Annotated in this window: 56 protein-coding genes and 1 pseudogene (2 of these 57 cut by a window edge); 36 read left to right on the top strand and 21 right to left on the bottom strand. The window is 67.1% G+C overall.

Features of this window, described 5'->3' with window-relative positions:
* The 3 genes from HUG10_RS07915 to HUG10_RS07905 all read right to left on the bottom strand — a co-directional run.
* Positions 1–1,239: the 5' portion of a NosD domain-containing protein gene (locus tag HUG10_RS07915; RefSeq protein WP_179169057.1), read on the bottom strand. Its footprint begins 426 nt before the window's first position; only the first 1,239 of its 1,665 coding nucleotides appear in the window; it begins with the start codon at positions 1,237–1,239; its stop codon lies off the left edge, out of view.
* Positions 1,240–1,315: 76 nt separating this feature from the next.
* Positions 1,316–2,695, bottom strand: coding sequence for an isochorismate synthase (locus HUG10_RS07910; protein ID WP_179169056.1), 1,380 nt, complete (start codon positions 2,693–2,695; stop codon positions 1,316–1,318).
* Positions 2,696–2,900: 205 nt separating this feature from the next.
* Complete coding sequence (locus HUG10_RS07905) at positions 2,901–3,494, bottom strand: sulfite oxidase-like oxidoreductase (protein WP_179169055.1); 594 nt, start codon at positions 3,492–3,494, stop codon at positions 2,901–2,903.
* 208 nt (positions 3,495–3,702) lie between these two features.
* Between HUG10_RS07905 and HUG10_RS07900 the strand changes: the two genes are divergently transcribed.
* The 5 genes from HUG10_RS07900 (at position 3,703) to HUG10_RS07880 (ending at position 7,935) form a co-directional block, all read left to right on the top strand.
* A complete protein-coding gene (locus HUG10_RS07900; protein WP_179169054.1) occupies positions 3,703–3,918 on the top strand; it encodes a ribbon-helix-helix domain-containing protein in 216 nt (71 codons plus the stop codon).
* Positions 3,919–3,998: 80 nt separating this feature from the next.
* Positions 3,999–4,277 carry a UPF0058 family protein gene (locus tag HUG10_RS07895; protein ID WP_179169053.1) on the top strand — a complete coding sequence of 93 codons (279 nt, stop codon included), beginning with the start codon at positions 3,999–4,001 and terminating at the stop codon, positions 4,275–4,277.
* A 2-nt stretch (positions 4,278–4,279) separates the two neighbouring features.
* On the top strand, positions 4,280–4,630 hold the full coding sequence (locus HUG10_RS07890) for a DUF4112 domain-containing protein (protein WP_179169052.1): 351 nt from the start codon (positions 4,280–4,282) through the stop codon (positions 4,628–4,630).
* A gap of 54 nt (positions 4,631–4,684) precedes the next feature.
* Positions 4,685–6,448: a 2-succinyl-5-enolpyruvyl-6-hydroxy-3-cyclohexene-1-carboxylic-acid synthase gene (gene menD, locus HUG10_RS07885; protein ID WP_179169051.1), complete on the top strand. Its 1,764-nt coding sequence runs from the start codon at positions 4,685–4,687 to the stop codon at positions 6,446–6,448.
* Between the two features lie 215 nt (positions 6,449–6,663).
* Positions 6,664–7,935, top strand: coding sequence for a sodium-dependent transporter (locus HUG10_RS07880; RefSeq protein ID WP_246310237.1), 1,272 nt, complete (start codon positions 6,664–6,666; stop codon positions 7,933–7,935).
* 57 nt (positions 7,936–7,992) lie between these two features.
* On the opposite strand, the gene HUG10_RS07875 is transcribed toward HUG10_RS07880, so the two are convergent.
* On the bottom strand, positions 7,993–9,321 hold the full coding sequence (locus HUG10_RS07875) for an outer membrane protein assembly factor BamB family protein (RefSeq protein ID WP_179169049.1): 1,329 nt from the start codon (positions 9,319–9,321) through the stop codon (positions 7,993–7,995).
* A gap of 43 nt (positions 9,322–9,364) precedes the next feature.
* The gene (locus HUG10_RS07870) at positions 9,365–10,678 is read right to left on the bottom strand and encodes an outer membrane protein assembly factor BamB family protein (RefSeq protein WP_179169048.1); all 1,314 of its coding nucleotides are present in this window, start codon (positions 10,676–10,678) and stop codon (positions 9,365–9,367) included.
* A 117-nt stretch (positions 10,679–10,795) separates the two neighbouring features.
* Here HUG10_RS07870 and HUG10_RS07865 point away from each other — a divergent pair, with 117 nt between their 5' ends.
* Positions 10,796–11,722: a 1,4-dihydroxy-2-naphthoyl-CoA synthase gene (locus tag HUG10_RS07865; protein WP_179169047.1), complete on the top strand. Its 927-nt coding sequence runs from the start codon at positions 10,796–10,798 to the stop codon at positions 11,720–11,722.
* 165 nt (positions 11,723–11,887) lie between these two features.
* Here HUG10_RS07865 and HUG10_RS07860 read toward each other — a convergent pair whose 3' ends face one another.
* Positions 11,888–13,156, bottom strand: coding sequence for an MFS transporter (locus HUG10_RS07860; protein ID WP_179169046.1), 1,269 nt, complete (start codon positions 13,154–13,156; stop codon positions 11,888–11,890).
* A gap of 126 nt (positions 13,157–13,282) precedes the next feature.
* On the bottom strand, positions 13,283–14,590 hold the full coding sequence (locus HUG10_RS07855; protein WP_179169045.1) for a dicarboxylate/amino acid:cation symporter: 1,308 nt from the start codon (positions 14,588–14,590) through the stop codon (positions 13,283–13,285).
* A gap of 245 nt (positions 14,591–14,835) precedes the next feature.
* On the opposite strand from HUG10_RS07855, the gene HUG10_RS07850 reads away from it, so the two are divergent.
* Positions 14,836–15,777 carry a 1,4-dihydroxy-2-naphthoate polyprenyltransferase gene (locus HUG10_RS07850; protein WP_179169044.1) on the top strand — a complete coding sequence of 314 codons (942 nt, stop codon included), beginning with the start codon at positions 14,836–14,838 and terminating at the stop codon, positions 15,775–15,777.
* 1 nt (position 15,778) lies between these two features.
* Entirely contained in the window at positions 15,779–16,846 is a 1,068-nt protein-coding gene (locus HUG10_RS07845) for a mandelate racemase/muconate lactonizing enzyme family protein (RefSeq protein WP_179169043.1), read from the top strand.
* A gap of 38 nt (positions 16,847–16,884) precedes the next feature.
* On the opposite strand, the gene HUG10_RS07840 is transcribed toward HUG10_RS07845, so the two are convergent.
* On the bottom strand, positions 16,885–17,352 hold the full coding sequence (locus HUG10_RS07840) for a halocyanin domain-containing protein (RefSeq protein WP_179169042.1): 468 nt from the start codon (positions 17,350–17,352) through the stop codon (positions 16,885–16,887).
* Between the two features lie 89 nt (positions 17,353–17,441).
* Here HUG10_RS07840 and HUG10_RS07835 point away from each other — a divergent pair, with 89 nt between their 5' ends.
* Together HUG10_RS07835 and HUG10_RS07830 are read left to right on the top strand one after the other, a co-directional pair.
* Complete coding sequence (locus HUG10_RS07835; protein WP_179169041.1) at positions 17,442–18,998, top strand: long-chain-fatty-acid--CoA ligase; 1,557 nt, start codon at positions 17,442–17,444, stop codon at positions 18,996–18,998.
* Positions 18,995–19,813 (top strand): enoyl-CoA hydratase/isomerase family protein, encoded by an 819-nt coding sequence (locus HUG10_RS07830; RefSeq protein WP_179169040.1) that lies wholly within the window; start codon positions 18,995–18,997, stop codon positions 19,811–19,813. Before HUG10_RS07835 ends, HUG10_RS07830 begins: the two co-directional genes overlap by 4 nt.
* A gap of 39 nt (positions 19,814–19,852) precedes the next feature.
* Here HUG10_RS07830 and HUG10_RS07825 read toward each other — a convergent pair whose 3' ends face one another.
* The gene (locus tag HUG10_RS07825) at positions 19,853–20,257 is read right to left on the bottom strand and encodes an NUDIX hydrolase (RefSeq protein WP_179169039.1); all 405 of its coding nucleotides are present in this window, start codon (positions 20,255–20,257) and stop codon (positions 19,853–19,855) included.
* A gap of 340 nt (positions 20,258–20,597) precedes the next feature.
* Between HUG10_RS07825 and HUG10_RS07820 the strand changes: the two genes are divergently transcribed.
* Positions 20,598–21,302, top strand: a complete 705-nt coding sequence (locus HUG10_RS07820; protein WP_179169038.1) for a DUF4013 domain-containing protein — start codon at positions 20,598–20,600, stop codon at positions 21,300–21,302.
* A gap of 41 nt (positions 21,303–21,343) precedes the next feature.
* Here HUG10_RS07820 and HUG10_RS07815 read toward each other — a convergent pair whose 3' ends face one another.
* On the bottom strand, positions 21,344–21,817 hold the full coding sequence (locus tag HUG10_RS07815) for a hypothetical protein (RefSeq protein ID WP_179169037.1): 474 nt from the start codon (positions 21,815–21,817) through the stop codon (positions 21,344–21,346).
* 212 nt (positions 21,818–22,029) lie between these two features.
* Between HUG10_RS07815 and HUG10_RS07810 the strand changes: the two genes are divergently transcribed.
* Positions 22,030–22,233, top strand: a complete 204-nt coding sequence (locus HUG10_RS07810; protein WP_179169036.1) for a hypothetical protein — start codon at positions 22,030–22,032, stop codon at positions 22,231–22,233.
* A gap of 103 nt (positions 22,234–22,336) precedes the next feature.
* Positions 22,337–22,675 (top strand): 2Fe-2S iron-sulfur cluster-binding protein, encoded by a 339-nt coding sequence (locus HUG10_RS07805; protein ID WP_179169035.1) that lies wholly within the window; start codon positions 22,337–22,339, stop codon positions 22,673–22,675.
* A 69-nt stretch (positions 22,676–22,744) separates the two neighbouring features.
* On the opposite strand, the gene HUG10_RS07800 is transcribed toward HUG10_RS07805, so the two are convergent.
* Positions 22,745–24,010, bottom strand: a complete 1,266-nt coding sequence (locus tag HUG10_RS07800) for an MBL fold metallo-hydrolase (protein WP_179169034.1) — start codon at positions 24,008–24,010, stop codon at positions 22,745–22,747.
* 59 nt (positions 24,011–24,069) lie between these two features.
* Here HUG10_RS07800 and HUG10_RS07795 point away from each other — a divergent pair, with 59 nt between their 5' ends.
* The 8 genes from HUG10_RS07795 (at position 24,070) to HUG10_RS07760 (ending at position 30,865) form a co-directional block, all read left to right on the top strand.
* On the top strand, positions 24,070–24,702 hold the full coding sequence (locus HUG10_RS07795) for a ferritin family protein (protein ID WP_179169033.1): 633 nt from the start codon (positions 24,070–24,072) through the stop codon (positions 24,700–24,702).
* Positions 24,703–24,835: 133 nt separating this feature from the next.
* Positions 24,836–25,258, top strand: coding sequence for a universal stress protein (locus HUG10_RS07790; protein WP_179169032.1), 423 nt, complete (start codon positions 24,836–24,838; stop codon positions 25,256–25,258).
* 192 nt (positions 25,259–25,450) lie between these two features.
* Positions 25,451–26,374 carry an aspartate carbamoyltransferase gene (gene pyrB / locus HUG10_RS07785; protein ID WP_179169031.1) on the top strand — a complete coding sequence of 308 codons (924 nt, stop codon included), beginning with the start codon at positions 25,451–25,453 and terminating at the stop codon, positions 26,372–26,374.
* Complete coding sequence (gene pyrI / locus HUG10_RS07780) at positions 26,371–26,832, top strand: aspartate carbamoyltransferase regulatory subunit (protein WP_179169030.1); 462 nt, start codon at positions 26,371–26,373, stop codon at positions 26,830–26,832. The genes pyrB and pyrI overlap by 4 nt, the downstream gene beginning before the upstream one ends.
* Before the next feature lie 107 nt (positions 26,833–26,939).
* Complete coding sequence (gene thiC / locus HUG10_RS07775; protein WP_179169029.1) at positions 26,940–28,388, top strand: phosphomethylpyrimidine synthase ThiC; 1,449 nt, start codon at positions 26,940–26,942, stop codon at positions 28,386–28,388.
* Between the two features lie 665 nt (positions 28,389–29,053).
* A complete protein-coding gene (locus tag HUG10_RS07770; RefSeq protein ID WP_179169028.1) occupies positions 29,054–29,392 on the top strand; it encodes a DUF7344 domain-containing protein in 339 nt (112 codons plus the stop codon).
* A 3-nt stretch (positions 29,393–29,395) separates the two neighbouring features.
* A complete protein-coding gene (locus HUG10_RS07765; protein ID WP_179169027.1) occupies positions 29,396–29,689 on the top strand; it encodes a HalOD1 output domain-containing protein in 294 nt (97 codons plus the stop codon).
* A gap of 315 nt (positions 29,690–30,004) precedes the next feature.
* Positions 30,005–30,865 (top strand): alpha-amylase family protein, encoded by an 861-nt coding sequence (locus HUG10_RS07760; RefSeq protein WP_179169026.1) that lies wholly within the window; start codon positions 30,005–30,007, stop codon positions 30,863–30,865.
* A gap of 121 nt (positions 30,866–30,986) precedes the next feature.
* Here the strand turns inward: HUG10_RS07760 and HUG10_RS07755 are convergent, their stop codons facing one another.
* Positions 30,987–32,474: a sensor histidine kinase gene (locus tag HUG10_RS07755; protein ID WP_179169025.1), complete on the bottom strand. Its 1,488-nt coding sequence runs from the start codon at positions 32,472–32,474 to the stop codon at positions 30,987–30,989.
* Positions 32,475–32,665: 191 nt separating this feature from the next.
* Here HUG10_RS07755 and HUG10_RS07750 point away from each other — a divergent pair, with 191 nt between their 5' ends.
* The 4 genes from HUG10_RS07750 to HUG10_RS07735 all read left to right on the top strand — a co-directional run bounded on the left by HUG10_RS07750 (position 32,666) and on the right by HUG10_RS07735 (position 36,281).
* On the top strand, positions 32,666–33,829 hold the full coding sequence (locus tag HUG10_RS07750) for a sensor histidine kinase (RefSeq protein WP_179169024.1): 1,164 nt from the start codon (positions 32,666–32,668) through the stop codon (positions 33,827–33,829).
* Between the two features lie 191 nt (positions 33,830–34,020).
* On the top strand, positions 34,021–34,950 hold the full coding sequence (gene ddh / locus HUG10_RS07745; RefSeq protein ID WP_179169023.1) for a D-2-hydroxyacid dehydrogenase: 930 nt from the start codon (positions 34,021–34,023) through the stop codon (positions 34,948–34,950).
* A gap of 162 nt (positions 34,951–35,112) precedes the next feature.
* Positions 35,113–35,394 (top strand): HalOD1 output domain-containing protein, encoded by a 282-nt coding sequence (locus HUG10_RS07740; protein ID WP_179169022.1) that lies wholly within the window; start codon positions 35,113–35,115, stop codon positions 35,392–35,394.
* A 617-nt stretch (positions 35,395–36,011) separates the two neighbouring features.
* Positions 36,012–36,281, top strand: a complete 270-nt coding sequence (locus HUG10_RS07735) for a helix-turn-helix transcriptional regulator (RefSeq protein WP_179169021.1) — start codon at positions 36,012–36,014, stop codon at positions 36,279–36,281.
* Positions 36,282–36,491: 210 nt separating this feature from the next.
* Here the strand turns inward: HUG10_RS07735 and HUG10_RS07730 are convergent, their stop codons facing one another.
* Entirely contained in the window at positions 36,492–36,686 is a 195-nt protein-coding gene (locus tag HUG10_RS07730; RefSeq protein WP_179169020.1) for a cold-shock protein, read from the bottom strand.
* A gap of 330 nt (positions 36,687–37,016) precedes the next feature.
* On the opposite strand from HUG10_RS07730, the gene HUG10_RS07725 reads away from it, so the two are divergent.
* Positions 37,017–37,175, top strand: a complete 159-nt coding sequence (locus HUG10_RS07725; RefSeq protein WP_179169019.1) for a hypothetical protein — start codon at positions 37,017–37,019, stop codon at positions 37,173–37,175.
* Between the two features lie 168 nt (positions 37,176–37,343).
* On the opposite strand, the gene HUG10_RS07720 is transcribed toward HUG10_RS07725, so the two are convergent.
* Positions 37,344–38,675, bottom strand: coding sequence for an aminotransferase family protein (locus HUG10_RS07720; RefSeq protein ID WP_179169018.1), 1,332 nt, complete (start codon positions 38,673–38,675; stop codon positions 37,344–37,346).
* Positions 38,676–38,859: 184 nt separating this feature from the next.
* Here HUG10_RS07720 and HUG10_RS07715 point away from each other — a divergent pair, with 184 nt between their 5' ends.
* The 4 genes from HUG10_RS07715 to HUG10_RS07700 all read left to right on the top strand — a co-directional run bounded on the left by HUG10_RS07715 (position 38,860) and on the right by HUG10_RS07700 (position 43,101).
* On the top strand, positions 38,860–40,092 hold the full coding sequence (locus HUG10_RS07715; RefSeq protein ID WP_179169017.1) for an HAD family hydrolase: 1,233 nt from the start codon (positions 38,860–38,862) through the stop codon (positions 40,090–40,092).
* A 590-nt stretch (positions 40,093–40,682) separates the two neighbouring features.
* Positions 40,683–40,958, top strand: a complete 276-nt coding sequence (locus HUG10_RS07710) for a hypothetical protein (RefSeq protein ID WP_179169016.1) — start codon at positions 40,683–40,685, stop codon at positions 40,956–40,958.
* Between the two features lie 21 nt (positions 40,959–40,979).
* Positions 40,980–42,092: a DUF4350 domain-containing protein gene (locus HUG10_RS07705; protein WP_179169015.1), complete on the top strand. Its 1,113-nt coding sequence runs from the start codon at positions 40,980–40,982 to the stop codon at positions 42,090–42,092.
* On the top strand, positions 42,085–43,101 hold the full coding sequence (locus HUG10_RS07700; protein WP_179169014.1) for an AAA family ATPase: 1,017 nt from the start codon (positions 42,085–42,087) through the stop codon (positions 43,099–43,101). Before HUG10_RS07705 ends, HUG10_RS07700 begins: the two co-directional genes overlap by 8 nt.
* Before the next feature lie 139 nt (positions 43,102–43,240).
* Here HUG10_RS07700 and HUG10_RS07695 read toward each other — a convergent pair whose 3' ends face one another.
* From HUG10_RS07695 to HUG10_RS07680, 4 genes are all read right to left on the bottom strand, one after another.
* Positions 43,241–43,786, bottom strand: a complete 546-nt coding sequence (locus HUG10_RS07695; RefSeq protein WP_179169013.1) for a metal-dependent hydrolase — start codon at positions 43,784–43,786, stop codon at positions 43,241–43,243.
* A 34-nt stretch (positions 43,787–43,820) separates the two neighbouring features.
* On the bottom strand, positions 43,821–44,750 hold the full coding sequence (locus tag HUG10_RS07690) for a hypothetical protein (RefSeq protein ID WP_179169012.1): 930 nt from the start codon (positions 44,748–44,750) through the stop codon (positions 43,821–43,823).
* Positions 44,751–44,859: 109 nt separating this feature from the next.
* Positions 44,860–45,357 (bottom strand): hypothetical protein, encoded by a 498-nt coding sequence (locus HUG10_RS07685; protein WP_179169011.1) that lies wholly within the window; start codon positions 45,355–45,357, stop codon positions 44,860–44,862.
* 200 nt (positions 45,358–45,557) lie between these two features.
* Positions 45,558–47,000: a DUF58 domain-containing protein gene (locus tag HUG10_RS07680; RefSeq protein ID WP_179169010.1), complete on the bottom strand. Its 1,443-nt coding sequence runs from the start codon at positions 46,998–47,000 to the stop codon at positions 45,558–45,560.
* Positions 47,001–47,311: 311 nt separating this feature from the next.
* On the opposite strand from HUG10_RS07680, the gene HUG10_RS07675 reads away from it, so the two are divergent.
* The 3 genes from HUG10_RS07675 to HUG10_RS07665 are packed head-to-tail and all read left to right on the top strand — an operon-like array spanning position 47,312 to position 50,991.
* The gene (locus HUG10_RS07675; protein ID WP_179169009.1) at positions 47,312–49,474 is read left to right on the top strand and encodes a DUF4129 domain-containing protein; all 2,163 of its coding nucleotides are present in this window, start codon (positions 47,312–47,314) and stop codon (positions 49,472–49,474) included.
* 42 nt (positions 49,475–49,516) lie between these two features.
* Positions 49,517–50,608: a DUF1616 domain-containing protein gene (locus tag HUG10_RS07670; RefSeq protein ID WP_179169008.1), complete on the top strand. Its 1,092-nt coding sequence runs from the start codon at positions 49,517–49,519 to the stop codon at positions 50,606–50,608.
* 53 nt (positions 50,609–50,661) lie between these two features.
* A complete protein-coding gene (locus tag HUG10_RS07665) occupies positions 50,662–50,991 on the top strand; it encodes a DUF7344 domain-containing protein (protein WP_179169007.1) in 330 nt (109 codons plus the stop codon).
* Between the two features lie 19 nt (positions 50,992–51,010).
* Here HUG10_RS07665 and HUG10_RS07660 read toward each other — a convergent pair whose 3' ends face one another.
* The 3 genes from HUG10_RS07660 to HUG10_RS07650 all read right to left on the bottom strand — a co-directional run bounded on the left by HUG10_RS07660 (position 51,011) and on the right by HUG10_RS07650 (position 54,576).
* Positions 51,011–51,937 carry a hypothetical protein gene (locus HUG10_RS07660; protein ID WP_179169006.1) on the bottom strand — a complete coding sequence of 309 codons (927 nt, stop codon included), beginning with the start codon at positions 51,935–51,937 and terminating at the stop codon, positions 51,011–51,013.
* Positions 51,938–52,241: 304 nt separating this feature from the next.
* Positions 52,242–52,934: an RraA family protein gene (locus HUG10_RS07655; protein ID WP_218780661.1), complete on the bottom strand. Its 693-nt coding sequence runs from the start codon at positions 52,932–52,934 to the stop codon at positions 52,242–52,244.
* 973 nt (positions 52,935–53,907) lie between these two features.
* Complete coding sequence (locus HUG10_RS07650; protein WP_179169005.1) at positions 53,908–54,576, bottom strand: DUF7509 family protein; 669 nt, start codon at positions 54,574–54,576, stop codon at positions 53,908–53,910.
* A 112-nt stretch (positions 54,577–54,688) separates the two neighbouring features.
* On the opposite strand from HUG10_RS07650, the gene HUG10_RS07645 reads away from it, so the two are divergent.
* The 3 genes and pseudogenes from HUG10_RS07645 to HUG10_RS07640 all read left to right on the top strand — a co-directional run.
* A complete protein-coding gene (locus HUG10_RS07645) occupies positions 54,689–55,081 on the top strand; it encodes a winged helix-turn-helix domain-containing protein (RefSeq protein WP_179169004.1) in 393 nt (130 codons plus the stop codon).
* 111 nt (positions 55,082–55,192) lie between these two features.
* Positions 55,193–55,402, top strand: a pseudogene (locus tag HUG10_RS21755) (hypothetical protein); the annotation flags it as partial.
* Positions 55,403–55,500: 98 nt separating this feature from the next.
* A protein-coding gene (locus tag HUG10_RS07640) for a hypothetical protein (protein WP_179169003.1) crosses the window boundary here: on the top strand, positions 55,501–55,661 show its start. Its footprint extends 1,255 nt past the window's final position; 161 of the gene's 1,416 nt are visible here — the first part of the coding sequence; it begins with the start codon at positions 55,501–55,503; the stop codon falls past the right edge of the window.

The raw sequence follows: 55,661 nt of genomic DNA, 5'->3' as shown, positions 1-55,661 counted from the left end.
GTCCACGATGTCGTTCCCGCGAACGTAGTTCGTCCCGTCCTCGTACGAGTCGACGAGGGAGATCTCGACGCCGTTGCCGTTGTTCGCGATGGTGTTCCCCTCGACGGTGTTGTTCACCGAATCCTCCTGGATCGTAACGCCGACGTCACTGTCGGTGACCGTGTTGTCGACGACCGTGTTCTCCTTCGAGAGGTGCTCGATCAGGATGCCGGTGCTCGCGCCCGTGATCGAGTTGTTTCGGACGGTGACGGGACCCGCGTCGTTGAGACGAATGGACTCGTCCGGCGCCGCGCCGGGGTTCGTCAGCACGTTCTCCTCGACGGTCACGCCCGAGGCCAATACGACGTCGATACTACTGTCGGTGAGTTCGTTGCCCGCGACGACGGTTCGTGTGGCCGGGCCGCGGCTCCCGCTGACATGAATCCCGCCGCGCGTGACGTCGTTCCGGACTACCCGATTGCGGGTGACCGAGTCCCGCTCGAGGTCGACGTCGACGATCGAGTCGACGATCCGGTTCGATTCGATCACGTTGTCGTGACTCCCGTCATCGTACGGATCTTCGGTGGCGCCGAGACGGATCGCGGCGTCCCGGGACTCGTTCGATCCGACGATCTCGTTCCCGCTGAACGAGGAGTTGCTTACCACGTCGAGGCGAACACCGACATCGTCGTACTCGGCCACCGTGTTGTCGACGACCTCGACGTCGTTCGAGATTTCGCCGACGACGCCGTAGCCGACGTCCCGGACCGTCGAGTCGACGACGGTCGTTCCGTGAGCGGTCGCGTCGTACCCGGGCAGGTGGGCGGTCGAGCTGCCGGCCCGAACGCCGATGTCGGCGTCGGTGACCGTAACGTCGCTCGCCGTGGCGTTCCGAGTGTTGACGAACTCGAGACCGGTCCCCCAGGACTCGACCTGGAGGTCTCGCACGGTGACGTTCACGTAGGGGTCCTGATTCCGTTCCTCGTGCGCGGTTACGTCGACTGCCACCCCGTCACCGTCGCCGGTCAGGGAGTGTCCCTCTCCGTCGAGGACGACGTCACCGGACTCGATCTGGATGCACGAGTCGGCGGAGGTGTTCGTGATATCGTTCCCGAGCGCGTAGACGCCGGGTTCGGTGATGGTGGTACAACTGGTGATGGTCTGCGTGTCCGATTCCTGGGCCGTGACGACAGCGGGGCTCACCATCGTCCCGGTGACGACCACCCCGGCGATGGCGAGTATCGTGAGTATTGTACGCATACCTCTCCTCGACGTGGGACCCCTCAACGGGTTATTATAAGTCCTCTAAACGTTCGACTCGACCGTTTTCGAGATCTCAGTCGTTGGATCCGGCGCCCGATTCGGACTCCAGTTCGTCCATGATCGGCCGCACCTTCGGCTGGAGTTCGTCCCACTCGTCGTCCGGGTCGCTGTCGGCGACGATGCCGTTGCCGGCGAACAGCGTCGCGCGGCTCCCGCCGGCGACCCCCGACCGGATGCCCACCGCGAACTCGCCGTCGCCGTCCCCGTCGAACCAGCCGACCGGTGAGGCGTACCAGCCCCGATCGAACGACTCCGTCTCGCGGATGGTCGCGAGGGCGTCCTGGAGCGGGAGCCCGCCCATCGCGGGCGTCGGGTGGAGCGCCTCGACGAGCGTCAGGACGTGCTCGTCGCCGTCGAGGTCGGCCTCGATGGGCGTTTCGAGGTGCTGGATGTTCGTGAGCTTCCGGACGCCGCGCTCGCCCTCGCGGACCGTCCCGAACGCCTCGAGCTGCTCGATGATCGTGTCGGCGACGAGCCCCTGCTCGTGTCCGATCTTTTCGCTCTCCAACAGCGACCGTGCGTGGTCGGCGTCCTCCTCCGGCGTGTCGCCCCGGGGCATCGACCCCGCGAGCGCCTCGGTCCGGACCTCCCGGCCGTCGAGCTTCACCAGGCGTTCGGGCGGCGGGCCGAAGAAGGCGTCACCCCCCGCCGGCTGGACGAGGAAGCGGTAGCACTCGGGGTACGTGCGGCGGAGGCGCTCGAGCACGTCCGGGATGTCGACGTCGTCGGCGAGTTCGACGTCGAGCGCGCTGGCGAGCACGACCTTCAACAGTCCGCCGTCCCGGATGCGCTCGATCACGTCCTCCACCTGCGCGGTCCACTCGGCCTTCGGCGGCCGCCACCGCGTCCCGGTCACGCCCGGTCGCCCGCCGCTCGGGCGCATCATCGGCAGGGAGTCGAGCGCGGTCTCGGCGTCGTCCAGCGCGGACTCGACCGTCCCGACCGAGTCGGTGGCCGTCCCCTCGTCGTAGCGGCTGACGGTGAGCCACGTCCCCGCGTCGGTCCGGGTGAGTTGCACGGCCGGCAGGACGAACGAGGCGGCCGGGAAGCCGCGCCAGGTGCCGGCCGGCTCGTGGTCCGCGTCGAACGAGAGGCCGCCGAGCATCCGCGGGCGCGTCTCGTGCGGGCCGTCGTGGTCGACGCGCTCGAAGACGGTCGCGGCGTCCGCACGGAGGGCGTCGAAGCGGTCCCGACCCGTCGCCGCGATCCGCGCCGCCGCGCCGCCGCCGACGAGTTCCAGCCCGCCCGGCGAGGCCCAGTGGACCCGCGGTGCGTCACGAGCGGCCAGGAACGCGCGGAAGGAGACGTCGTCGACCTCGCGGCTCCGGCTGACGAGCGTGGCGTCGGCGGCGGGTCGGGTCGACGCCAGCGCCTCGCGCTCCGGAGGGTTCATCACCCGGAGTTCGGACGGCCGGTTCTTAGGGGTGTCCTTCCCGCCCGACGCTTTCCGCTACGCCCGTTCGCGCGGCGATGCCGCGCTCACTCGCTCGGCAGACCGTCGACGAAACGCGCTCGCTCGGACCACCTCCGGCGGTCCTCGCTCGTAGACGGTGAACCGGTACCGACGCCTGTGGTCCGCCGGGGTGTCGACCTGGGGTTCAGCTGTACCGCTCCTCTTGCCACGGGTTCGCGGTGTTCGAGTAGCCGCGCTTCTCCCAGTAGCCGCGCTCGGCTTCCGTGAGGAACTCCACGCCGGTCACCCACTTCGCCCCCTTGTACGCGTACTTGTGCGGGGTCACCACGCGGAGGGGTCCGCCGTGGTCCTCGGGGAGCGGGTCGCCGTCGTACTCGTACACGAACAGCACCTCCTCGCGCGTGCAGTCGTCGAGCGGGAGGTTCGTCGTGTAGCCGTCGAGGGCGTGGAACATGACGTGGACGGCGTCGTCGTCGACGCCGGCGCGCCCGGCGAGTTCGGGGAACGTGACGCCCGCGAACTCGCAGTCGAACTTCGACCAGCCGGTGACGCAGTGAAAGTCCTGCACCTGGGTCTCCGCGGGCAGGTCGGTGAACTCGTCGTACGTGTACGACAGCGGCTCGTCGACGGCCCCCCAGACCTCGAACTCCCATGTCGCGGGGTTCCAGCCCGGCGTCCCCGACTTCGAGAGCACGGGGAACCGCTCGGTCTCGCGCTGGCCGGGCGGGAGTCGCTCCCCGCCGAACTCCTCGTGGAGGTCGGTGACGTCCGTGGTCATACCCGCCCGTCCGGGTCGCGGTCACCAAAGGGTATCGACTCCGCCGACGCGCGGCCCGGTCAGTCACGCGGGTCGACAAATCGACGGGAACCGGTAACTTCCGTTTCGAAACCGAAACGCGTTCTCGCCCCTCCGTGAACGAGTGTTTTCCGCGCTTGCAAACACCCCCCGTAGGTTTTAAATGCTGCCTCGGGTTAGGACCGAGTAGATGCCCAAAGTCGAAATCACCATCCCGGAGCATTTGGAGATGCAGATCGCCCAGATGGTCGAACAGGGCGAGTTCGTCAATCGGGAGGAGGCGATCGAGGAGCTCATCTCGACCGGGATGAAGGCGTACAAGACGAGCGGACCGCAGGACGACGACACCGAGCCCGGGTTCGAGGACGACGGGATGATGGGCCACGAGGACGAGTACGTCTTCTAACCCCACGAACCACCCTCCTGCGCCGCTGTGGTACCGCCTGGCGGACAATCCTTAAAACACCGTACCGCGTAGGCGCGCCCATGCACAAGGACGAACTCCTCGAACTCCACGAGCAGATGGTCACCATCATGGACCACTTCAGCGGCCGCGACGACGTCGACGAGGAGATGTTCGAACCGTACCACCAGCTCGGGGTGGACCCCTCGCACGTCCACAAGTCCAAGAGCGAACACAAGCACGCCGTGTTCGTGCTCGGCAACGCCCTCGCCTCGGCGATGTCCGAGGACGAGTTCTCCAACGCCGGCCGCGTCGGCAAGCGGATGGAGGAGCTCGCCGAGGACGCCGAGTCCAAACTATAGTCGTGTCCCACGAGCCAGCGGTTGCAGGACGAGTCGCCCGCGCCCGCCGGCTCGCCGAACTGCTCGACTCCTCCATCCGCGTCCCCGGCCTCGGGATCCGCGTCGGCCTCGATCCGGTTCTCGGACTCGTCCCCGTCGTAGGTGATCTCCTCACCGCCGCCCTGTCGCTTTTCATCGTCGTCGAAGCGTACCGCCTCGGCGCCGACCGGGCCACGCTCGCTCGGATGCTCGCGCACGTCGCCGTCGACGCGACCGCCGGGAGCGTGCCGGTGGTCGGCGACCTCTTCGACGCCACCTGGAAGGCGAACGTGCGGAACGCCGACCTGCTCGAACGCGCGGTCGCCCCCGAGTGAGGACGCCGGCCCGATTCCGCCGCCCTATTTCACCCCGTCCCCCGAAGCAGACCCATGACCGGACGAGCGCCCAACCGGAACGTCCTGTGGGCCCGCGCCCTCGTGGCGGAACTCCACGAGGCGGGGGTCCGCGCAGTCTGTCTCTGCCCGGGCTCCCGCTCGACGCCGCTGACCGTCGCGTTCGACGAGCACCCGGAGGTCCGAACGTTCTCGCACCTCGACGAGCGCTCGGCCGCCTACTTCGCCCTCGGCCGCGCGCGCCGGACCGGCGAGGTGACCCCCGTCGTCTGCACCTCCGGCACCGCGGCGGCGAACTTCCACCCCGCGGTCATCGAGGCCGACGCGAGCCGAGTGCCGATGCTGCTGCTCACAGCGGACCGCCCGCCCGAACTCCGCGACTCGGGCGCGAACCAGACCATCGACCAGGAGAAGTTGTACGGCGACGCTGTACGGTGGTACAAGGACGTCGCGGAACCGGAGGCCGAGCCGCGAAAGCTCCGCTCGCTCAGAACCACCGCCGCCCGCGCAGTGGCGAAGGCCGAGGGCACGCCCGCCGGTCCGGTCCACCTTAACCTCCCGTTCCGCAAGCCGCTCGAACCCGTCCACGTCGAGGGCGACGTCCCTGACGACCTCCCGGCGCTCGCCGCCGAGGGCCGCGACGGCGCCTTCGTCACCACCACCCTCGGCCACGTCGTCCCCGACGACGTCGACGTGCGGACGGTCGCGCGGGCACTGGAAGCGGAGCGTGGGCTCATCATCGCCGGGCCCGCTGACGCGCCCGGACCCGACCCCGAGGCGATCACCGCGCTCGCCCACGCCACCGGCTTCCCGCTGCTCGCCGACCCGCTCTCCGGGCTCCGGTTCGGCTCGCCGACCCGCGTGGCCCCCGTGCTCGGCGGGTACGACGGGTTCCTCGCCGGCGAGGGCGTCGCCGACTGGCCCGCCCCCGAGGTCGTCCTCCGGTTCGGCGCCTCGCCAACCTCCAAACCGCTCCGGGAGTACCTCGCCGGATCCGGTGCGAGACAGCTCCTCGTCGACCCCGCCGCCGACTGGCGCGAGGCGGAGTTCGCGGCGACCGACCTCGTCGTCGCCGACCCCTCGCGGCTCGCCGCCGTGGTCGCCCGCCACGTCTCCGGGCCGTCCTCCGCGGCCTGGCGCGACCGCTGGGAGGCGGCGGAGTCGGCCCACTGGGACGCCGTCGAGGCGGAGGGGGAGCCGTTCGAGGGTCGCGTGCTGGCCGACGTGGCGGAGCTGGCGCCCGAACCCGCGACCGTATTCGTCTCGAACTCGATGCCCGTGCGCGACGCGGACCGTTTCGCGAAACCGCGGGCCAAGGGGCTGACGATGCTCGGCAATCGGGGCGCGTCGGGCATCGACGGCATCGTCTCCTCGGCGCTCGGCGCCGGGTCCGCGACGACCGACGACCTGACGCTGGTGACCGGCGACCTCGCGTACTACCACGACATGAACGGCCTGCTGGCGCTCTCGCGGTGCGACGTCGACGCGACGATCGTCTGCGTCAACAACGACGGCGGCGGCATCTTCCACATGCTCCCCATCGAGTCGTTTGACCCGCCGTTCACGAGCCAGTTCAAGACGCCCCACGGGCTCGACTTCGCCCACTCGGAGGGGCTGTACGACCTCGAGTTCACGCGGATCGAAGGGGACGACCGGGAGGGGTTCCGCGACGCCTACGCCGGGTCCGTCGCGAGCGAGGGGACCGAGGTGATCGAGGTGACGACCGACGCGGAGGCGAGCCACCGGGTGCGCGAACGGCTGGCCGACGACGTATCCGAGCGGATCGCCGGGCTCGACTAATCTCGGGGAACACCGTGGTCGTCACAGGCGTCCTCTCCGGACGCCGTCCAGACGACGGGCCGACACATTCGGAGATTCGTTTCGGGAAATCGGCCAATATATACATTCAGTCCGATTGCAAACCGGGTGGCATGGCAGGGGGAGATATACTTCCATCGTGGGCGGTAAAGCGGGTCACAGAACGCGAACAGTGGGGGTCGCGGATCGGATTCATCATGGCAGCCGTCGGGAGCGCCGTGGGCCTGGGGAACATCTGGCGGTTCCCGTACGAGGCGGCGACCAACGGCGGGGCGGCGTTCCTCCTCGCCAACTTCGTCGCCGTGCTCCTCATCGGGCTCCCGGCGATTCTCGCGGAGTTCACCATCGGGCGGCGTGCACAGCGCAACGTCGTCGACGCCTTCGGGCGCGGCGGGCGCGCCTGGAAGGCGGCCGGCGCGCTCGCGGCCGTCACGGCGTTCTGGATCGTGTCCTACTACAGCGTCGTGGGCGGCTGGGTCCTGCGGTACCTGATCGAGAGCCCGACCGGCGCCTACTTCGGCGAACCGGCGGCCCACTTCGAGAGCGTCGCCGTCGGCCTCGACGCGGCGCTCTACGCGGCGGCGTTCCTGCTCATCACGGTCGGCATCGTGGCGATGGGGATCGAACGCGGCATCGAACTCGCGACGAAGATCATGGTGCCAGCCATCGTCGTCCTGATGGGCGGGCTCGCCGTCTTCGCCGCGACGCTGCCGGGTTCGGGCGCCGGCTACGAGTACTTCCTCGCCCCCGACTTCGGCTACCTCGCCGACAACCTCGTCACGCTCATCCCCGCCGCGGTCGGGGAAGTGCTGTTCACGCTGTCGCTCGGCTCGGGCATCATGATCACTTACGCGTCGTACGTCGAGGACGCCGAGAGCCTCGTCGCCGACGGGGGCGCGATCGTCGTCGTGAATACGCTCGTCGGCTACCTCGCCGGCCTCATCGTCTTCCCGCTGCTGTTCGCACAGGGCGTCGAACCCGGCGAGGCCGGGGCCGGGGCCATCTTCGTCAGCATCGCCAACGCCTTTCAGTCGCTCCCCGCCGGGGAACTGTTCGGCGTGGTGTTCTACTTCGTGATCCTCATCGCCGCGCTCTCGTCGTCGATCAGCCTCCTCGAGATCCCGACGGCGTACTTCGTCGACAACTTCGACGCCGGCCGGCCGGTGGTCGCCGGCGCCCTCGGAACCGGGGCGTTCCTGCTGGGCGTCCCCACGGCGCTTGACCAGGCGACGTTCGAGTTCTTCGACTCGTTCGCGAGCGAGGTCATGCTGCCGACGGGCTTGTTCCTGGTGACGGTGTTCGTCGGCTGGGTGTACGGTCGCGAGGCGATGGACGAGCTCGGCGAGGGCGTCCGCGAACAGTTCTTGCCACGGGCATGGCTCTGGTACGTCCGGATCGTCGTGTTCCTCGCGGTGGCGATGACGCTCGTGCTCAGCGTCACCTCGTTCGCCGGAATCGAACTGTTCTGACCGGGACGTCCCAGACGGCGGTGATTCCTGACCGGCGTGACCGCGGGACTGCGGCCGCTAGAACGGGACCTTCACGACGCCACCGTGGCCGGTGACGAGGTACGCGCCGGTGGCATCCGCCATGGGGTCGAGCAGGTGCTCCCCGTCGCTGATCGCACGCCAGCGTTCGACCCCGTCACCGACCGAGCGAGCGGTGACCGCCGAGTCACCGACCGAGAGGACGGCGTCGCCACCGACCGCCACCGGCGACGACGCTACGGTCGCGTTCGCGGTCCACAGTTCCCGGCCGTTCCCCCGGTCGATTTTGACCACCTGCGATTCCGCGTCGATGTACAGCGCCCCCTCGTCGAAGGGCACGCCGGTCACGGACTCGCCGTCGTCGTAGCGCCAGACCTCGCTCCCGTCCGACCCGACCCGTCGCACGCTCGCCCCGCCGACGTACAGATCGTCGAGGAGACGGAGCGAGGTGACCGACCCAACGGCGAGGGACCAGATCTCGTCGCCGCTGACGGGGCTCAGGGCGTACAGCGTCGGGTCGTCACCGTCGGCATCGTATCGCCGAAGGGCGACGAAGACGGGCCCATCGCCGACGGCGCTCGCGACGCTAGGATCGTCACCGGGCGGTGAAAACCTGAACCGACGGTCCCCGGTCGCGAGGTCGAAGCAGTCGACGACCCTGTCTCCGGCGTTCACGGTGGCGACCTCGGAACCGACTGCTCCCCCGAACGCGTCGCCAGTGTCGGCTCGCCAGCGCTCTCGGCCGTTCCCGCGATCGACGGCCACCACCGATTGACCGTCGGGCTGGAACTCGTCGTCGTTGGTCACGAGGACGACGACGCCGTCGCGAAAGCCGACGAACTCGTGAAAGCCCCCGAGTTCGGACTCGTGGTACCAGCGTTCGGTGCCGTCGGGTCGGAGCGCCGACAGCCGGTAGTCCCGTCCCCCGAGCCCGAAGTGAACGCCGACGAGCGCGTAGAGGGTCCCGTCGTGGACCCGAAAGGTAGCGTCGAAGCGTTCGACCCGCCGTTCGATGCTGACGGGCGGGTCGAACGTCCACGCGGTCTCGCCCGTCTCGGCGTCGAGTCCGTAGACGGTCTCCCCGGCCGCGAGGACGACGTGCCCGTCCGCGTACACCGGGTCACCGTGAACGCGCTCGCCGATCGAGCGTTCCCAGTCCGGGGTCGCCCCGTCGATCTCGAATCCCCCGCCCGACGGACTGGGAGTTCCCGTACTGGTCGTGTCGGTGGCCGCAGTCGGCGTTCCGGTCGCCGTCCCCGTCGGTGACGGCGTTCGGGTCGGTGTCGCGTTCTCACCGCGTTCGCTACAGCCGCCGAGCCCGAACAGTCCGGCGCCGAGCAGGTGGAGGGTACGTCGTCGGGAGACCATACGCGGCTGTCAGGTGTCGGGGATAAACGCTTTCCGGGCCGGACTACAGGGGCACCTTCACCACGCCGCCGAGGGCGGTGACGAGGTACGCGCCGGTGTCGTCCGCGACGAGGTCGGGCGGGTACTCGCCCGGCAGCGAGGCGCACCACAGTTCGTCGCCGGTCCGGATGTCGTGGGCGAACGCCGCCCGTTCCTGCCCGTCCGACGAGACGACCGCGTCGGCGCCGCGAGCGCGCGGGATGGCGAGGTCGGTCGCGTCGGCGGCCCAGCGTTCCTCGCCCGTCTCGCGGTCCAGTTCGACGGCCCGCGACCCCGCGTTCGTGTACAGCGCGTCGTCGTCGAACGGGACGTCCGTGAGGAGTCCCCCGCCGTCGTAGCTCCACCGCTCGCTCCCGTCGGAGCCGAACCGCGCGACGGCGCTCCCGCCGACGTAGAGGTTCTCGACGTAGCGGAGCGAACTGACGAACCGGTCGGACTGCGACCAGTCCGTCGAGCCGTCCGCAGCCAGCGCGTACAGGGTCGGGTCGTCGTCGCCCGACCGGAGGCCGACGAAGACTCGTCCGTCACCGACGGCCGTCGCCTCCACGTCTCGCCCACCGTCCGGTTCGAACCGGAATCGGCGCTCGCCGGTCGCCACGTCGAAGCAGTCGACCCAGCCGTACCCCCTGACGACCGCGTACTCGTCGCCGACGCTCCCGCCCATCCCGTCGGCGGACTCCGCCCGCCAGCGCTCGCTCCCGTTCGCGAGATCCACCGCGAGCACCGGGTGACCACCACTGCCCGCGCCGCCAATGGCGTCGTCGCTCGTCGCGAGCACGGCCGCGCCGTCGCCGAAGCCGACGAGGTCGTGGAAGCCGCCGACGCCCGACTCGTAGGTCCACTCCTCCTCCCCGTCGGGCGTCAGCGCGTGGAGGACGTGATCGCTGGCACCGGTGCCGAAACTGACGCCGACGAGCGCGTACAGCGTCCCGCCGTGCTCCCGGAGCGAGGCGGTCGGTCGGTCGACGTCCCGATCGGGGGAGACGGGCGATTCGAACGTCCACGCCGTCTCGCCGGTTTCGGCGTCCAGCGCGTGGACGGTGGTCCCGACGACGACGGCGACGCGGCCGTCGACCGCGACGGGGTCGGTTCGGACGGTTCCGTCGAGCGAGCGGACCCACGCCGGCTCCGCGCCGTCGACCTCGACGCCGACGTGTGGCGTCCCGGTCGGCGAGTTCCGTGGCGTCGGACTCGCGTCCGGCGAGGGCGTCCCGTCCGCGGTGTCGGTCGGTGCGGCGCTTGCGTCGGTGCCGAGGCAGCCGGCGAGGCCGAACAGCCCCGTGCCGGCGAATCGAAGCGAGTTCCTGCGGGAGACCATGAGCGAGAGGTCCGGGGTCCGTGGTAAGGGTCTTGTGGGCGAACCGGTGCCGCCACTCGGGGCCACCCCACCCGCGAGGCGTACACCTTTTTGCGCGCTCCGACCGCGCTTGCCTGCATGAACGACACCGTCTCCGAGATCTTCGACCCCGACCGGTGGGACCCGGTCGACGGGAGCGACGAGTTCGACGACATCACCTACCACCGCGCGGTCGACTCGCCGACCGTCCGGATCGCCTTCGACCGGCCGGAGAAGCGCAACGCGTTCCGGCCGGGCACGGTGGACGAACTGTACGCCGCGCTCGATCACGCCCGAAAGCAGGCCGACGTGGGCTGCGTCCTCCTCACCGGCAACGGCCCGTCGCAGAAGGACGGCGGCTGGGCGTTCTGTTCGGGGGGCGACCAGTCGGTCCGGGGCGAGTCGGGCTACGAGTACCGCGAGGACGACGAGGCGGACGAGGGGGACGACCCGCTCGTCCGGGAGGCGAAGGCCGGCCGCCTCCACATCCTCGAGGTACAGCGGCTCATCCGCTTCATGCCGAAGCCGGTCGTCGCGGTCGTTCCGGGCTGGGCGGTCGGCGGCGGCCACTCGCTGCACGTCGTCTGCGACCTCACGCTCGCCAGCGAGGAGCACGCGAAGTTCCTCCAGACGGACCCCGACGTCGCCAGTTTCGACGGCGGCTTCGGCTCGGCGTACCTCGCCAAGCAGGTGGGCCAGAAGAAGGCCCGCGAGGTGTTCTTCCGCGGGAAGACGTACTCGGCCGAGGAGGCGGTCGACATGGGGATGGCGAACGAGGCGATCCCACACGAAGACCTCGAGACCGTGGCGCTGGAGTGGGCCGACGAGATGACGAGCAAGTCGCCGACGGCGATGCGGATGCTGAAGTACGCGTTCAACATGACCGACGACGGCCTCGTCGGCCAGCAGGTGTTCTCGGGCGAGGCGACCCGGCTGGCGTACATGACGCCCGAGGCGCGGGAGGGCCGTGACGCGTTCCTCGAGGGCAGGGAGCAGGACTTCTCGGGGTTCCCCTGGCACTACTAACCACGACCTCTTTTGACGGGGGTCCTCCTCGCTCGCGCGCCGGAGACGCGCTCGCTCGTCGAACCCCCGCAAAACCCGTCGATGCCAAAACCCCGCGAGCGAGGCCGGCGGCCTCGCTCGCGGAAGGTTACTCTGGTGCTTCCGCCCCTCCACCGCAATACAGAGCTACGCCGTCGTCGCGTCGGTTCCGTCGGGGTCGACGCGGCTCACGAGCGCCCCGACGAGCACGACGCTGAGCACCGCGAAGGCGCCGACGGTGCCGAACGTCGTCCGGAGCCCGTTCGTCTCGATGAGGGTGCCGAACAGGGGCGCGGCGACGGCGTTGCCGATCATGATGCCGACCGTGATGACGGCGAAGTTCCGGCCGACGTCCCCGCGCGCCGAGAGCGCGTCGGCGAGCTTGTCCCGCGCGGGCATGGCGAGGCTGCCGACGCTGCCCGCGAGGACTGCACAGACGGCGGCGGCCAGCGGCGGGACGACCATCGAGGCGAGCGCGAACACGAACGTCGCGACGAGCAGGTAGCTCCCAATCAGGATCGGCCCGGGCCTGAATCGGTCCGTGAGGTCGCCGCCGACCAGGACGAACCCCGCGCCGACGACGAACGACGCCGACAGGGCGAGGTTCGCCGTGCCGTTTCCGAGCCCGTAGCCGTCAGTCAGCAGCACGACGACGTAGGTCGTCACGCCCCACATCACCGTCGAGGCGACGAGCGCGAAGACGCCGAGCCCGAGGATGCCCGGCGCGGCGAGTATCGAGTCGACGCCGGCCCGGACTCGCGAACCGATGGACGCCGCGGTACGGTCGTCGGCTTCGCGGTGGGGTCGCCGGACCGAGGCCGAGACGAACAGCCGGAGCGCCACGATGCAGAGCACCCCGAGCGCGAGGCCGACGCCGCCGATGAGCGCGAACGCGTCGCGCCACGTCAGCCCGGGGAGCGCGATGACCGCGGTGATGAGCACTGGCGGGATGGCGAAGCCGAGGTTGCCGGCGAAGCCGTGGACGCTGAACGCCCGGGCGCGGGTCGACTCCGGCGTCGCGTCGGCGAGCAGCGGGAAGTGCGAGGGGTGGTGACCGGCGACGCCGAGGCCGATGAGCGCTTGCCCGGCGACGACCCACTCGAACGACGGGGCCGCGGCGATGACCAGGACGCCGAGCGAGCCGACGCCGAGACAGAGTCCGAGCGCCAGGGTCCGGTCGCGCGTGTCCGCGAGGTAGCCGTACGGGAGCTGGAAGACGGTGTTCACGAACGCCTGGACGCCGATGGCGAACCCGAGCTGGGCCAGGGTCACGTCGAAGTCCGCCGCGAGGATGCCGAGGATGGGCGGGAACAGCACCAGGTACATGTGGTTCAGAACGTGCGAGCCGCTGACGAGGCCAATGACGAGGGCGGTCTCACGGGACACGTTCGCGACGGCGCTTCTGAGCGAGGACACGAGGTGGGGGATTGTTGGCGACCAGCGCCGAGAAGATACCGGTGGCGGTGAACGCCGCGGACGCCGAGACTCCCGAAGACGACGGCCTCGTCGCGGTTCGCGATAAACCGGCCTGTTCGGCCCGCCTCAGTCGTCGGCGAGCGGAGCCCACTCGCCGTCGCCGGGGGTCCACGTCCCGCCGGTGAAGTCCACGGCGTCGTTCCACTTGGCGACGAGCGTCGTCACCGCGAGGTCGCCGCTGATGTTCGTCATCGTCCGCATCCGGTCGAGGATGGGGTCGACGCCGGCGACGAAGCCGACGACCTCCAGCGGGAGGCCGAGCTGGGTCAGCACCAGCGTGAGCATGATGAGCCCCGTGCCGGGGACGCCGGCCGCGCCGACGCTGGCGAGCACCGCGACCGCGACGACCGTGAACTGTTCTGCCAGCCCGAGCTGGACGCCGACGAGGTTCGCCGCGAAGATGGCCGCGACGCCCTGGTACAGCGCGGTGCCGTCCATGTTGATGGTCGCGCCGAGCGGCAGCGAGAAACTGTACACCTCCTCCTCGACCTGGAGGTTCTCGTCCGCGTTCGACATCGTCACCGGGAGCGTCCCGCTGGACGAGCGGATGCTGAGCGCCGTGATGAGCGCGTCCCGTCCGCCGCGGAGGAAGCCGGTCGGCGACTCCCCCACGAGCAGGGTGACGATGGCGCCGAGGTGGACCAGCACGATGTGGGCCGTCACCGCGAGCGCGAGCGTGAGGATGAGCAGGGCGAACGGCACGATCGCGTCCGCGCCGGCCTCGCCGAACACAGCCGCCATCAGCGCGAACACGCCGACGACGCCGTACTCCATCACGCCCCAGACGACCTTGAACATTGCCTCGGCGCCGGCCTCCGCCAGGTCGTAGAACGCCTCGACGCCGCTCCGGATGTCGTCGCTGTCGGTCTCCTGCTGGACCAGCGCGAGCGCCAGTCCGAACACCACGACGAAGAAGATGGTCGGCAGCACGTCCCCGTTCGCCATCGCGCCGATGGGGTTCTCCGGCACGATGCCGAGGATCACCTCGACGATGTCGGGCGCCTCGGCGGTCTGCGCCTCGGCGTCGCCCAGCTGGAGCCCGCTCCCGGGGTCGATGAGGTTCGCGACGCCGAGCCCGATGGCGACCGCGATGGCGGAGGTGGCCGCGTACACCAGCACGACCTGCCCGCCGATCTTCCCGAGGTTGCTCGGGCTGAGCCGGCGGGCCCCCATCAGCAGCGTGAACACGATGATCGGGACGATGAGCATGCTCAACAGCCGGACGAACAGGTCGCCGACCGGCTGGAGCCGCGTCGCCGGCTGGCCGACGAGCAGCCCGAACACCGATCCGAGCACGAACGCCACGCCGATCCGGTAGACGATCGGGATCGACCGATACCGCTGCCAGTAATCCATGGTGGCACTCGATGACATTCCGTCCGTCCTTCCCGAAGCTGGATATAAAAACCCGGAGGAACCCCGCCGGAACGTGTCGGGGGCCGCCCATGTCGGTTCCCGGATGGTCGACCGGTCTCGGCCGACCCCGTCCGACGGGTTCGACTACCCCCGCGTCCGGTTCGACGACGCGCGAATCGCTCGAAGACGCCGCCGACATCGTGACCGCCGCCGACTCGCCCGGAACCCGAACTTTCACCGTCACGGCCCGCAGACTCCCGGCAATGAGCACTCGGACCCAGGAGGTCTCCCGCGGTCGGGCCTGGCTGATGGCCGCCCGGCCCCAGACCATGCCGGCCGCGGTCTCCCCCGTCGTCGTCGGCACCGGCCTCGCGCTCGGCCGGGGCGTCTTCGCGCCGCTCCCGGCGCTCGTCGCGCTGCTCGGCGCCGTCCTCATCCAGATCGGGACGAACTTCGCGAACGACTACTACGACGCGGTCCAGGGCGCCGACACCGAGGACCGGGAGGGGTTCACCCGCGTCACGGCTGGGGGGCTCATCGAACCCGCCGAGGTGAAGCGCGCGATGTGGCTCACCTTCGCCGCGGCCATCGTCGTCGGCGCCTACCTCGTCGCCGTCGGCGGCCTCCCCATCCTGATCATCGGCCTCCTCTCGGTCGCCGCGGGCGTCGCCTACACCGGTGGGCCGTACCCACTAGGTTACCACGGCCTCGGCGACCTGTTCGTCTTCGTCTTCTTCGGCCTCGTCGCCGTCACGGGGTCCTACTACGTCCAGGCGGCGGCCGCGCTCGGCGTCGAGTTCCTCACGCTCGTACCGTCAGCCGAACTCGTCCCGCCCGCCGCGATCGTCGCGTCGCTCCCCGTCGCGGCCATCTGTACCGACATCCTCGTCGTCAACAACGTCCGGGACGTGGAGGAGGACACCCGGACGGGCAAACGCACCCTCGCCGTGCGGTTCGGCTACGGCTTCTCGCGCGCCCAGTTCGTCCTCCTGCTGGGACTGGCCTACGCCGTCCCGGTCGCCCTCGCCGTCACGACGGACGATCTCGCCACCTTGCTTCCGCTCCTGACGCTCCCGTACGCCGCAACCCTGACTCGAACCGTCCTCACGGAGACCACCGGCGACGCGCTGAACCCGGCGCTCGAACGGAACGGGAAGCTCCTGGCGGCGTTCTCGGCGCTGTTCGCGATCGGGCTGGCGGTCTGAGATGGCGGCCATCGACGCCCGAATCCGCGAGTTCTCGCTCCCGCTCCGGTCGCCGCTCGGCACCGCGAACGGCGAGATATCGACGCGGCGCGTCGCCCTCGTCGTCCTCGAGGGCGAGACGCCGGACGGGGCGCCCCTCCGCGGCGTCGGCGAGGCCGCGCCGCTCCCGCCGTGGACCGAGGACTACGGGACGTGTCGGGACGCGCTGTTCGACGCCCGGGACGCGCTCCGTCGGGGCGAGGACGTCGCGCTCGACGACCTTCCGGCGGCCGCCCGGCACGCCGTCACGCTCGCCAACGCCGACGCCGAGGCGAGACGCGAGGAGGTCCCGCTATCGGCGTGGCTCGCCGAACGGTCCATCGGCGACGGCGAACCGGCCGAGACAGTCCCCGTCAACGCCACCGTCGGCGACGGGTCGGTCGACGAGACGGTCGCGGCGGCCGAGTCGGCCATCGCGGACGGGTTCGACTGCCTCAAACTCAAGATCGGCGCGCGCGACCTCGACGGCGATCTCGACCGACTCCGGGCCGTTCGCGCGGCCATCGGCGACGACGTCGCGCTCCGGGCGGACGCCAACGGCGCGTGGGACCGCGACGACGCCGAGCGCGCGGTGGACGCGCTCGCGGATCTCGGCTTCGAGTACGTCGAACAGCCTGTGCCCGCGGGTGACCACGCCGGGCTCGCCGCCCTGCGGGGTCGCGGCGTCGACGTCGCGCTCGACGAGTCGGTGAACGGGAGCGGGGCGTGGCCCGAACCGATCCGGGATCACGCCGACGTGGTCGTGTTGAAGCCGATGGCCCAGGGCGGACCGGGGGCGGCGGTGGGGCTCGCCCGACACCTCCGTTCTCGGGGCGTGGACCCCGTCGTCACCACGACCATCGACGCCGCCGTCGCCCGGACCGCGGCGGTCCACGTCGCGGCGACGATTCCGGACGTCGCGGCCTGTGGGCTCGCGACCGGCGACCTGCTCGTCGAGGACGTGGCGGCCGACCCGGTCCCCGTCGTGGACGGCTACGTCGACGTGCCAGACGGCCCCGGACTCGCCGGCGCGGCGTTCGACGAGCTGTGATCGCGCCGATCGGGTGAGTCGAAACGGAGCGCCCGCCGTCAGCCCTCGACGACCTCGACGACGCCCTTCATCCCAAGGTTCCGGTGGGGCGAACAGAAGTACTTCGAGACGCCGGGATCCTGGAACTCGTTCGAGAACGTCCGGCCGACCGACCGGTAGTAGGGGCTCTCGTAGCTGTCGTCCTCGGCGACGACGTTGTGCTGGCTCCCCTTCCCGGTCCACTCCCAGACCACCGTCGTCCCCGGAGACACGCGGACCGCGGCGGGGGCGTACGCGAAGCCGTCCCCGGCGCCGACGTCGACCGTCACCTCGGACGCGCCGGTCTCGTCGACCGGTTCGCCGTCGAACCCGGAGGCGTCCGAGAGCCAGCCCTCGTACGGGTCGCCGCCGTCGCCCTCGTCGCTCGCACACCCCGCCAGCGCCGCGGTTCCCGCGGTACCTGCACCCCCGAGGAGTCGGAGGAATCGTCGTCGCCCCGCGCCCGTCCAGTCGGTTGGGTCGGCCATCGGCGGCGGGTAGGCGGTGGGGGGGTTTGATTCCGCCGACTCCGCCCCGGGAAAGACTTTAGCGGTGAGACCCCGACCGGGAATCTGTCATGGTAAATCTTGTCAATTCCGTCGCCACGGCGGTCGACGAGTACGACGACGATACTGCGGTCGGCTTCCGCGGGGAGGAGCTCTCCTACCGCGAGCTGTGGGGGCAGATCGGCGCGTTCGCGTCGGGGCTGGCCGAGGCCGGCGTCGAACCCGGCGACCGCGTCGGGATCTACCTCCCGAACCTCCCCCAGTTCGTCGTCGGCTTCCACGGGACGCTCCGCGCCGGCGGGGTCGTGGTACCGATGAACCCGCAGTACAAGGCCCGGGAGATCGAGCACCTCCTCTCCGACTCCTCGGCCGACGTGGTGGTCGCGCTCGCCGACCTGGCGCCGTTCGTGGAGGAGGTGCGCGAGGAGACGGGCGTCGAACACCTCGTCACGGTGGGCGGCGAAGCCGAGGGGGGCGTCACCTTCGAGGAGTTCTGCGGCTCCCCGGATTTCGACACGGTCGAGCGGGACGGCGACGACGTCGCCTGTCAGCCGTACACGTCCGGGACGACCGGTCAGCCGAAGGGCGTCCTCCTGACCCACGAGAACCTCCGCTCGAACGCGGAGGTGGCCCGGACGCTCCCCGCGGGCGGCCTCCGCCCGGACGACAAACTGCTCGGCGTGCTCCCGCTGTTCCACATCTACGGGATGACGGTCGTGATGAACGCGACGCTGTTCGCCGGCGGTAGCTACTACCCGCTCCCGTCGTGGGACGCCCAGGAGTCGATGGACCTGATCGAGTCGGCGGAGCTGACGATGATGCAGGGCGTGCCCGCGATGTACAACGACATCATCAACCAGCCGGACGTCGAGGACCGGCACCTCTCCTCGCTGCGGATGTGCGGCGTCGGCGGCGCCGGCATCCCGGTGGAGGTGCTCCGTCGCTTCGAGGAGCTGTTCGACGTGAAGGTGTACGAGGGATACGGGCTCACCGAGACCAGCCCGGTCACCCACTTCAACAGCCCCGACGAGGGCCGTCGGATCGGCTCCATCGGCCGGACGCTTCCAGGCGTCGAGTCGATGATCGTGACCCCCGAGTTCGAGGAGGTGCCGCCGGTCGAACGCGGACCGGTCGACGAGGACGAGACCGAACTGGACGACATCACCGGCGAACTCGTCGTCGCCGGGCCGAACGTGATGAAGGGGTACCACAACCGCCCCGAGGCGAACGAGTCCGTCTTCACCGAGGTCGACGGCACCCGGTGGTTCCACACCGGCGACATCGGCTACCACGACGAGGACGGCTTCTACTACGTCGTCGACCGCGAGAAGCACATGATCGTCACGGGGGGGTACAACGTCTACCCGCGCGAGGTCGAGGAGCTACTGTTCGAGCACGAGGCAGTCGCGGACGTCGCCGTCGTCGGCATCCCCGACGACCGCCGGGGCGAGACGGTGAAGGCGTTCGTCGTGAAAGCGCCCGGCGCGGAGGTGACAGCCGACGAGATCCGCCAGTTCTGTCTCGACAACCTCGCGGAGTACAAGCACCCGCGCGAGGTCGCGTTCGTGGACGAGCTCCCGCGGACGACGACGGGGAAGGTCCAGAAGTTCGAGCTCCGGGGAGAATGAACGACGCTCGCAACCCCACCGGAACGGACGCGGTCCGGCTCGAGCGCGACGCGGACGCCGGAGTCGCGCGGATCGTCATCGCGACGCCGGAGCGCCGCAACGCGCTCTCGGTGGAGGTGACTCACGGCATCGTGGCCGCGCTCGAGGAACTGGAGGGCGGGGACACGCGCTGTGTCGTCCTGGAGGGCGAGGGGCCGGCGTTCTCGGCGGGCGGCGACGTGAGCGCGATGCTGGAGCGGCACGAGAACGACGAGCCGCTGGACGACGCGGTCAGGCACATCATCCAGGACACCGGCCGGTGCATCCGGCGCGTGTACGACTGCGAGTTCCCGACGGTCGCGAAGCTCGACGGCCCGGCGTTCGGCGCCGGCGCGAACCTCGCGGTCGCCTGCGACGTGCAGTTGATGAGCGAGGGGGCGCGCATCGGCTTCGGGTTCCGCGACGTCGGCCTGGCGGTGGACTCGGGGACGTCGTTCCTCCTCCCGAAGCTCGTCGGCACGAACGTCGCGAAGGAGCTCGTGTTCACCGGCGAGCTCCTCGACGCCGATCGGGCGCTGGACCTCGGCGTCGTCAACCACGTCTTCCCGGCCGACGAGTTCGAGGAGCGCGCCGCGGAGTTCGTCGAAGAGATCGCGTCGGGTCCGTCGGTCGCCCTCCGGACGTCGAAGCGCCTCCTGAACTCCGAGTTCGCCTCGCTCGAGGAGGCGATCGAGCACGAGGCCGGCGCGCAGTCGGCCGCGTTCGCCTCGGCGGACCACGCCGAGGGCATCGAGGCGTTCAGGGAGAAGCGGGACCCGGAGTTCGAGGGGAGGTGACGGGTCGAACCACGGTGACACGGGTCGGTGATGCCGAGGTCACGGCTCGTGGCCGTCCCACGCGCGGTCGACCGCGGTCCCCTGCGGGTCGCTGAGTCGACTCCGGGCGGCCGGGAGCCGAGCCCACGCGAACTCGTCGTGTTCCGGGCTGACGGAGACGTCGTACTCGGTCGCCTCGCAGCGGTAGTACACCGCGAACCGGCCGTGGCCGTCGTCGTTGCGCCAGGTGAGCGAGTAGACGGGTTCGTCGACGGTAACGTCGAGGCTCGTCTCCTCGGTGATCTCACGGCAGACGCCGACTTCGACCGACTCCCCCTCGTCGATCCGCCCTCCCGGGAGTTCCCAGCCGCCGTCGGTGGTGCGTTTGAGGATCAGGACCCGCTCGTCGGGCCGGAAGACGACGCCCCGAAGGCTGATCGTCGCGCGGAGTGGCTCATCTGTCACGCGGAGTCACCAGTCGTACAGTCGTTTCGTTTGCACGGAGGAATCTGTTGTGGTGGATCGGTGGACGTCCGGTGTCGTCCCGGAATCGTGTTGGACGTTCGTCTACTTTCGGGGCGCATTCGGCTGGACGACCCCGGGGGACTGTCTCCCCGATTGCCCCTCTGGGCGACGAGCGACGACCAGAATTATCATATAAGAGGTGGTTGGGGGGTAGAGGAAAAGATGGGATAGAACGTCCCTCTACCACGAACTCGGGGCCTCGACACCCCAAAGCTTAATCTCTCATACTGCGTCTGATACGTTCGAGGCTCGGGAGTCGACGACTCCGTCTCGCAGAACCATGATCTCAGATTCACTCGATTACCTCAGAACCGGCGAGGGCTGGGAACGGACCGCCCTGATCGGCGGCCTTCTCGCCTTCTTCAGCTTCCTGCTCGTCCCGGGATTCCTCGTGATGGGCTATCTCCTCCGCGTCCTCCGTGCGACGATGCACGGCGACGAGGCGGACCCGCCCGTCTTCGACGACTGGACGGCCATGGGCGTCGACGGCCTGAAGGCGTTCGTCATCAGCCTCGTGTACGGCTTCGTCCCCGGCGTCGTCCTTGCCGCGGCGTTCGCCTTCGGCTTCGCCGGACTGGCCTCCGGGAGCGACGCCGGCGCCCTGACCGGCGGGCTCGTGCTGCTGGTCGGCGGACTCGTGGCGCTCCTCCTCAGCCTCGCGGCCGCGTACGTCGTGCCCGCGGCGATCCTCAACTACGCCGCGACGGACCGGCTCGGCGCCGGGTTCGCCGTCGGCGAACTCACGCCGATGCTCGTGGACAGGACGTACATGACCGCGTTCGCCTACGCCTTCGTCATCGCGCTGGGGGTCGGCGTCCTCTCCGGACTCCTGAACGCCGTCCCGCTGCTCGGCGCGATCGCCGCGGCGTTCGTCGGCTTCTACGCCGGTGTCATGGTGGCCTACATCTACGGCACCTCGTACGCGGAGATGCGGACGGTCGAACTGCAGGACGACCCCGTCGTGGACGAACGGGCCGCGGCGTAGACGCCCGTATCGGCTCCCTCCCCGATCTTTTCTTGGTAATCTCAGTCGTTCGTCTTCGTTCCCGCGTCGTGGGCCGTGTTCCGCTCGACGTATCGGGCGGCGATCTCCAGGTATTCGTCGTGGCGCCAGACGTCCCAGAGCAGGTCCGATAGCAGGTGCCCGTAGAGCACGACGGCGGAGAGGATGGCGAGGATCCCGTCGACGAACGCGAGGCCGAGCACGATGGCCCCCATGGCGACGACGTGCGTGAGCAACCGTTCGATCGGCCAGATGGCGTCCGGTTCGAAGATGGCTCCCTGGTCGAAGAGCACGACGCGTGGCGAACGGAGGCACGTCCGGACGGCGTTCCAGTTCCCGGTGTTGTACCGGGCGACGAGGAAGTGGTCGAGGTCGATGCCGACCCCGAGCACGCCGGCGTACGCGACCGCGAGGAGCAGCGGGATGGTGGGTTCGAGGAGGAGGCCGACGAGCGTTCCGAGGGCGATCGAGATGCCGAGGTGGTGAGTCGAGCGCATCCCTTGGTCGGTTGTGTGGGGGAGGGGAATGAACGAACCGTTTCGGTCCCCGCTGTGGGGACTCTCTGGGTTCGATGCGCCGCCGGAACCGGCACGATCGCAGGCGTCTGGGCCGCTCGTACCCAACTGGACACTACCCGGTTCGTACTACTCATCGAACCTGTAAGTGAGCTTAGTAGCGCTCGGACGCAATCCAGCGACGATCAGCCGCAATGGCACGAACCGTTACGCCGGCGACCGCGATCGCGCTCGCCGTTCTGATCGGGGGGGCACTGCTCGTGACGCTGACGGTCGCACTGCTGATGACGGTGGCGCGATCCGGGACGCCGCAACTCGCGATCTTCGCGCTCGCGAGCCTACTCGCGGTAGGCGGTCTGGCCCGATCGGCCCCGACGACCGACGGAAAGGCCAGGTGACCGGTCCCGCGTGTTCCGCCCCGGACCAACCGTCCACCCGTCGCACCGACCGCGTCCGGACCGATAATAACAGTTTAGGAACCTCCCCGTTTCGTCACGACCGATGACCGAGTACACCGTCGAGTTCGTCGGCACCGGCGAGACGCTGGAGATGGCCGACACGCAGACCATCCTGGGCGCGTGCATCGAGGCGGGCATCGCCCAGGAGTACTCCTGCCGCGTCGGCATGTGTCTCGCCTGCTCGGCGGAGATCGTCGAGGGCGAGGTCGCCCAGCAGGCCGCCGTCGCCCGCGGGCTCACCGAGGAGGAGGCCGAGGACTTCGCGCTCACCTGCATGGCCCGCCCGCAGTCCGACCTGAAACTCGACCGCGGGAAGTACCCGCCGAGCATCGAGGACGACGCGGCGGCGGACGGCGCCGACGGCGCGGCCGCGGACGACTGACTCGCTCTCGTTTCTCCGGCCGCCGGACCGAAGGTCACCCCTCCGGCCGACCGACCGGGTGACTCCCGCTCAGTCCGCCGACACCGCGCAGTTGTTCGGGCCGAGTTCGGCCTCGAACGCGTCCTCGTCGTCCATCTCCTCGCGCCCGAGGTTCGTCGCGACGATCCGCTCGTAGTTCGACGGCCGCGGGGGGAGGTCGGTGGCAACCCGCTCCACGAACGCCTCGCGGTCGAGTTCCAGCACGTCCAGTGTCCGGAGGTCAGCGAGCGGCGCGGCGTACGCCTCGTGAGAGAGGTTCCCGTCGGTGCTCTCCTCGTCCCCGCCACGGCCGCTCGCGTCGGCGGCGGAGGCGCCGGTCCCGGCCCGGGCGTCCGCGTGGTCGGCGAAGTGACCCGGCGCGACGAGCGTGTCGTCGGGCAGCGCGAGCAGGCGGTCGTGGAGCGTATCGTACGCCCGGTCGGCGTACTCGCGGGCCGCGTCGTCGCCAGATTCGAGGTCCGGTCGGCCGACGCTCCGGAGGAACAACGCGTCCGCCGTGAACAGGACGTCGGGGTCGTCCCGGCTGCGGAGGCGGAACGCCGTCAGTTCGCTGGTGTGGCCCGGCGCGTGGATCGCCTCCAGCGCCACGTCGCCCACCCGGACCTCCTCGCCGTCGTCGACGAGCGTCGCGTCGAAGGCGAGCCCGCGGTCCTCGGCACCCGCGGGGAGGACGACCTCGACGGGCGACTCGTCCGCCACCTCGCCGGCGGCACGGTCCGCGGCCCGGTTCCCGATCGCTCGAAGGCCGCTCACGTGGTCGGCGTGGACGTGCGTGTCGATGGCGTACAGGAGTTCCACGCCCCGCTGGGCGACGTCGTCCTCGTACCGCTCCGCGAACGCCCGGAGCGGATCGAGCACCGCCGCCTCGCCGTCGGAGACGATCAGGTAGGCGAGACAGCCAGAGGAGGAGCGCTGGTACTGCACGACGCTCGCGTCGCCGGCGTCGAGTTCGACCGCGAGGTACGTCCGCGCCCAGGCGTTCATCCCGCCGGCGAGGTTGACGGCGTCGACGCCCGACTCGCGGAGCATCTCGGCCACCTCCGCACTCGCCTTCCCCTGTGGGCAGACCACGACGATCCGCTCGTCGAGTTCGTCGGACACCAGTTCCGCCGGGTCGCCCCTCGCGTTCGCGGCGATGAACTTCGCGTGGGGGACCTGGGCGTCCGTCACGTTCCTCCCCTCGACGTGCCACGTCTCGTACTCGTCGCGGTCACGGACGTCGAGCACCGACACCGAGTCGCCGGCGCGGAGGCGGCGGGCCAGCGCCTGCGGGTGGATCTCGTGGTCGGAAGTCATGGGGGAGCGTCGGCCTCCGACGGGGAAACGTTAACGCCGCGCAGGAGCAACCCCACCACATGGACGCGGCCGCGCTGCGACAGCGGGTCGAGGAGGAGATGGGGACCGAACTGGAGCGCATCGGGTCGAACAAGCTCCTCGTCGCGCTCACCGACGCGGACCTCTCGACGGGGGCGGTGCTCCGCGCCGCCGCCGACAGCGAGCACGCCGCCCACAACACGTTCGCCGGGTGGGCCGACCACGAGAACGACCCGGCCGCCCGGGAGCTGTTCGGCTGGGTCGCCGACCGCGAGGCCGAGCACCGCGACCGCGTGCTCGAAACGCTCGACGCCGACTACGAGCCGAACGACGGGGGGACGATGCACTCGTACCTCCGCGAGCGGGAGGACACGATCGAGCGCGTGGCCGCGGGGTTGGTCGGCCGGCCGCTCGTCAGCGTCCGGTCCCACCTCCAGATCGTCAGCCACTTCGTGAACGAGGCGGACGAGGCCGGAGCGGACCTGTTCAGGGAGTTCCGGACCGAGACCGAGGAGGAGCTGGAGCGCGGGCTCGCCTACCTCGACGACCACTGCGAACACGAGGAGGACTGGGAGTCGGCGGAGATGGTCGCCAGTTACACGGTCCAGGTGGCCTACGACGACTACGCGGACTCCCTGGAGGGGCTCGGTATCGACGTGAAGCCGGTCTGTTGACCGGCGACGAACGGTGGCGGTTTCCGGGGAGGGGATCTCTCCGGATTACCCGTCCCGAAGGACCGAACCGTGGGGCGGTGCCCGGTTGGGAGTATCCCGCCCGCTTATGACGTTTTACGACCCACACGGGAACATGGCCGTGCTCGTCGCGTACGACGACTCAGACCCCGCAAAAAAGGCGCTGAAGCACGCGCTTCGGGTGCACTCCGACGAGGAGATCACCGCGCTGTACGTCATCACCCCGTCGGAGTACACGGCTGCCCACGAGTCCGGTCCGTTCGTCGACTGGGACGAGGTCGTCGAACGGGGGGAACAGGAGGCAGAAGAGCTGTTCGAGGAGGCGAGACAACTCCCCGAGGCGAGCGGGATCGACCTCCGGACGGCGACCGTCGTCGGCCACCCCGCCCCCGGCATCGTGGACTACGCGGAGGAGAACGACGTCGAGCACGTCGTCCTCGGGAGCCACGGTCGGACCGGCGTCTCGCGCATCCTGCTCGGGAGCGTCGCCGAGCAGGTCGTCCGCCGCGCGCCCGGGATCGTCACCGTCGTTCGGTGAGCACGCCGACGGTCACGCGCTCGATCCGCCCCGAGGAGGGGGATCGACGACCGTCCATCGTGATCCTCGCAGGGACGCTACGAATCTCGAAATCGTCGATAGGCGAACCAGCACGGGCGTGTAAAACCGCGGGACTGAACGGCGATGGCGCGTCCGAGCGATTGAAGGCCACGCCCGTCACTCACACGAGTGATGCGTCACGACCACCTCCTCTCGGCCGGCCAGCTCACCCGGGAGGACATCGAGGCGGTGCTGGACCGCGCCGCCGAGATGGCGGCCGACCCGGCGGGCGTCGCGGAGCGCCACGCCGACCGGCTGCTCGCGCTGTGCTTCTTCGAGCCGAGCACGCGCACGAAGATGTCCTTCGACGCGGCGATGAAGCGCCTCGGCGGCGACACCGTCGACATGGGAACCGTCGAGTCCTCGTCCGTGAAGAAGGGCGAGTCGCTCGCCGACACCGTCCGCGTCATCGAGGGGTACGCCGACGGTATCGTCCTCCGCCACCCAAGCGAGGGCGCCGCGAAGCTCGCCGCCGAGTTCGTCGACGTCCCTGTCGTCAACGCCGGCGACGGCGCTGGACAGCACCCGAGCCAGACGCTGCTCGACCTGTACACGATGCGCGAGAACGCGGGCCTCGACGACCTCACGGTCGGCATCATGGGCGATCTGAAGTACGGCCGCACGGTCCACTCGCTCGCCGAGGCGCTCGCCACCTTCGACGCCCGGATGCACTTCGTCAGTCCGGAGTCGCTGCGGCTCCCCCGGAGCGTCCAGTTCGACCTCCACGAGGCCGGCGCCAGGCTCCGGGAACACACCGAACTCGACGAGGTGCTCCCCGAACTCGACGTCCTCTACGTCACGCGCATCCAGCGCGAGCGCTTCCCCGACGAGAACGAGTACCAGAAGGTGGCCGGCCAGTACCAGATCGACGCCGACACGCTCGCTGCCGCCCGCGACGACCTCACCGTGATGCACCCGCTCCCGCGCGTCGACGAGATCGCGCCGGACGTGGACGGCACCGAACACGCGCAGTACTTCCCCCAGGCGCACAACGGCGTGCCGGTCAGGATGGCGCTGCTGGACGAACTGCTCTCCGGGGACGGGGGTGACCGATGAGCGACCACGAACTCCGCGTCTCGAAGATCCGCGACGGGACGGTCATCGACCACGTCACGGCGGGCCAGGCGCTGAACGTCCTCGCGGTCCTCGGCATCGACGGCGACGAGGGGTTCGGCGTCTCCATCGGGATGAACGTCCCGTCGGACACGCTCGGGCGGAAGGACATCGTGAAGGTGGAGGGCCGGGAGCTCTCCCAGAGCGAGGTCGACATCATCTCCCTGCTCGCGCCCGAGGCGACCGTCAACATCGTCCGTGAGTTCGACGTGATCGAGAAGAACCGCGTCGAGCGCCCCGAACGCGTCGTGGGGCTCCTGCGCTGTCCGAACCACAACTGCATCACGAACGCCGACGAGCCGGTCGTCTCGACGTTCCGGGTCGTGGACGACGGCGTCCGCTGCGAGTACTGCGGTGAGATCATCCGCTCCGAGATCGGCGACCACCTCGCGGTCAACTGACGGTCGGCCTCGACTATCGTCCCTTCCCGTTCTCCTCGATCAGTTCCCGAACTCCGTGCGGGAGGATTCTCCTAGATTTATCACTCTGTGGTATCACTGAGTAATCGATGCCGACGCAACTCGAACGCGCCCGTGACGGCGAAGTGACGCCCGAGATGGAACGAGTGGCAGACCGGGAACAGCGCGACCCGGAGTTCGTCCGCGAGCAGGTCGCGGCCGGCCGTGCCGTGATCCCGCACAACCGCGAGCACGACGGCCTCGACCCGATGGTCATCGGGGAGGCGTTCGCGACGAAGGTGAACGCCAACATCGGCAACAGCGCCGACACCAGCGCCCCCGAGGAGGAACTCGAGAAGCTCCACGCCGCCGTCCACTACGGCGCGGACACGGTGATGGACCTCTCGACGGGCACGGACCTCGACCGCATCCGTGAGGCCAACGTCGCCCACTCCCCGGTGCCGGTCGGCACCGTCCCCATCTACGAGGCGGTCAAGCGGGCCGGGTCGGCCGCGGACCTGACGCACGACCTCCTCCGCGACGTGATCGAGAAGCAGGCCGAGCAGGGCGTCGACTACATGACCATCCACGCCGGCGTCCTGATGGAGCACCTCCCGCTGACCGACGGGCGCACGACGGGCATCGTCTCACGGGGCGGCTCCATCCTCGCGCGCTGGATGGAGGAACACGGCGAGCAGAACCCGCTGTACGTCGACTTCCCGGGGCTCTGCGAGACCTTCCGCGAGTACGACGTGACCGTCAGCCTCGGCGACGGCCTCCGACCGGGCAGCCTCGCGGACGCCTCCGACGAGGCGCAGTTCGCCGAACTCGACACCCTGGGGGAGTTGACCGGGCTCGCGCGGGATCGCGGCGTGCAGGTCATGGTCGAGGGGCCGGGGCACGTCCCGATGGACGAGATCCGCGACAACGTCGACCGCCAGCGCGAGGTGTGCGACGGCGCGCCGTTCTACGTGCTCGGCCCGCTCGTCACCGACGTCGCGCCCGGCTACGACCACATCACCTCGGCCATCGGCGCGACCGAGGCCGCCCGCGCGGGCGCCGCGATGCTGTGTTACGTGACCCCGAAGGAGCACCTCGGACTACCCGAACGCGAGGACGTCCGGGACGGGATGGCGGCCTACCGCATCGCCGCCCATGCGGCCGACGTGGCGAACGGACTGCCCGGCGCGCGCGACTGGGACGACGCGCTCTCGGAGGCGCGGTACGCCTTCGACTGGCGACGGCAGTTTGACCTCGCGCTCGACCCCGAGCGCGCGCAATCGTTCCACGACCGGACGCTGCCCGGTGACAACTACAAGGAGGCCCGGTTCTGCTCGATGTGCGGCGTCGAGTTCTGCTCGATGCGCATCGACCAGGACGCGCGCGAGGCCGGCGACGGAATGGCGGATTTCGCGGACGGGACTGACCTCAACGCGTCCGTCGCGGCCGAGGTGAACCGCCCGCCCGTCGGAACCCACGACACGGACGACCTCCCGACCTGGCCGCCCGAAACGTTCGACGGTGACAGGAGGACCTCGCCCGAGGAAGCGGACGACTGAGACGCCGGCGTGACGCCGGTGGTCGGAACCGATTAGTGGGGGCCCTGTGTAGCCGGGCGCATGTCAGGCAAGGCAAAGCTCGTCGTCCTGTTCGGCATCGTCGTGCTGCTGTACCTCGTGCTCGGGACCGAGCGCGAACCCATCGAGGTCGACATCGAGGAGTAACGTCGTTCGTCGACGCGGCACCCCCGCCCCGGATCGCTCGCCGACCACCCTGCCATCCCTTCCCGACCGGTATTCTTCCGAGGGGCTTCGTTGAAATCCCCAGGAAGTGATACAACCTGGCCCGGTTGCGGTCGATACAGGTACTACGATTCTCGGTGCGACTATCGACCCCTCCGGAATCTGCCAAACGTCGTTTACTGAATACAGCGGATGTGTGCAGTAGACTGTCGTCGTTCGTTTCAGCCTAGCAGAGGCGAAACAGCCGCTTAGAAGAACCTGCTTAGTGGGCAGGGACTACAGTGTCACTCAGTTCGTCACACAACTACTCTCTGTGAAAATATGGGGGCTACATCGGTGTTCGACCCCTTATACAGTCAATGAGTGTTAGCAAACGGTCCGAAGACGACCGACGTGAGGATCCACTCTCTGCCACTGAAGAGGTGGAAATTCCACGTCTCAAACAAAATCACAGAACCCTCTCAGAATTAGAGGAGGAAGGTGTGGTCAGTTGGGACAGAGACAGCAACGTTGTGGGGGAAGCCCCGCACTTCGCCAATACGTTGGGAGAGATGTGTCGTTTCGCCCTCTCGTACTTCAGAGACGCGTCCGCGGAGCTTGATTCGGGTGACGCCGTTGCGACCGCCCGACGAGACAACGACGGCGAACCTCGGGCTTCGATACGATTCCACCACATCGCACTCCCCAAACTGGCAGCCGTGGGACTCGTCGACTACGATGAACGGACCAAAACGGTGCGGTATCACGGTCACTCGCGGCTCGAACACATACAGGAACGCCTCTTCGACTTCAACTCCGCAATCATATGGGGGTGGGAGTAGCTTATGGCGCAGAACGAGCACGAACCAGCGAACGCGGTGCAAGCCTCCTACACTCCGGACCAGGACCGGACGTTGACCGAGGCGGTCCTCGACGCCATCGAGGACTGCAAGAGGGACAACCTTCAGCGAACCGACTTCGTCCTCTACGAGGATATCGACCCCGACGCACTCAATTCGTTGTTCCGCCACGATGCACGACCGAGAACGACCGTGAATTTCAGAACTGACGGGGTCGAGGTCGAACTTTGGGGGGATGGTGGGGTCGAGATTCGCGTCACGGACCGACTAACCGAATAGGCGGCCGAGGCTGGTCCAGAACAACCTTAGGAGCCATGTCGGGAATCCGTCTATCGCACCGATGAGCTCTTGCCCCTTCACGTGGCAGCCGTCACCGATCGGTGACTGGATGCGACGTAGACCCACTAATGAACTATGTGGAATTCGAGAATGTGACTCCGACCGTAGTTCGCTCGGTGGGGTTCCTGGAGTTCAAGAACCTGTTCTGAGTCTCCGATTACGACCCGAATAGTCACGCTGTGTTGTGTCTGAACGAGAGGATTCCAACAGGATCTTCCGAGAGACTTACCCACACACCCGGTCTATCCCCGTGCAATGACCGACTACGGGGTCGTCACACGGAACGCCGAGGAGGTCGCCTGGCCGGAGTTCGACCGCGGCTTCTACGAGGTGAAGGACGTCACCGGGCGCTCGGCCGAACCGCTGGAGAACGCGGTGAACATGGTGTCCTGCTTCGGCGACAACGCGGCCGCCGAGTCAAACCCCGAACTCGTCCCGGTCGACGAGGCGGGCGCCCCCGCGACCCGCGACCGCACGTACTTCGACTGGGCGTACGTCTGTCCGACCCACGAGGACTACCGCCGCGGCCTCCTCGAGATCGTCGAGGACTGCGCCGACGTGAACGGCGACGTCCGCCTCGACGACGTGGGGTTCCCGCGCCAGGGGTACTGCCGGTGCGATCGCTGTACCGAACTGTTCGACGCCAGCGACTACGACGACTGGGCCGAGTGGCGCGCGGAGGTCATCACCGACTTCGTCGCCGAGGCGGCCGAGCGGATCCCTGGTCGCGCGTACCTCACGCTGTACCCCGACCCGTACCCGGGGCACCTCCACGAGCGCGCCGGCCTCGACGTCGACGCGCTCGCCGAGCACGTCGACGAGTTCGTCGTCCCGCTGTACGACACCCACTACGGGACGACGTACTGGCTGGAGACCATCGCCAAGGGGTTCGTGAGCCGGCTGGACGGGCTCGACACGCCGTTCTCGGTCGAACTGTACGCCGTCAACGTCGACATCGACAGCCTGATCCACGCGACAGAGGTCGCCGAGGCGTACGCGAACGAGGTGTTCTTCGGCTACGACGCGAGCCAGGCCGCCGCGGCGCTGCGTCGGATGCAGGCCGATTCGCAGGAGGGCGTCACGTTCGGGGGCAGCGATGGCGAGCGAACGGAGTGAGCGAGGTCTCGAAGGTGGGCGGCGAGCTTGCAGGCGAGCTGCCTGTGATCGGAGCGAGGGCGAGTGAGCCGGGAGCGAACGAGCCCTCGCAAACGGCGGTGAGCTATTAGGATCGCCTCGCCTACGTCGAAACCCCCGTGAACTCGAAGCGTGCCCCGCCCTCGGGGCCGTCGGTGAGTCGAACGGTCCAGCCGTGGGCCTCGGCGATCTCCCGGACGATGGGGAGCCCGAACCCGGTTCCGTCCGACAGGGTGGTGTAACCGCTCTCGAACGCGCGTTCCCGTTCCTCGGGCGGGATCCCCGGTCCATCGTCGGCGACGTAGAAGCCGTCGGGGAGGTCGCCGACCGTGACCGTCACCGTGTCACCGACGTGTTCGACCGCGTTTCGAATCAGGTTCTCCAGCAGTTGCTGGAGCCGCGTCCCGTCGGCCCGTATCGTCCGCTCGGTCTCGACTCGAAGCGTGGCCTCGGTCGCCGGGACGTTCCCCCAGCACCGTTTGACGATCGATTCGAGTTCGACGAACTCCGTCTCGTCGATCACCGCTCCTGCACGGGCCAGCGTCAGCAGGTCGCCGATGAGCGTGTTCATCCGTTCGACGGCCCAGTGGCAGTGCTCGAAGTGGACCGGATCCCCCGTCTCCTCGACCAACTCGAGCCGCCCCTCGAGGACGTTCAGCGGGTTTCGGAGGTCGTGGGACACGATCGCCGCGAACCGCTCCAGCTTCTCGTTCTGGCGTCGAAGCCGTTCGTTCGCCTGCTGGCGTTGGAGTTCGTAACTCACCCACCGGCTCATGAGTTCGACGAACGTCACCTCCCACTCCGTGAACTGGCCGTCCCGCGGCTCGGTGTCGTAGAAACAGAACGTCCCGTACACCTCCTCGTCGACGAAGACCGGCGCACCGATGTAACACGAGACCCCCCAGTCCGTGTAGCCGAGTCGATCGGTTTCCGTCGGCGCGTCCCTCGCGACGTCCCGTAGGACGAGCGTCCGTTCGTTGCTGGCCGCGATCTCGCAGTTCGTCGCCGACAGCGGCACGACGTCGCCCGGTTCGATCTCGTCGCCGTCCGCATCCACCACCTCGAAGACGTAGTCGTCGCCCCGTATCTCGGAGAGCGAGCCGTACTCGGTGTCGAGTTCCGCTCGTCCGAGCTCGAGGAGCGCCTCGACCTGTTCGGTGAACGGCCGATGGCGATCCGCGATGATCTCGTACATCTCGCGGAGCACGCGCATCCGGTTCTCGATCTCCTTCCGCTGGCGGTGACGTTCGGTCACGTCACGACCGACCCCGGCGAACACGTCCGATCCGTCGTCGCGGGAGAGGTGGCGGATCTTGAACTCGTACGGGATCCGCTCGCCGTCGACGGTGACGAGCTTCGCCTCCACTGTCGCCCCGCCGGTTTCGAGGACCTCCGCGACCGCGTCCAGCACCCTGTCGACGTCGTCCCCCTCGAAGAACTCGTCGGGGGTCATGTCCGCGAGCTCCCCGTCGGCGTAGCCTGTCACGTCCACTGTTGCCCGGTTCCACTCGACGCACGTTCCCCTCTCGTCGAAGACGAAGAACAGATCGTCGAGGTCGTCGAGAAGCGTGGACTTACTCAGCGAACGCAACTAGCATCACCCTACCTCGACTAGGCGGTGGGAATGTTTATATCCTCATTTTTTGCAGGTGCGGTACTCGTGTTCGTATCGGAACGTCGGGGGTAATTCGGGATCCGGTTGCCGGCACTGAACGATTCGACCTGTTCGGGCGTTCACACTCCATCGCTACCCTGATAGTAATCGGATTCGAGGTGGATGCAATGGCTCCGTCGAATCGACTTCTCCCTGCGGTCGGCGGGCGACGTCTCGTCGGGGCGCTCGGCGGGTTCTACGTCGTACTTGCGGCCGGATACCCGATCGTACCGGGAGCCGTGACCCCGTCGCTCACGTTCCATCTCGTCGTCGGCGTTCTGGTCGGCGGCCCCGGTCTCGTTCTCCTCTACGGCTGCTACCGCCTGCCCCGGACCGAGATCCGCCCCGAGCTGTTCCCCACGGTCGCCAGGTGGTGTCTCGGCGGTATCGGGGTCGTCCTCGGGGTCCTCCTCCTCACCGCGCTGGCCGCCGATCTCACGAACCTCGTCACGAACGTGCTCATCCTCACGGCGCTCGGGAGCGTCGCCGGGTTCGTCGCCGGCGTCTACAACGCACGCGCGAAGACCCGTGAGCGCGACCTCCGCGAGACGGTGGAACAGCTCCGAAAGTCCAACGAACGCCTCGAACAGTTCGCCTACGCCGCTTCCCACGACCTCCAGGAACCCCTCCGGATGGTGTCGAGCTACCTCCAGCTGCTTGAGAACCGATACGAGGACGAACTCGACGAGGAGGCGCGCGAGTTCATCGGGTTCGCGGTCGGCGGTGCCGATCGGATGCGGGTCATGGTGGAGCGCCTCCTCGAGTACTCGCGTGTGACCAACAGCGGCGATCCCCTGGAGCCGACGGACACCGGCGCTGTCCTCCGGGACATCCGTGAGAACCTCCGCCTGTTGATCGAGGAGACGGGGACGACGATCACCGCCGACGAGCTACCGACGGTTTCCGGGGATTCCGCTCAGCTCGCACTGGTGTTCCAGAACCTCCTCTCGAACGCCGTGAAACACAGCGGGGAGGAGTCCCCGACGGTACACGTGAGCGCCGAACGTGTGGACGACACGTGGCGGTTCTCGGTGACCGACGACGGGATCGGAATCGCCCCCGAGTACCACGGTCGTATCTTCGAGGTGTTCCAGCAACTCCACCGTGACGAGGAGCTGGAGACCGACACGGTCGGGATCGGGCTCGCGCTCTGCGAGCGGATCGTCGAGCGTCACGGCGGGAAGATGTGGGTCGAATCCGATCACAGCGAGGGGGCCGCGTTCTACTTCACCATCCCTGACGGCCACGAACGAGAGCCGACGCTCCTCGACCAGTCTCTCGCGTCCACGTGAGAACGGTCACTCCGAAGTGACCCGGAACTGGCTGCTCCGGTTCTATACGCGTGTTCGGCGGCGTGCGGTCGCGGTGTCGCCGGCGCTTCGCTGTCGGATTCGAGCCGCCAGCGGTGGGCCGACCGGCGCAGGGAGGGGCAATCCGGGAACCACGGGTTCAGTTTATGTGGGGGGCGGCAGGACGTAGCCACATGCTCTCCCGAATCGGTGTCCACACGTCCGTCGACGTGTTGTTCCCCCCGTCCGTCCTTCGCGACGCGCTCTCGGACGTCGAGCCGACGGTCGAGATCGTCGAGACGGCGGCCGACCTCGACGAGTGCGACGCGCTCGTGACGTTCTCCTACGACGAGTCGTTCCTCGACGCGGATCTCGACTGGATCCACTCGATCCAGTCCGGGGTCGATCGCTTCCCGTTCGATCGGCTGGAGCGACGGGGCATCGCGCTCACGAGCAGCACCGGGATACACGGGGACAGCGTCGGCGAGACCGTCGTCGGGTACATGCTCCAGTTCGCCCGTCGCCTGCACGTCCACCGGGACAACGAACGCCGACGCGAGTGGCAGTTCCCGCCGTGGGATGCGCCGTTCACCTTGCCCGGCGAATCGCTGTGCGTCGTCGGGTTGGGAACGCTCGGACAGGGGATCGCCAGGCGTGCCGACGCGCTCGGGGTCGACGTCGTCGGGGTCAAGCGAACGCCCACCCCGGTCGAACACATCTCGCGGGTGTACACCCCGGGCGAGCTACAGGAGGCGATAGCGGACGTCCGGTTCGTCGCGGTCGCAGTGCCGCTCACGGACCGGACGGAGGGGTCGATCGGTGCCGACGAGTTCGGGGTGATGCGCGAGGACGCGTACCTCCTGAACGTCTCGCGCGGCGGCGTCGTCGACGACTCGGCGCTCCTGGACGCGCTACGCGACGACGAACTCGCCGGGGCGGCTCTCGACGTCTTCGAGACGGAGCCCCTGCCCGACCGGTCGGAGTTCTGGGAGCGCGAGAACGTGATCGTAACCCCCCACGCCGCCGCCGCCAACCGCGAGTACTACCGACGCGTCGGAGCCCTCGTCCGCGAGAACGTCCGCCGACTCGACGCGAACGAGACGCTCGCGAACCACGTCGTCTGAGTACGAGCGCCCCGACCGCCACCGACCGAGTGGCAGTTCGTCGGACGTGTCCTGGCGGACCTCCGCTCCCGGGACGGAGTTTCGAGTCGATCGACGGGTTCGAACAGCATCGACACGGGTCGTGCGAGACGCTTATCCCGCGAAGCACCTTTTATAGGGGCAGTGAAAGGTCCCTCAACGGAAACGCAGGCGGACGCGGAGTCCCTGAGCTACTCGGTCGTCGAAAGCGTGGCGCGGCACAAGGGGACGGAGGCCCTCTCGCTCGACCCCCCGCTGTACGAAGTGCTCGACCCGGACGCGCTGGACGTGCTCTTTACGGGGGAGGGCGGAATGAGGTGTGCCGGCGAGATATCCTTCGAGTACAGCGGTTGCTGGGTCACCGTGTCGAGCGATGGTCACGTGTTCGTCGAGGACGACTCGGTGAGAGAACCCCCGACCTCGTGAGGACGTCGGCCGAAGGAGGTCGCAGCTACCGGAACTAGAGCGAATCTCCCGAACCGGAGTGGTACTGGCGGGTGTACCACAGCTGCTCTCGGACTCCTCCCGGCGTCTCCCAGAAAGTCGAAGACCGAATCTACCCCTTGATCCCGCGCTGAAGACGCACGGACAAGAACTCGGGCACGTCACTCGGACTCCATCCACCCACGGGTAGCGACTCCATCACCGTGTTCGATTTATCCACCGGTTCGTTCGAACGTGAGTGCGATGCCAGTACCACGCCCCTCTTCGAGCACTTCGGGCGTTCCCCGTCATCAACGTAGTAGGGTTCGCTTTCCCGTCGTAAGCGCCGACGCCGGCATCCCTAATAGATTAGGACGCACGTTCAAGGGTGGATATCGCCAAACGACGGTAGGTTGGGTCCCGAATTGAGCGAACTTCGACAGCGTGTTCGGCGAGTCGTTACCAAACTAGGGGAGACGGGGTCCGAGCCCTCCGAGCACGCGGCGGAACCGACCGAACGCGAGGAACTCCCGTCCGAAACGACGGACGCCGAGTCGGACGGGGGCCTTCCGGACTACGACCCCAGCGAGCTATCCAGTCGACGACACTTCCTCACGGAGGTGGACCTTCAGCCGGACGAGTTCTTCACCGGACTCGTCGAGGACGAGGGTGGCACGCTCCCACAGAAGGAGTTCACCGAGTTCACCGACCTGTCGAGCTCAACGATCAGTCGCATCCTCCAGGAGATGGAGAACGACGGCCAGGTCGTGCGCCTGCAGGTCGGCAGGGAGAACATCGTCTGTCTCCCCGAGCACGTCCCCTCGGACGACGTCACCACGACCGGGGACCCCGACGATACCGACGACGCCGACGACCGTCTTCGCGTGTGAACCACCGGCACCTCCGAAACGCGGTACCCGCCGGACCCGGGCGGGGTATACCCGGTCGAGAGGGACCGGACTCCGGATACCCGCCGGACGGGGACGACTAATTCAGCTATTCGATGGACTTGCAACCGTCGCGTCGCTCGGGAATGGTGGTGTTGGAAGAATGAAGCCGTCGTCCAGTGCCGCCGTGTGGCGGCGTCTGAAGTCGGTGGTTTAGTTGCGGACGACGTTCGTCGCGCGCGGGCCTTTGGGGGCCTGTTCGATGTCGAATTCGATCTCAGTGCCTTCCGTCAGATCCTCGCCGCCGACATCCTCCATGTGGAAGAAAACGTCGTCGTCAGCATCCTCGGTGGAGATGAAACCGTAGCCGCCAGTGTCGTTGAAGAAATCAACTTTTCCGTTCGCCATTTGCAAATAAACGTACAGGGAGTACACGTAAAGGCGTTCCGAGAGTCGTGATACCACGACCGTGGGACAGCAGGTAACTCCCTTCGCTGAGTGATCCGGGCCTCCGTTGCACTGATCGGTCCTTCACCCGTCCGTGCCACCGGGTCGGTGAACCCGAGTCATCGACACGACTTGGCTTCAGACGCTACTCAACAGGGTCTCCCCTCTAGTAGTACCGAAATCTCGGTAAGTTGGATGATACTGGTTCAGCACCATGTTGGCAGCGCTTCCCGATGATTTGTGATTCCATCCCGCGCAACCCTTACGACGGGCGGGAACCGAGTTTACTCTATGGCGAGTACTATCCTGACCCGACGGACCGCATCGACAGTCGTCAAGCGCTTCCGCACGACCGCCGCCTACAACCGCCGTCAGTCCTCGACCGGGTGGGCGGCCGGCGCGGATGGCTCCCAGCTCAAACTCTCGGCCATGGCGACCGCGGTCGCCTGAGCCGAGAACGGGGAGCACCGAGCAGTACGGGCGGGGTTCGATCGGTATTTTTCGACCCCCCGTCTCACGCCGTGTACGAGCGAAAGTGGACCGCTTCGAGTAGACGATAGTCAGCGAACTCCTAGCGCCGATCTTCCGTCTGAACGATCCGGTCGCCAGCGATCGCGGCTATCCGCCGAACGTCTCCTCGATACCCGCCGAGAGCGCGTCGACCGCCTCGTCGATCTCCGCCTCGGTGACGCACAGCGGCGGGCTGACGATCACCTGGACGTCGGGGCGGCCGGCCCCGAACAGGGTGCCCTGCTCCTGTGCCGCCGACCGTACGGCTGCGACCGGGTTCTCCCCCTCCTCGGTTCCCAGGGGGTCGAACAACGGCTCGCCCGACTCGGAGTCCGCGAAGACGACGCTCCACAGCAGCCCCCGCCCCCGAACCGTGTCGACGACGTCGTACTCGTCCTCGAGGTCCCGGAGTCTGGACTCCAGGTGCGGCCCCACCTCGGCGACGTTGTCGATGAGTCCGCCCTCGTACTCCTCGATGGCCGCCAGTCCAGCGGCACAGCCGACCGGGTGGCCGGCGAACGTCTGGCCGAGGTCGAACGAGTCGGCGCGAACGGTCTCGCCGATACCCTCGTCGACGACGACGCCCGCCAGCGGGACGTACGCGCTCGTCACCCCCTTCGCGAAGGTGATCATGTCCGGGTCCACGCCCTCCGTATCGATGCCGAACCACTCGCCGCAGCGGCCGAACCCGGCGATGACCTCGTCCGAGATGAGCAGCACGTCGTACTCGTCACAGATCTCCCGGAGCCGCTCGAAGTAGCCCGGCGGCGCGGTGTACGCGCCGCTCGTCCCGGCGATCGGCTCCATCAGGATGGCGGCGACCGAGTCGGCGCCCTCGTTCCGGATGACGAACTCGACGTGGTCGGCGGCCTGTTCGGCCAGGTCCTCCGGCGAGTCGGCGTCAAAACACTCGGGCAGCGGCGGCAGGAACTTGCCCGCGCCGGTGGTCGCGGCGTGGCGCTCCAGCGTCGCGCGCGTGTCCGGGTCGCCGGTGAGGCTCCCCGCGCCGGCCGTCCCCCCGTGGTAGGACTGCCAGCGGGTGAGCACCTTCGGCGCGTCCTTGACCACCCGGGCGATCTGGGCGGCGGTCTCGTTCGCCTCGCTCCCCGAGATGGCGAAGTAGACGTCCGAGAGCGACCCGGGGGCGATCTCGCCGAGCCGCCCCGCGAGCGCCGAGCGCGTGTCGTTGTGCTTCGCCGAGGAGACGTAGGGGATCCGGCGGGCCTGCTCGGTCATCGCCTCGACGATCGCCTCGTTGCTGTGGCCGGCGTTGACGCAGTACAGTTGCGACTGGAAGTCCAGGTACGCGGTCCCCGAGTCGTCGAAGACGGTCGCGTCCTCGCCCTCGACGATCGTCGGGACGGAACTGTCCGGGTCGTACCAGTGAGGGATCGCGGTCGTATCGGTCGACCCCCCCGTCCGGGCGCGCTCGTTTGCCATGGGAACGTGTTCGACAGGGGGGCCAATAAGTGTGGGACAGTCACACGCATCGACCGGGTTCGCGGAGGCCGCCCCACCCGGAGCGTTCGTCGACGGCGAGCGCGAAGGGAGGGACTCCCCACTACAAACGGGACTTCCCCCATAGGTTGTCTGGTTTTATTCCAGACGCCCCCGAACCGCACCCATGGACCTCTACGACCGGCTGTACGAACTGTACGCCGAGTTCGACACCGAGACGTTGCGGGCCTACCGCGAGTTCGTCGACCTGTTCCCCCCGCTCGACTCCCGCGTCGCGCTCGACCGGTGGGACGAGGCGAACGCCGCGCTCGCCGAGCGACGCGCCGGCATCGAGGCCTCGGTTCCGGACGGCGACGTGCTCGCGTCGGTCGCCCAGCGTGCGGACCGCGAGGCCGCCTTCACCGCGCTCGATCTCCGGGGCAAGTACGGTCGGAGCGTGAACGCGCTCGTGCTCGACGTCGACGAGACGCTCCGGTCGGCCGGCGACACGGACAACGAGATCCCCCGCAAGACCCTCCACCTCCTCACCGAGTTCGCCGAACACGACGTCCCGCTCGTCATCTGTACCGGCCAGACGCTCGAGAACGTGAAGGGCTTCCTCGTCCAGGGGCTCGGGAACGAACTCGTCCACTCCGGGGACGTCTCCGTTGTGTACGAAGCAGGCGCGGGCGTCTTCACGCCGGGTAGCGGCGCGGACACGAAGCGCCTACTGTACGACGACCTGGACGACGACGTACGGGGGGTCGTCGACGACGTCCGCTCGCGCGTACTGCGTGAGGCGCCCGAGTCGGTCCGGCGGGGCTGCCACCTCCAGGGCAACGAGTTCAACGTCACCCTGAAACCGAACTACGAGACGGGGAGTGACCGCGCCGACGAGGTGATCGACGAGGCGATGGCGCACCTCCTCGAACTGGTCGGCGAGGCGGTCGCCGAGCGGACGGACGTGGCCGACGGCCCGGCGGCGGCCCGCGCGTTCTTCGCCGACGTCGACCCCGAGATCGAGGCGTCGCTGAAGCGGGCCGGCGCCGATGTGCCGGCCGACTCCGACGCGGAGGCGGTGCCGCTCCTCGAACGGCTGGCGGTGGCGCTCTACCGGGCCGACGCGGCCGAGTTGGCCGCCCACGACCTCGACAAGGCGGCCGGGGTGCGGGCGGCGCTGGACGCGCTGGGGATCGAGGACCCGTTCGTCTGCGTCATGGGCGACAGCAAGTCGGACCTCCGCGTGATGGAGTGGGCCGCCGAGGCGAACGCCGGCATCGCGGCGGCGCCGGCCCACTCCTCGGACTCCGTGCTGGAGCACGTCGAGGCGACCGACCAGCTCGTGTTCGCCCCCGGCGGCGCCGACGAGATCCTCCGGACAGTGTACGCGCTGAACCGGCTGGTCGGGCTCGACGATTAATCGGCGGCGGTGTTCTACTGACGTCGAATATCGTATCGACGGTTTACTTTCGTCGATTGTTCAACTGTATAGGGGGGCGTAGTGACCTCTAGGAAGGGACGGGACAGTTCATTCCCGATCGTCAATTTGACTGTTCTTGTTTCTCGTACGGAATTTAACTCGTTTGTGTACCTCAAGAGAGCGTGGTGAATTTGTCACTTGCCAGTAAACCGCGATGAAGATTACAGATTTGTGCGTATTTTGGGTCTTTCCCGATATCTGTATCGTCGGAAATGCATTCGTTTCCTCTATTCAGCTACACGACTACAGTGACGCGAGAAACCAGAGCAGAACGACCACCACCATGGCGATGGCGGTTGCCCACATGACCCACCCAATGATGTTCAATCCACGTGGTTTCTCGGAGAGACGCAACTCCATCGACAGAAAATTGCCAATTACTTGATATAGATACGGGGTTTATTTCGCCGACCGTGTTGTTTCTTCTGCCCAGACTTCGGTTTCGCTCCGTTCGACAGTCCACTTTTTGTGGGCTGGTTCATCGGTGACGAGAGCGACACTTTCGTATCAGGGGGGCAGAGACAGGTTGCATGGAAATGGGGAGCCGCACCGCGTTCGTTCGGGCTCAGCTAGCCTGGATGCTGGCAGCGACGCTTGTTCTCTCCCTGTTGGGGGCACTTTCATACGAGTTGTTCTTCGTCGTCTCGCTCATCGGTTTCCTCGTCGTCACCGAGCTCACCGCCCCAGTTGCTGTCGGGCCGGCCTGGCGGCATCGGCTCAGGTGGCTCATCGCGATCGGACTGGTCGTCTTTGGGTACGTCGTCATCCGACGGATACTCGCGATTCTGCCGGCGGGGGTGATCTGAGTGGACACGTGGTCGGACTCGATGGGGGTCCCGCACGCGGTACTCCTCGCACTAGTCGCCGCACTCTGTCTCTCGATCATTGTCGCAGGGGTAACGTCCGCGGCCGCCTTCGGTGCGTACAATGCCAAGTGGGATGGCGCCTCGCAACTCCGCGGTATCGCTGATGGAGAGGATACGACGGCGACGGTCGTGACGAACGTTTCGGAGTACGGAGAGGTCGACCCCAGCGGGACGGTCGCGATCGTCCTGGCGCCCGAAGAGCCGTATGGGCCCGCGGACCAGGCAGTCCTGAATCGATTCGTTCGGGAGGGTGGAACGCTGCTCGTCGCGGAAGACTACGGGTCGACTGGGAACGAACTTCTCGTTGGCGTCGGGGCGTCGACACGCGTCGACGGACGCCCGCTCCGGGACGAGCGACGATACTATCGGAGCCCCGCGTTTCCCGTCGCCGACGGGGTCGGCAACCACCCGCTGACGGCCGGTGTCGACGGAATCACACTCAATCATGGGTCGGTGCTCACCACGGAGAACGGCACGGCAGTCGCTTCCGAGGCGACGCCCGTGGCGAACTCGTCGGCGTACGGGTACCTCGATACGAACGGCAACGAAGAGTTGGACCAGTCGGAATCCCTGCAGAAACGACCAGTGGTCGCGGTCGAATCGGTTGGCGATGGGCAGGTGATCGTCGTGTCGGATCCGAGTGCGTTCATCAATACGATGCTTGACCGACCTGGAAACGCCCAGTTCGTCGCGAACGTCATGGGGGCACACGACCGCGTCCTGCTCGACTACTCTCACGTCACAGGCCAACCGCCGCTCGTGGCGATCGCACTTGCGTTACAGAAGTCGAGCGTTCTCACGGCACTGGTGGGGGTTCTCGGACTCCTTGCCGTCGCGATACTCGGAAGCGGCGCCACCTTCTGGCGCCGTCTCGTGGCCACGTTCGACCTTCACAGCTCACGCGGGCGGGTGTCAGGGACACAGGGTGTCTCGGGAAGGACTAGACTCCATATCGACGAGGCGGCATTGGCAGCATCCCTTCGGGAACGCCATCCCGAATGGGATGAGGACAGGGTCGATCGTGTCATAACAGCTGTTATTGCCCACCGTGGGCGAGGACGTGACGATGAGTGACGTAGACGTCGACCCAGCGGCCGTCCATGCAACGATTCGCGAGGAGGTCGGGCGGGTGTTGATCGGGAACGACGACGTGCTCGAGGGGATCACGATCAGCATGCTCACCGGCGGTCACGTCTTGCTCGAGGGAGTCCCTGGCGTCGCCAAGACAACCATCGCAAACCTCGTCGCGCGGGCGACCGGACTGGAGTACAATCGGATCCAGATGACACCGGACATCCTCCCGGCGGACATCACCGGCACCCACGTCTATCGAGAGGGAACGGGAGCGTTCGAGCTCCAGAAGGGGCCGGTGTTCGCAAACATGGTTGTTGCCGACGAGATCAATCGCGCGACGCCGAAGACCCAGTCCGCGCTCCTCGAGGCGATGGAGGAGGCGAACGTCACGATCGAAGGCGAGACGCTCCCACTCCCCCAGCCGTTCACTGTCATCGCGACGCAGAACCCGCTGGAGATGGAGGGAACGTTCTCCCTCCCCGAGGCGCAGCGCGATCGCTTCCAGTTCAAGCTCACTGTCGACCTCCCGGACCGGGCGATGGAACGCCAGCTTCTCGATCGATTCGATAAAGACCCGACCCTCGGACCGGAGACCGCAGGGCAGGTGGTCGACAAAGCAACGTTCCTGGCCGCCCGTGAAGCGGTCGAGGAGGTTCACGTCTCCGAACCGGTCCGGGAGTACATCCTCGATATCGTTGCCGCAACGCGCGACTCCCCCAACGTCGAGCACGGTGGGTCCCCCCGTGCGACCCTGGCATTCCTCAATGCCGGCAAAGCACGGGCAGCGATCCGGGGCCGTGACTACGTCATTCCGGACGACGTGAAGACACTTGCGCGTCCAGTGCTCGCCCACCGACTCGTACTCTCCACGGAGGCGGAGCTCGGCGGTGAGTCCCCCGTGAACATCGTCGACCGGCTCGTCAACACCGTCGACGCGCCGAGCAGTGTCCCGTCAGCCGAGTCCCCACAAGAGGCCGACCAGAAACCTGCAGAACACGATTCGAACTAACTGAACGTAGTCCCTCGCTAGTGCCTCTCGTCCCGTCTGGCCGCGACCTTCGGGTTGTTATTTCCGTTCAATACTCCTCATAGTGGTTGGGTTGGCAACTCTCTCGATGGAGATAAACAGCGCCTCGCCACAAAATGCGTCACTGCTTCCTCAGTCTGAGTGCTACAAACACCACGATCGCGGCTGCAGCGAGGAGTAGCTCCGCCTGGATTTGGGGGGTGAGCGTCATAGCGAGGAGTCGGTTCCAGGGTGCGACCCCGTCAGATCCGTACTCGATCGCAGGGAGGAGCGGCCACGCGAGATACCGGATACGCCAGACCCCACCGGCGAGAAGCGCTCCATACGAGTCCGCCACGAGATGGGATAGGTAGCCTACCAGTAGCGGAAGACGGTACGCAGCCAGAATGGACCGCGACAGGTGGAGATCCTGCCTGGCGCGCGCAATACTGACGGCAAGCCGGACGCCTGCGGTAGCGACGAAGACGACGACGAGCGAGTGGGCCAGCGACCTGCCGCTGGGGAGAATTCCGGCGTACCCGAGCGGTTTGTCAATGAGATCCGGGAGTTGCGTCGCGAACGCGAGCACGGCAAGGGACCGCCAGTTGGCTGGAAGCGATCGGTCAGTCCACGCCACGACTGCCACGTAGCAGAAGTACCCGACTGCCAGGTGCCCTACTGGCCACATTGCCTGACCGTGTGTTGGCGGGCGATCCGGCGCCTCATTCGGGCACCGCCTCATCTGCGGCGCCTGCGTCTCGGCCCTCGGTGGGAGCCGGCTCCGACTCGTCAGCCCAGTTGCACGTCACTACGAATCCAGACTCGGTGGTGACCGTCTCGGCAGTGACCGGGGTGTTGAGGCCGACAGCCATCCCGACGGCGAACAGCGACGAGATCGGATCGTCGAATCGGGCCGACGAGTTGAACACCGGCTCGGTGACCCTGAGCGTCGCCCGGCCGTCTTCATCGTCCACGTCGGCGACGGTGGCGTCTGCTAACTCGAACACGTCAACGATCGCGTCACCAAGTTGTGCTGCCAATGCAGCCGGGTCATCCGCAACGGCGCCCGTGGTTGACTGCTCGAACTCGCGGTAGAGCGGGACCCCTGTTGGGACGAGCCCCAACCCCCGCGACGCTGGATTCTCGGTGATGATGAACGTCGATTCAAGTTCGTCCGGCGGTGGGACCTCGTACGCCGATCGATGGGGGACGAACAGCCTGGCTGGGCGGGCACCCGTGAGTGGTACGTACACGCTGTGGTCGCTTAACCCGAGTTCGTCGGCGACCGCCACTTCGTTCGTCGCGAGCGCGCCGTACACGTCGCGCCCGACGGAGGCGGCAATGAACCGTTCGGGGGTGAGATAGTACGTCAGGGTAGCCCCGAACAGGCCGATCGCGCCGAGGATGAGCAGCGTGTCCCGGACGCCAGGGAGCAACGCGCCCGCTGCGACGCCGATCAGTCCGACGCTTGCAAGTCCAATGGCCGCCCGACGGTACTGAGACTGCCGAGCGCGCACGTACTCCGCTCGGAGTCGTTGATTCTCCTCGGCCAGCAGGTCGAGCTTGGCGCGGAGTTCGACGACCTCCTCGGCCGCGGCCGCCTCTGACGGTCTCCCTCCGGACTCGTCCACATCAGCCACGTCAGTACTCATACGAGCCACCACCGGTTGTGAGTACGAACCACACGGCTATCACCTGTATTCGCGTGTAGAGGGGTCAAGCGCGCGTAACTCACGTCCGCGTGCGATCGACTATGCGGAGTCACGTCCCACCTCTCATCAATGGTGCGTCCGTCGCATCCGCAGGAACGAGGTCGAGTACGACAAGTTCGTACCGGTGGAGGGCGTAGCCTGTCATGGCGACACAGCCTGCCAGCGTACTGGCGACAAGCCACAACGAGGCAGTCGAGGTGTCGGCTAAGATGATGACTGCAGCGAGCGCGATGGACGAACACCCGACGAGCACTGCATCACGAGTGGTCGGTCGGTCGACGAGCGGCGTCGCGAGCAGCGGGGCAACTCCCAGTTCGACGAGGAGGAGGTCGACACCTGTAGGGCGACCAAGAAGGAGGACCGCCACTAGGTGGGCGATCAGGATGCCGGCAACCGGCCCGAACAGAACGGCGAGAAGGCCGCTCACGACGCCACCGAGGGCGCCAAGCGGACCCGCAAGCACACCGAGGACAAGCGACAGTACCGTCGTGCCGATGACGGGCGCTGGCGTGAGCCGATACCGTCGCGATGCAAGCCGACTGAACACGATGGGCCGTTGCTATCGAGTGGCTTAGACCTGTCCGTTCAGTGCCGCGCTGTCTCCCTGACTTGTCGACCCAATCGTCGCACATCACGTTGGGTGTGGGTTCTGGGGCGGTAGCGTTGCGCCCGGACTCAGAGGCTCACTCACCGACCTGTCGTCAGCAAACTCGGGCTAGTCTCGGCAGGATGGTTCTCCAACGGTCCTTATTGAGCTCGCCTCCGTGCGGCCAGGAGCGCATCGAGCCGGTCGCCAGGTCCAACTTCGAACGCCGTAACACGGGGGAGTCGGTCGAGTTCTCGTCGGAACTCCTCGAAGTCGACGTACCGAGCGTACGCGGCCTCGATGTCGTCGAGGCCGCGCTCTTCGAAGAGCACCTGTGGGGTGAGAAACACGAGTGCGAACCCCCCATCGTTCGTCGCGAGCCTGACAGCTTCGCGGAGCCGGTCGCGGTCAGTGTCGTCGGTGAGGATCACGAGCCACGTCGTGCCCCGGACGTCGACGCGGACCCGCCGAATCGTCTCGTTCAGTGGATCGCCCGCCAGCCGCTGGATGTACGGATCAGCAGCCTCGAAAAACGGTGAGAGACGCGTCGCAAACAGTGAGCTGTCCCCATCCAGTCGTGTGGCGCGCTCACGGGCGACAGTGGGACGGAGCACCCCGCTCCCCGGTGGTGAGTCCGTTGTCGGCAGTGCTGGCGATCCCGTCGGCGAGAGCTGTCGCAGTCGGTCACGGATGCCAGCATATCCGGCTGCCCCGGTGACTGGCGAGATCTGCCCCGTCACGCCATCGTCGCCGACAGTCCAGCAGCCGAGCGGGTCGGCAGCCGCCTCCGTTGTCGCAGTAAATCCGAGCGCGACTTCCCGGGCATACTCGAACGCGGTCTCCCCCGGTTGTCCGGCGGTCATCCGCGAACGGTGGTCGACCACCATGACGATCTGACGATCAGTCTCCGCCTCGAACTCCCGGACGTACGGTGTGTGTAGCCGGGCGGTCGCCTTCCAGTCGATACGATCGAGCGCGTCCCCGGGGAGGTACTGCCGCAGCTCCGCTGGCGTGAGACCGGTGCCGCTTCGCCCCGCAGGGTGTTCGCCGTACCGGGACGCCACCTTCTCGCCGCCCCGGCCGACGGTGACGTCCTGGGGTTCCCGAGCGTCGACGTGGAGTGTGACTGGCTCGCCCCGCTCGAACGTCTCCGCGAACAGCCCGTCGGTGTCGGTTACCGTCACCGTCGCCGGTGGAACTGTGTACCGGCCCGCTGTGGGGAACGACCAGGCGAACGTCGTCGCGGCTGCGGTTTCCCCGCGTGGGACGTCGACAGTTCGGGCATCCTCAGCGGTGGCGACTGCCGCGACAGGAACGGGGAACGAAAGCCGGACGGGGGCGGGGGCAGGGTTCGCAAGCCGGACCGTCGCGGTCACCCGGACGTCTTGCTCGATGAGCACGTGATACTCGATGGGGCGGACATCGACCGACAGGTCGGAATGGACCGCCCGGATCGAGTGGTATGCGGCGTACTGACGGGACAGTAGCCACGCGCCGACTGCCGCACCGGCGAATAGGAGCAGCGGTCGCTCGGAGACGACCCCGAGAAGGAGGACCACCAGCCCCGCGGCGGTGACCGTCCACGTGCGGCGTGTGGCGCGCATGGTCGGCTGTTACCACGGGTTGACAAATGTGGTTCGCTTCCTGCCGAGTCCTCAACTGGTTATTGGCACTCGGACAGGGGATCGAACCGCTCGCGGAATACTTCACTGACGTCGATGGGTTGCAAACTCGGCTCGACTGCTGACTTCTGTTCTGCAATGAGGGTCATGTATCACGGTTGCCAACCGATGCAGGGAGGAGATCCGCTCGCCACGCTGGCTGGATTCGTCGATACGACGCGGTGCACAGCTTAGCTTGGCCGAAGGTCAGCCGTTCAACCAAACCTAAATATAGGGCGGCGAATTCCCCACCCGTGTCACGGCAGGTCCGACGTGTCGTCCTGTGTGCCCTCCTCCTCGTCCTCGCAGCGGCGGGGCCCGCCGTAAATGCTACGCTCGGCGTCGGTGAGTCGGTTGGTGATGCATCCCGCGTGGTCAGTGTCGACGGGTCGTCGCTCCAGCCGAACACCGCCCAAGCGGCGGTGAACAACTCCACGGTCCGGCATGAAAATCCTGAGGAGGCAGGGGAGACGGGCGATCTCCAAGGGGTCGAATCGCATCTCGCTCGGTTGATGGCCGCCCGGCTTGGCGAGAGTACGATCCAGATCAGCCAGGGTGAGTACGAACAGGGCCGGACCCTCTTGGGAGACGAGTATACGGACATCTACGGAAAATACGTCGACGTCACAGGAGAGACGCCGAGCGCTGGAGAGGGCGACGCGTTCGAATCGGCCGCCGAAAACCAGCGGGAGTTCGCGAGCACCCTCGAAGAGTACCAGGAGACCCGATCGGACTACGAGCAGGCTCGTGAGAACGGTAACAACCGCGAGGCTCGCCAACACGCTCGCGAGCTCGTCCGCCTCTCCGGACAGCTCTCCGACTCCGGTGACGAACTCACTGACGCGTACGCGGGGGTTGAGAACGCGTCGGGGACGGGTTTCGATCGGGAGGAAGCGATCATCCAAGGAATCACGCAGAACGTCAGTGAAGAGACGACGGAGCTGGCTGCACAGACGTTCCGCGCAACCAGTCTCTCCATCACGCACGTCGGGGATTCGGATTCGATATCGTTTACGGACCCTCTCGTCGTGTCGGGCCGGCTCACGACCGAGAACGGAAGCGCCGTCGCAAGCCGCACCGTCCGCTTCGCCGTCGGCGAGCGGACGGTCACGACGGAGACGGACGGCGAAGGACGTGTCGAGTTCGCGTACCGGCCCGTCCGACTCCCACTCTCAACCGAGCAACTCTCGGTCCAGTACCGCCCCTCGGCGTCGTCCGTGTATCTCGGCTCCAACGCGACGGTTCCCGTCGCTGTCTCACTGACGACGGCTGACGTCTCGGCGACGGGGCCATCTTCGGCGTCGTTCAGTGACGACGTGACGGTTCGCGGTCGGGTCGTGGCCGCCGATACTGGCGTGCCCGGTGTTCCCGTCCAGCTCACGCTAGGCGATGTCGTCCTGGGAACGATAACGACGAACGAGACTGGCGGCTATGCACTCACCACGGCGCTTCCTGCGGGGGTGTCGGCGGGCGAGACCCCGATCACCGCCTCCGTCGCACAGTCCGACCGAGCGGTCGATGGTGATGGGACAGCGGCCCCGATGACGGTCACGCCGACGGAGACGCGACTCCAGCTGAACGCGACGGCCAGTACACAGAGATCGATTCAGGTGGACGGGACGCTTCGCACGGCCGACGGGGATAGTGTCCCCAACCAATCCGTCGAGCTCCGACTTGCGGGGTCGACGATTCGCGATGTGGAGACAGGGGCCGACGGGGACTTTTCCACGCGCCTCTCCGTTCCAGCGTCGCTTCAGGGCGAGTCGAACGTGACAGTCGTCGCGGTCTTCTCCGGGGAGCGGACGAACCTGAACGCGTCGCACGCCCAGGTCAACGTGCTGCTCCGGCGGGCGGGTGGGAATTCGAACGACTCCGGGACCGTGGTTCCGGGTGGCGGTGATGGCGGTCCAGCTGCCCCCGGTGTCGGTACCTCGTTCCTCCAGCTCCCGCTTCACTGGGTGGCTGGGGGTGCACTGCTCCTCGCAGTGTTCGGAATGGTGTACGCGCTTCACCGGGGATCCGAGCCCTCACAGGTGGACGCGAACAACGCTGCCACCACGTCGACCGCTGCAGACACGACGACTGCGGACGAACCAGGGCCGCTGGCGCTCGCAGCCGAGCAGTACGCGAACGGTGACATCCGGGCGACCGTCGAACTCGCCTTCGCCACGGTTCGCCGCCACGTCGAGCGACGCGACGGGCTGGCCTCCACGTTGACGGCCCGGGAGTTCGTCGAGCAGTACGCGTCCGGAGACAAGTCGGATCGGGCGGCGATCACGGAGCTTGCAGCACTGTACGAGCATGCTGCCTTTGGTGGCCAGGGCGTCCCGGAGGAACTCGGGACGACGGCACTCTCGCTTGCGCGGTCGGTCGTCGGAGAGGATGAAGGGTCGACGCCCGCTTCACCGGACGACTGAGGACCAACCCCTTTTTCCCAGCCGCCCGGAGAGTAGCGGCGTATGCGCTCGGACTCCCGGTGGTGGCAGCTCCTCCCCGCACCGGTTCGGCGGCTCCCCGCGGATCTGACTGCCTGTGCGCTCCTCGTCTGCCTGACGCTGGTCGCTGTCTTTCTGCCGGTCGTTCGGATGACCCAACTGCGGATCCTCCTCGGGCTTCCGTTTGTGCTGTTCGCTCCGGGCTACGCACTCATCGCCGCGCTGTTCCCCGAGGCGGGCGAGTCACCGACCGAAACGACTGACGAGGAGTCCTCGCCCGACCGCTCGGGCATCGACGGGATCGAGCGCGTCGCGCTCTCGTTCGGGACGAGCATCGCCGTCGTCCCGCTCGTCGGGCTGGTGTTGAACTTCACGCCGTTCGGCATCCGGCTGCTCCCGCTCATGGTGTCGCTCAGCGGCCTCACGTTCGGCCTCATTGGTGTCGCGGCCCATCGTCGCTGGGCGCTCTCCGCGGACGAGCGGTTCAGCGTCCCGTACCAAGCATGGTACGCGGTTGCCCGGTCCGAGCTCGTCCATCCGGAGAGTCGCGCCGATGCAGCGCTGAACGTGCTGTTAGTCATCTGCGTCATCCTCGCCGCCTCGAGCGTCGCCTATGCGGTCGCCGTCCCGAATCAGGGGGAGCGATTTACCGAGTTCTACCTGCTCACGGAGACGGACGACGGCGAACTCGTGGCCGACGGCTACCCGATCGAGTACACACAGGGACAGCCGCAGTCGCTGATCGTTGGGATCGAGAATCAGGAGTACATGCGAGTGGACTACACAGTCGTTGTCGAGCTCCAGCGAGTGGTAGTCGAGGACAACTCGACGACAGTGAGCGAGCGAGAGGAACTGAAACGATGGGAACCGAGCGTCGCCCACAACGAGACGTGGCACCTCGAGCACAGCATCGCCCCGGGGATGACCGGGACGGAGCTCAAGTTGACGTACCTGCTCTACCAGGGGGACCCACCGTCCGAACCGACCGTCGATAACGCGTACCGGGAGCTCCATCTCTGGGTGAACGTGAGTGCCCCGGCGGCTCGGCCGTCGGGTGGCGACGAGCCGCCGTCGGAGCCACGCTTTACCAAAGGGCTACCCGCTTGCTCATGCTAGTACTGGCGGCCTACAAAACAGATTGATATGCCCCCCTGATATTCGTGCGTACTGTGTGTGAGCTTCAATCCGTGTTTCGGGCGCTGGCAGACACCCGCCGTCGTGCTGCTCTCTCCTGCCTGCAGAAGCACCAGACCGTGTTCTTACCTGATTTGGCGGAGCACGTCGCCGAACAGGAACGGGGGACGGACGTGACGACCATCTCAGAAGAATGGGTGAGAGACGTGTATTTCTCGCTCTATCACAAGCATGTGCCGAGATTGGAGGAGGCCAACCTGGTTCAGTACGAGCAGTCGGATGATGTCGTAGTCAAGACGGACCGGGTTGGCGAGGCTCTCATGGAGGTCCGAGAAGCGGTGGATTCACTGAGACAGACGTCCTGAGCACCCCTGGCCTCGATGCTCAGTCCTGGCGGTCTGCGATGGCCGTGGCGAGCGCGTGGGCATCGGCGGTGTCGGCGGCGTAGCGGGTCGTCGTCAGCTGGTAGGTGGTGTTGCTCACCTCCGTGAACGGCTCGCCGAGTCCGTCGAGCGCGGTCGCGGGTGGCGTCGAGTCGGTGCCGACCGCGAGTGCGCGGACGTTCACCGTGAACGACTGGCGGGTGTCGACCGCCTCGAGCTCTGCGATGCGCTGGCGGGTGGGTGGGGAGAGCTCCTCGCGCTGGCGGCGCTCGAACTGGCCGCTGTCGATCGGGCCGAACAGGTCGCCGATGAGCTCTCCGAGCAGCGACGGCTGTGGCCAGTGGAGATCCTCGATCGTCTGGTTCGCCTCGTACGTCCAGTCCGGTTTCGGCGTGAGGAGCGTCTGGAGGAGCAGCGGGCAGTCCACGGCGCCGAGCGCATCCACGACATCGGTCAGCGGCCAGCTAGCTCGCTCCTCGGTTCGAAACGTCTCGAACGGCCGGAGCTGCGTCTGCCAGTCACCCCGGCGATCCTCGCGCGCCCGCAGTTCGAGGCCGGCGATCGGCCGGTCCATCAGCGCGGGGACGTCAGTGTCGGTGTCCGCTATGGTGTCTGGCGGGGACTCGGCCATGAGCAGGTCGGCGATCGAGGTCGTCCGCCGCGTGCACTCGTAGCTCGGTGGAACGCACCGCCGCAGCGTCCGCTCGAGTCGCGCCGTGTCGATGGCATCGCCGTCGAACAGATACGTGACGCCGTCGTCGGCGCCTGCGGTCACCAGCAGCATCTCGATCGTCGGTATGGCGTTGGCACCCTGGCCGTGGAGGGTACGGAGCGCGGTCTCGACCTGGGCCGGGTCGAGCGGGTCGGTCGTCGGGCGAACCGCGATGTACTCGCGGGACGTCGTCAGGGACGTGGCATCCAGCGACATTATTCCACCAACGCTCGCATACAATTAGATATACTAAAAATCGCTCGGAGCCCGCGCTCGGCGAACTGAGGAAGTGCACGTCCACACGAGCCGGTTCCAGGTGTGCAGTGAAGTTTCGCATACAGAACTGCACGGAGCAAGCTGACGACTTCACGTTTTGGTCGTTGTCAATGCCACAACGCGCGGAACGTGATTCTGGTCTGCAGTTACATGACACGGGCCGACAGAGTGCAGACAGGAGCAGCCTCCCGCATGGCGGCCGGCACGACATCAGGGCGTCGAGCCCATGCCGAGAGCCGGTATATCACATCCCCGCGTCCTCGAAGGCCTGTTCGAGCGATCGTCCTTCGCCAATCAATCGATCTACATCTCGTTCCGTCTCAGCGATCGCCTCGGCGGCTGCGGTGACGTCCTCAACGGCGGCACGTTCGATAACAACCACGCCGGAGTCGTCACCGACGAGTACGTCGCCCGGGGTAATCAGCGCGCCGCCAACAGTGACCTGCCCATTCCGCTCGGCTTCCTCGCTTCCGCTCGGCCCGCGCGGCGTGACTGCCCGTGCGAAGACGGGAAATCCAAGGTCTCGTATTCCGGACACGTCCCGGACCGCTCCGTTCGTGACCATCCCTCGCACATCAGTCGCGGTCGCGTATGTCGAGAGCAACTCGCCCCAGATGGCCTCGTCAGTGCTGTCCTCAGCATCAACCACCACGACTTCATCTTTGCGCGCAGTATCGAGGGTCTGGACAGGTGCCGAGAGGGCCGCGGGGTCGAGCGCGACTGTCCGGACCGGTCCGGCGACCGTGCCGTCGGTATGGATCGACTCGATCGCGGAGGCCAGCGTGGTTACACTTCCGTGGTTCGTGTCTGCAATTGCGGACGTCGAGCACTGCTCCAACCGGTCGAGTACCGTGCTCTCGACTGGTTTGGTATCCGTTGGCATGTCCGTTGAGATGAGCGCCTCACGTGAATATGTATTGGGACAATGCCTGGACATGTTCGACTGAACCGCCTGCAGAGTGGCATTGCAGACCCCGTTCAGCTACAGCAAGGCGATGACTCCGTCGATGCGCCTCGGCGCGCTTGGAGACATTGTCCAGGGGTGCGGCTATCCGTCATGCTCACTTTGGTATTGCATTGAACTGTTCTCTGTCCGAACACAGTGTCACGCCAACTGCTGTGGACGAGACGTCGGCTCCAACACTGTCGAGCTGAGAACCAACACCTCCGCGATTTCATCCAGCAAGTCGCTCATCACGTCCAGGGGTCACCGACGGGTTCCTGTGGAGGGCTTTCCTATGGAGTCAGCTTGCATGCAGGCGGTACCGTGTCCACGTTGAACACGGTGGCACGTACTCCGCGGCTGAATCGGCCTCGTCCGGTGACGGTGCCGACCAAGCAACTGGCGCTGCCGGCCCAGGGGGTACCGGTGCCGTGCTGAACGCACCCTTGTAGGTCTCGCTCGTTGAGTCGCTTGGCCGCCCCGTCGATCTCGACGATCATGGTGACATGGATCGATTCAGCCTGTTCTGCAGTCACCGTAATCGTGGTCGCGTCACCACGCGTCGAATCCGACTGCCACGGGTTCAGTTCCGGCCCGCCCCGCTCGCCGCTGTCGCCCGGCGCGTCGCTCGCGACCGACCAGTCCGGGCGTGTGTCTCATTTCCGCTCATCAACACATTCGAAGCCGATGCGATGGCGTTCGACCCGCAGTACTGCTTCCCTGCGTCTCGGCCACCAGCTGGGCCGACCATCCCCTTAATGACGTCGCGATTCTCCTCGACAACCCACATGCTACGGCCAGTGAGAGTATACTCGTTCTGCTGCGTCTCGCGTTCCTTCGTGTAGTCGCTCCCAACCAGGCGTCCACCTTACGATCGAGACCCGGAGACAGCCGACCATGCGTGCTGTCTTCCGGGGAGAATTCCTGGGTCGATCCTGGAGTGGTACTCCTCGTTTCGGTACGCAGTTCAGTCTAGGCGGGCAAGTGAGCCGTAGAGCTCCGCATTCTGAATATGTGTACAGAACTGCGCGCATAGTCGACAGCAGTCTGCAGCATCCGTGAACGTCCGAACACTCGCGTCCCAGCGTGCGTTGACTGACCCAAGCATCGCACTCCGCACCGACGGCTCGGTCGCAACCATCACCCGTCGCGTGCACGGTGGTGGCGTGGCCTCGGCCGCCGGCCCGTGCATTCCGTCGCTCGATAGCAGGTCTTCGAGGACGCTCCCGATTTCGATGCCGACGCCGAGATTATCGCCGACCTGTGGCGCGATGAACACGGTTGCATTGCTCGCGTTCGCGAAGGCGATACTCTGTGACGCGGCATCCAGCTCATCAAGTGGGATTCCGACATCGATCGCGAGGAAGGCGTTGAAGCCTCGGTCGCGGAGGCAGTCACGCGTCTCTTGGAGGAGGCGCAAGACCTCGTCCTCGGCGTACTCGCCGCTGGCTTCGTTCCACGTCGCAAACGAGGGCGCGTCGGTCTCGACATCGGCATCTGCCGGCAGCAGTGTGTCGACGTCGAACGTCCGGTACGGGCCCATCAGATAGACGAGAAACTGCTCGCGTCGAACTGCGGGTAGGGCACCCGAGTCACCGACGGCCCGAGGAAGGTTGTCGATAATCCGGTCCCGCATTTACGTCGGCGATTCGGCCAGTGCATATATAAAACTCGGTGTTTTCAGGAATCTTCTAGTCGAGAATGACTAAGTATACCGCGCTCTTACCCATTCCCCAAGGTATCCTCCAATGGCCGAAACCGACCGCCATCACACAGACGAGGTTCGTCAGCCGGAGCCGCCGCTTCCCGAGGAGAGCGGACTGACGCTCGAGGAGTACCTCGCAATGCAACAGGCGATCGGTCACCCAACGCGGTTTCGTATCCTGCGAACGCTCGTCGCCAATGACGAACTGAGCGCCGCCGATCTCAACGCTGCGGTCGATGTTGAATCCCACAATTTCCACTACCACCTCGACGAACTGGTCGACGTCGGGCTCGTCGACAAGCGCCAGCGACGGACCGCCGATAGCCAGGGCTTCTTCACGTACTACCGGCCGACTACAATGGGGCGCGGCATCCTCGAGCACGGCGTCGAGGAGCTGATGCGCCGCGAACACGAGTTCAATGACGCCTATTCATAGCATCACGGCACGTGGGACGCGCGGCTAAATTGCCGACCTCTACGGCCACCGAAGCCGGAGCGAGTCAGGGTCAGCTCTGGTCATCTGAAACTTCGAGATCGACGAAGTAGTGAAGATAGTCTTCCCGACTACGAAGGCAGTCCCGTCACCCACGGGTTCCTCCGAAAACGGGCCAACTACCTCGAATCCGGTGAAGAACTCGACATTCAGACAGCGGGGTACACGAAGTGCCGATTTCCGGTGCTGGCCAAACGGTACGTCGTCTGCGATGGCAAAGTCCTACACCCCGATCTCAGTCACCTCGAAAAGATTGGTCCGTAGCTGCCGTTCGTCCCCCTAAGGTCGTTTTCAGCGTTTTTCTCACCGTGTGGTGTGTCTACAGAAGACCTTTACCGTGAACCCGAGACCCACCGCTAGTTATGAAACGCATTGCCCTCCTGACAGCCCTCCTCATCGCTCTCAGTGCGCTCCTTCCTACGGTCACGCCAGCGGTCGCGAGTCCACAGCCAGACCCCGTCTGTGGCGCGTGTGGATCCTCCTTCGAAGAAATCGCCGAGAATCATGGCGTCGCGGTGAACGT

The sequence above is a fragment of the Halorarum halophilum genome, from assembly GCF_013401515.1.
Lineage (GTDB): Archaea > Halobacteriota > Halobacteria > Halobacteriales > Haloferacaceae > Halorarum > Halorarum halophilum.
Note: the sequence above shows the minus strand (reverse complement) of the source record. Positions and strands in the feature narration are given on the sequence as shown.

Coding starts and splice junctions, on each gene's coding strand:
- HUG10_RS07910 (WP_179169056.1), bottom strand. CDS start 2,695: ATGAACCCTCCGGAGCGCGAGGCGCTGGCGTCGACCCGACCCGCCGCC.
- HUG10_RS07905 (WP_179169055.1), bottom strand. CDS start 3,494: ATGACCACGGACGTCACCGACCTCCACGAGGAGTTCGGCGGGGAGCGA.
- HUG10_RS07900 (WP_179169054.1), top strand. CDS start 3,703: ATGCCCAAAGTCGAAATCACCATCCCGGAGCATTTGGAGATGCAGATC.
- HUG10_RS07895 (WP_179169053.1), top strand. CDS start 3,999: ATGCACAAGGACGAACTCCTCGAACTCCACGAGCAGATGGTCACCATC.
- menD (WP_179169051.1), top strand. CDS start 4,685: ATGACCGGACGAGCGCCCAACCGGAACGTCCTGTGGGCCCGCGCCCTC.
- HUG10_RS07880 (WP_246310237.1), top strand. CDS start 6,664: ATGGCAGCCGTCGGGAGCGCCGTGGGCCTGGGGAACATCTGGCGGTTC.
- HUG10_RS07875 (WP_179169049.1), bottom strand. CDS start 9,321: ATGGTCTCCCGACGACGTACCCTCCACCTGCTCGGCGCCGGACTGTTC.
- HUG10_RS07870 (WP_179169048.1), bottom strand. CDS start 10,678: ATGGTCTCCCGCAGGAACTCGCTTCGATTCGCCGGCACGGGGCTGTTC.
- HUG10_RS07865 (WP_179169047.1), top strand. CDS start 10,796: ATGAACGACACCGTCTCCGAGATCTTCGACCCCGACCGGTGGGACCCG.
- HUG10_RS07855 (WP_179169045.1), bottom strand. CDS start 14,590: ATGTCATCGAGTGCCACCATGGATTACTGGCAGCGGTATCGGTCGATC.
- HUG10_RS07850 (WP_179169044.1), top strand. CDS start 14,836: ATGAGCACTCGGACCCAGGAGGTCTCCCGCGGTCGGGCCTGGCTGATG.
- HUG10_RS07845 (WP_179169043.1), top strand. CDS start 15,779: ATGGCGGCCATCGACGCCCGAATCCGCGAGTTCTCGCTCCCGCTCCGG.
- HUG10_RS07840 (WP_179169042.1), bottom strand. CDS start 17,352: ATGGCCGACCCAACCGACTGGACGGGCGCGGGGCGACGACGATTCCTC.
- HUG10_RS07835 (WP_179169041.1), top strand. CDS start 17,442: ATGGTAAATCTTGTCAATTCCGTCGCCACGGCGGTCGACGAGTACGAC.
- HUG10_RS07830 (WP_179169040.1), top strand. CDS start 18,995: ATGAACGACGCTCGCAACCCCACCGGAACGGACGCGGTCCGGCTCGAG.
- HUG10_RS07820 (WP_179169038.1), top strand. CDS start 20,598: ATGATCTCAGATTCACTCGATTACCTCAGAACCGGCGAGGGCTGGGAA.
- HUG10_RS07815 (WP_179169037.1), bottom strand. CDS start 21,817: ATGCGCTCGACTCACCACCTCGGCATCTCGATCGCCCTCGGAACGCTC.
- HUG10_RS07810 (WP_179169036.1), top strand. CDS start 22,030: ATGGCACGAACCGTTACGCCGGCGACCGCGATCGCGCTCGCCGTTCTG.
- HUG10_RS07805 (WP_179169035.1), top strand. CDS start 22,337: ATGACCGAGTACACCGTCGAGTTCGTCGGCACCGGCGAGACGCTGGAG.
- HUG10_RS07800 (WP_179169034.1), bottom strand. CDS start 24,010: ATGACTTCCGACCACGAGATCCACCCGCAGGCGCTGGCCCGCCGCCTC.
- HUG10_RS07795 (WP_179169033.1), top strand. CDS start 24,070: ATGGACGCGGCCGCGCTGCGACAGCGGGTCGAGGAGGAGATGGGGACC.
- HUG10_RS07790 (WP_179169032.1), top strand. CDS start 24,836: ATGGCCGTGCTCGTCGCGTACGACGACTCAGACCCCGCAAAAAAGGCG.
- pyrB (WP_179169031.1), top strand. CDS start 25,451: ATGCGTCACGACCACCTCCTCTCGGCCGGCCAGCTCACCCGGGAGGAC.
- pyrI (WP_179169030.1), top strand. CDS start 26,371: ATGAGCGACCACGAACTCCGCGTCTCGAAGATCCGCGACGGGACGGTC.
- thiC (WP_179169029.1), top strand. CDS start 26,940: ATGCCGACGCAACTCGAACGCGCCCGTGACGGCGAAGTGACGCCCGAG.
- HUG10_RS07765 (WP_179169027.1), top strand. CDS start 29,396: ATGGCGCAGAACGAGCACGAACCAGCGAACGCGGTGCAAGCCTCCTAC.
- HUG10_RS07760 (WP_179169026.1), top strand. CDS start 30,005: ATGACCGACTACGGGGTCGTCACACGGAACGCCGAGGAGGTCGCCTGG.
- HUG10_RS07750 (WP_179169024.1), top strand. CDS start 32,666: ATGGCTCCGTCGAATCGACTTCTCCCTGCGGTCGGCGGGCGACGTCTC.
- ddh (WP_179169023.1), top strand. CDS start 34,021: ATGCTCTCCCGAATCGGTGTCCACACGTCCGTCGACGTGTTGTTCCCC.
- HUG10_RS07730 (WP_179169020.1), bottom strand. CDS start 36,686: ATGGCGAACGGAAAAGTTGATTTCTTCAACGACACTGGCGGCTACGGT.
- HUG10_RS07725 (WP_179169019.1), top strand. CDS start 37,017: ATGGCGAGTACTATCCTGACCCGACGGACCGCATCGACAGTCGTCAAG.
- HUG10_RS07720 (WP_179169018.1), bottom strand. CDS start 38,675: ATGGCAAACGAGCGCGCCCGGACGGGGGGGTCGACCGATACGACCGCG.
- HUG10_RS07715 (WP_179169017.1), top strand. CDS start 38,860: ATGGACCTCTACGACCGGCTGTACGAACTGTACGCCGAGTTCGACACC.
- HUG10_RS07710 (WP_179169016.1), top strand. CDS start 40,683: ATGGAAATGGGGAGCCGCACCGCGTTCGTTCGGGCTCAGCTAGCCTGG.
- HUG10_RS07705 (WP_179169015.1), top strand. CDS start 40,980: ATGGGGGTCCCGCACGCGGTACTCCTCGCACTAGTCGCCGCACTCTGT.
- HUG10_RS07700 (WP_179169014.1), top strand. CDS start 42,085: ATGAGTGACGTAGACGTCGACCCAGCGGCCGTCCATGCAACGATTCGC.
- HUG10_RS07695 (WP_179169013.1), bottom strand. CDS start 43,786: ATGTGGCCAGTAGGGCACCTGGCAGTCGGGTACTTCTGCTACGTGGCA.
- HUG10_RS07690 (WP_179169012.1), bottom strand. CDS start 44,750: ATGAGTACTGACGTGGCTGATGTGGACGAGTCCGGAGGGAGACCGTCA.
- HUG10_RS07680 (WP_179169010.1), bottom strand. CDS start 47,000: ATGCGCGCCACACGCCGCACGTGGACGGTCACCGCCGCGGGGCTGGTG.
- HUG10_RS07670 (WP_179169008.1), top strand. CDS start 49,517: ATGCGCTCGGACTCCCGGTGGTGGCAGCTCCTCCCCGCACCGGTTCGG.
- HUG10_RS07660 (WP_179169006.1), bottom strand. CDS start 51,937: ATGTCGCTGGATGCCACGTCCCTGACGACGTCCCGCGAGTACATCGCG.
- HUG10_RS07655 (WP_218780661.1), bottom strand. CDS start 52,934: ATGTCCAGGCATTGTCCCAATACATATTCACGTGAGGCGCTCATCTCA.
- HUG10_RS07650 (WP_179169005.1), bottom strand. CDS start 54,576: ATGCGGGACCGGATTATCGACAACCTTCCTCGGGCCGTCGGTGACTCG.
- HUG10_RS07645 (WP_179169004.1), top strand. CDS start 54,689: ATGGCCGAAACCGACCGCCATCACACAGACGAGGTTCGTCAGCCGGAG.